This is a genomic window from Sporosarcina thermotolerans (genome assembly GCF_042658975.1).
In the GTDB taxonomy this organism is placed as follows: Bacteria; Bacillota; Bacilli; order Bacillales_A; family Planococcaceae; genus Sporosarcina; species Sporosarcina thermotolerans.
On sequence record NZ_JBHSRM010000011.1, the window covers coordinates 55723 to 113393 of the forward strand.

56 protein-coding genes and 1 other annotated feature are annotated in these 57671 nt (G+C 41.1%); of the genes, 23 read left to right on the forward strand and 33 right to left on the reverse strand.

Annotated features, from left to right (window positions below; genetic code table 11):
* Nucleotides 1-275: 275 nt before the first annotated feature.
* The 4 genes from ACFPZG_RS06675 to ACFPZG_RS06690 all read left to right on the forward strand — a co-directional run bounded on the left by ACFPZG_RS06675 (nt 276) and on the right by ACFPZG_RS06690 (nt 3285).
* On the forward strand, nt 276-806 hold the full coding sequence (locus ACFPZG_RS06675; RefSeq protein ID WP_283733307.1) for an RNA polymerase sigma factor: 531 nt from the start codon (nt 276-278) through the stop codon (nt 804-806).
* Nucleotides 803-1537, forward strand: a complete 735-nt coding sequence (locus ACFPZG_RS06680; protein ID WP_283733308.1) for a hypothetical protein — start codon at nt 803-805, stop codon at nt 1535-1537. Before ACFPZG_RS06675 ends, ACFPZG_RS06680 begins: the two co-directional genes overlap by 4 nt.
* A gap of 129 nt (nt 1538-1666) precedes the next feature.
* A complete protein-coding gene (locus tag ACFPZG_RS06685; protein WP_283733309.1) occupies nt 1667-2026 on the forward strand; it encodes a hypothetical protein in 360 nt (119 codons plus the stop codon).
* 65 nt (nt 2027-2091) lie between these two features.
* A complete protein-coding gene (locus tag ACFPZG_RS06690) occupies nt 2092-3285 on the forward strand; it encodes an alanyl-tRNA editing protein (RefSeq protein WP_317941172.1) in 1194 nt (397 codons plus the stop codon).
* A gap of 275 nt (nt 3286-3560) precedes the next feature.
* Here ACFPZG_RS06690 and proS read toward each other — a convergent pair whose 3' ends face one another.
* Nucleotides 3561-4997, reverse strand: a complete 1437-nt coding sequence (gene proS, locus ACFPZG_RS06695) for a proline--tRNA ligase (RefSeq protein ID WP_317941173.1) — start codon at nt 4995-4997, stop codon at nt 3561-3563.
* Nucleotides 4998-5391: 394 nt separating this feature from the next.
* On the opposite strand from proS, the gene ACFPZG_RS06700 reads away from it, so the two are divergent.
* Nucleotides 5392-5730, forward strand: a complete 339-nt coding sequence (locus ACFPZG_RS06700; protein WP_283733310.1) for a zinc ribbon domain-containing protein YjdM — start codon at nt 5392-5394, stop codon at nt 5728-5730.
* 42 nt (nt 5731-5772) lie between these two features.
* Here ACFPZG_RS06700 and ACFPZG_RS06705 read toward each other — a convergent pair whose 3' ends face one another.
* On the reverse strand, nt 5773-6315 hold the full coding sequence (locus ACFPZG_RS06705) for a hypothetical protein (RefSeq protein WP_283733311.1): 543 nt from the start codon (nt 6313-6315) through the stop codon (nt 5773-5775).
* A gap of 130 nt (nt 6316-6445) precedes the next feature.
* Between ACFPZG_RS06705 and ACFPZG_RS06710 the strand changes: the two genes are divergently transcribed.
* The 4 genes from ACFPZG_RS06710 to ACFPZG_RS06725 all read left to right on the forward strand — a co-directional run bounded on the left by ACFPZG_RS06710 (nt 6446) and on the right by ACFPZG_RS06725 (nt 9364).
* Nucleotides 6446-6832: a VOC family protein gene (locus ACFPZG_RS06710; RefSeq protein WP_283733312.1), complete on the forward strand. Its 387-nt coding sequence runs from the start codon at nt 6446-6448 to the stop codon at nt 6830-6832.
* 20 nt (nt 6833-6852) lie between these two features.
* Nucleotides 6853-7350: a GyrI-like domain-containing protein gene (locus ACFPZG_RS06715; protein WP_317941174.1), complete on the forward strand. Its 498-nt coding sequence runs from the start codon at nt 6853-6855 to the stop codon at nt 7348-7350.
* Between the two features lie 172 nt (nt 7351-7522).
* On the forward strand, nt 7523-7948 hold the full coding sequence (locus ACFPZG_RS06720; RefSeq protein ID WP_283733315.1) for a GatB/YqeY domain-containing protein: 426 nt from the start codon (nt 7523-7525) through the stop codon (nt 7946-7948).
* 144 nt (nt 7949-8092) lie between these two features.
* Nucleotides 8093-9364 carry an alpha/beta hydrolase family protein gene (locus ACFPZG_RS06725; protein WP_283733316.1) on the forward strand — a complete coding sequence of 424 codons (1272 nt, stop codon included), beginning with the start codon at nt 8093-8095 and terminating at the stop codon, nt 9362-9364.
* Nucleotides 9365-9492: 128 nt separating this feature from the next.
* Here the strand turns inward: ACFPZG_RS06725 and ileS are convergent, their stop codons facing one another.
* Nucleotides 9493-12567: an isoleucine--tRNA ligase gene (ileS, locus tag ACFPZG_RS06730; protein WP_381426450.1), complete on the reverse strand. Its 3075-nt coding sequence runs from the start codon at nt 12565-12567 to the stop codon at nt 9493-9495.
* Between the two features lie 66 nt (nt 12568-12633).
* Nucleotides 12634-12873 (reverse strand) — a binding site (T-box leader).
* Between the two features lie 316 nt (nt 12874-13189).
* On the opposite strand from ileS, the gene ACFPZG_RS06735 reads away from it, so the two are divergent.
* A complete protein-coding gene (locus tag ACFPZG_RS06735) occupies nt 13190-14128 on the forward strand; it encodes a ring-cleaving dioxygenase (protein WP_283733318.1) in 939 nt (312 codons plus the stop codon).
* 57 nt (nt 14129-14185) lie between these two features.
* Here ACFPZG_RS06735 and wrbA read toward each other — a convergent pair whose 3' ends face one another.
* Complete coding sequence (gene wrbA, locus ACFPZG_RS06740) at nt 14186-14797, reverse strand: NAD(P)H:quinone oxidoreductase (RefSeq protein ID WP_283733319.1); 612 nt, start codon at nt 14795-14797, stop codon at nt 14186-14188.
* Nucleotides 14798-15106: 309 nt separating this feature from the next.
* Between wrbA and ACFPZG_RS06745 the strand changes: the two genes are divergently transcribed.
* From ACFPZG_RS06745 to ACFPZG_RS06755, 3 genes are read left to right on the forward strand one after another with little or no spacing between them, the layout of a single operon-like run.
* The gene (locus ACFPZG_RS06745) at nt 15107-15460 is read left to right on the forward strand and encodes a glyoxalase superfamily protein (RefSeq protein WP_283733320.1); all 354 of its coding nucleotides are present in this window, start codon (nt 15107-15109) and stop codon (nt 15458-15460) included.
* Nucleotides 15461-15482: 22 nt separating this feature from the next.
* Complete coding sequence (locus tag ACFPZG_RS06750) at nt 15483-16013, forward strand: methylated-DNA--[protein]-cysteine S-methyltransferase (RefSeq protein WP_381426446.1); 531 nt, start codon at nt 15483-15485, stop codon at nt 16011-16013.
* 15 nt (nt 16014-16028) lie between these two features.
* The gene (locus ACFPZG_RS06755) at nt 16029-16766 is read left to right on the forward strand and encodes a pirin family protein (RefSeq protein ID WP_283733321.1); all 738 of its coding nucleotides are present in this window, start codon (nt 16029-16031) and stop codon (nt 16764-16766) included.
* Nucleotides 16767-17020: 254 nt separating this feature from the next.
* On the opposite strand, the gene ACFPZG_RS06760 is transcribed toward ACFPZG_RS06755, so the two are convergent.
* From ACFPZG_RS06760 to ACFPZG_RS06780, 5 genes are all read right to left on the reverse strand, one after another.
* Entirely contained in the window at nt 17021-18247 is a 1227-nt protein-coding gene (locus ACFPZG_RS06760; RefSeq protein ID WP_317941176.1) for an ABC transporter permease, read from the reverse strand.
* Nucleotides 18240-19172, reverse strand: coding sequence for an ABC transporter ATP-binding protein (locus ACFPZG_RS06765; protein WP_317941177.1), 933 nt, complete (start codon nt 19170-19172; stop codon nt 18240-18242). Before ACFPZG_RS06765 ends, ACFPZG_RS06760 begins: the two co-directional genes overlap by 8 nt.
* Nucleotide 19173: 1 nt before the next feature.
* Nucleotides 19174-19716, reverse strand: coding sequence for a DUF2812 domain-containing protein (locus ACFPZG_RS06770; RefSeq protein ID WP_317941178.1), 543 nt, complete (start codon nt 19714-19716; stop codon nt 19174-19176).
* Nucleotides 19716-20033: a PadR family transcriptional regulator gene (locus tag ACFPZG_RS06775; RefSeq protein WP_317941179.1), complete on the reverse strand. Its 318-nt coding sequence runs from the start codon at nt 20031-20033 to the stop codon at nt 19716-19718. The genes ACFPZG_RS06770 and ACFPZG_RS06775 overlap by 1 nt, the downstream gene beginning before the upstream one ends.
* 410 nt (nt 20034-20443) lie before the next feature.
* Complete coding sequence (locus ACFPZG_RS06780) at nt 20444-21772, reverse strand: allantoinase (protein ID WP_317941180.1); 1329 nt, start codon at nt 21770-21772, stop codon at nt 20444-20446.
* A 344-nt stretch (nt 21773-22116) separates the two neighbouring features.
* On the opposite strand from ACFPZG_RS06780, the gene ACFPZG_RS06785 reads away from it, so the two are divergent.
* Nucleotides 22117-22500: a RidA family protein gene (locus ACFPZG_RS06785; RefSeq protein WP_317941181.1), complete on the forward strand. Its 384-nt coding sequence runs from the start codon at nt 22117-22119 to the stop codon at nt 22498-22500.
* A 160-nt stretch (nt 22501-22660) separates the two neighbouring features.
* Entirely contained in the window at nt 22661-23275 is a 615-nt protein-coding gene (cdaS, locus tag ACFPZG_RS06790) for a sporulation-specific diadenylate cyclase CdaS (protein ID WP_283734542.1), read from the forward strand.
* An 84-nt stretch (nt 23276-23359) separates the two neighbouring features.
* Here cdaS and ACFPZG_RS06795 read toward each other — a convergent pair whose 3' ends face one another.
* A complete protein-coding gene (locus ACFPZG_RS06795; RefSeq protein ID WP_283733326.1) occupies nt 23360-24352 on the reverse strand; it encodes an LLM class flavin-dependent oxidoreductase in 993 nt (330 codons plus the stop codon).
* A 222-nt stretch (nt 24353-24574) separates the two neighbouring features.
* On the opposite strand from ACFPZG_RS06795, the gene yiaA reads away from it, so the two are divergent.
* Entirely contained in the window at nt 24575-25045 is a 471-nt protein-coding gene (gene yiaA / locus ACFPZG_RS06800; protein ID WP_317941182.1) for an inner membrane protein YiaA, read from the forward strand.
* Nucleotides 25046-25111: 66 nt separating this feature from the next.
* Here the strand turns inward: yiaA and ACFPZG_RS06805 are convergent, their stop codons facing one another.
* Nucleotides 25112-25405 carry an RNA polymerase alpha subunit C-terminal domain-containing protein gene (locus ACFPZG_RS06805; protein ID WP_283733327.1) on the reverse strand — a complete coding sequence of 98 codons (294 nt, stop codon included), beginning with the start codon at nt 25403-25405 and terminating at the stop codon, nt 25112-25114.
* 251 nt (nt 25406-25656) lie between these two features.
* A complete protein-coding gene (locus ACFPZG_RS06810) occupies nt 25657-26634 on the reverse strand; it encodes a DMT family transporter (protein ID WP_283733328.1) in 978 nt (325 codons plus the stop codon).
* A 135-nt stretch (nt 26635-26769) separates the two neighbouring features.
* On the opposite strand from ACFPZG_RS06810, the gene ACFPZG_RS06815 reads away from it, so the two are divergent.
* Nucleotides 26770-27648, forward strand: a complete 879-nt coding sequence (locus ACFPZG_RS06815; protein ID WP_283733329.1) for a LysR family transcriptional regulator — start codon at nt 26770-26772, stop codon at nt 27646-27648.
* Between the two features lie 56 nt (nt 27649-27704).
* On the opposite strand, the gene ACFPZG_RS06820 is transcribed toward ACFPZG_RS06815, so the two are convergent.
* Nucleotides 27705-28121 carry a DoxX family protein gene (locus ACFPZG_RS06820; protein WP_283733330.1) on the reverse strand — a complete coding sequence of 139 codons (417 nt, stop codon included), beginning with the start codon at nt 28119-28121 and terminating at the stop codon, nt 27705-27707.
* A gap of 52 nt (nt 28122-28173) precedes the next feature.
* Complete coding sequence (locus tag ACFPZG_RS06825; RefSeq protein ID WP_381426451.1) at nt 28174-29214, reverse strand: LLM class flavin-dependent oxidoreductase; 1041 nt, start codon at nt 29212-29214, stop codon at nt 28174-28176.
* A 167-nt stretch (nt 29215-29381) separates the two neighbouring features.
* On the opposite strand from ACFPZG_RS06825, the gene ACFPZG_RS06830 reads away from it, so the two are divergent.
* Nucleotides 29382-29690 (forward strand): winged helix-turn-helix transcriptional regulator, encoded by a 309-nt coding sequence (locus tag ACFPZG_RS06830; protein WP_283733331.1) that lies wholly within the window; start codon nt 29382-29384, stop codon nt 29688-29690.
* A gap of 74 nt (nt 29691-29764) precedes the next feature.
* Here ACFPZG_RS06830 and ACFPZG_RS06835 read toward each other — a convergent pair whose 3' ends face one another.
* The gene (locus tag ACFPZG_RS06835) at nt 29765-30910 is read right to left on the reverse strand and encodes an NADH-dependent flavin oxidoreductase (RefSeq protein ID WP_317941197.1); all 1146 of its coding nucleotides are present in this window, start codon (nt 30908-30910) and stop codon (nt 29765-29767) included.
* 35 nt (nt 30911-30945) lie between these two features.
* A complete protein-coding gene (locus ACFPZG_RS06840) occupies nt 30946-31710 on the reverse strand; it encodes an IclR family transcriptional regulator (RefSeq protein WP_283733332.1) in 765 nt (254 codons plus the stop codon).
* A 106-nt stretch (nt 31711-31816) separates the two neighbouring features.
* Here ACFPZG_RS06840 and ACFPZG_RS06845 point away from each other — a divergent pair, with 106 nt between their 5' ends.
* From ACFPZG_RS06845 to ACFPZG_RS06860, 4 genes are all read left to right on the forward strand, one after another.
* Entirely contained in the window at nt 31817-32080 is a 264-nt protein-coding gene (locus ACFPZG_RS06845) for a hypothetical protein (RefSeq protein ID WP_283733333.1), read from the forward strand.
* Between the two features lie 51 nt (nt 32081-32131).
* On the forward strand, nt 32132-33394 hold the full coding sequence (locus ACFPZG_RS06850; RefSeq protein ID WP_317941183.1) for an ATP-binding protein: 1263 nt from the start codon (nt 32132-32134) through the stop codon (nt 33392-33394).
* Between the two features lie 13 nt (nt 33395-33407).
* Nucleotides 33408-34298: a response regulator gene (locus tag ACFPZG_RS06855; protein ID WP_283733335.1), complete on the forward strand. Its 891-nt coding sequence runs from the start codon at nt 33408-33410 to the stop codon at nt 34296-34298.
* Nucleotides 34299-34386: 88 nt separating this feature from the next.
* Entirely contained in the window at nt 34387-35676 is a 1290-nt protein-coding gene (locus ACFPZG_RS06860; protein ID WP_283733336.1) for a cation:dicarboxylate symporter family transporter, read from the forward strand.
* A 206-nt stretch (nt 35677-35882) separates the two neighbouring features.
* Here ACFPZG_RS06860 and ACFPZG_RS06865 read toward each other — a convergent pair whose 3' ends face one another.
* From ACFPZG_RS06865 to ACFPZG_RS06895, 7 genes are all read right to left on the reverse strand, one after another.
* Nucleotides 35883-36791: a sigma factor regulator N-terminal domain-containing protein gene (locus ACFPZG_RS06865; RefSeq protein ID WP_283733337.1), complete on the reverse strand. Its 909-nt coding sequence runs from the start codon at nt 36789-36791 to the stop codon at nt 35883-35885.
* A complete protein-coding gene (locus ACFPZG_RS06870; RefSeq protein WP_317941184.1) occupies nt 36791-37279 on the reverse strand; it encodes an RNA polymerase sigma factor in 489 nt (162 codons plus the stop codon). The genes ACFPZG_RS06865 and ACFPZG_RS06870 overlap by 1 nt, the downstream gene beginning before the upstream one ends.
* Nucleotides 37280-37394: 115 nt before the next feature.
* Nucleotides 37395-38510 (reverse strand): TolB-like translocation protein, encoded by a 1116-nt coding sequence (locus ACFPZG_RS06875; RefSeq protein ID WP_283733338.1) that lies wholly within the window; start codon nt 38508-38510, stop codon nt 37395-37397.
* A gap of 64 nt (nt 38511-38574) precedes the next feature.
* Nucleotides 38575-40044: a HAMP domain-containing sensor histidine kinase gene (locus ACFPZG_RS06880; protein ID WP_317941185.1), complete on the reverse strand. Its 1470-nt coding sequence runs from the start codon at nt 40042-40044 to the stop codon at nt 38575-38577.
* A gap of 3 nt (nt 40045-40047) precedes the next feature.
* Complete coding sequence (locus ACFPZG_RS06885) at nt 40048-40719, reverse strand: response regulator transcription factor (RefSeq protein WP_317941186.1); 672 nt, start codon at nt 40717-40719, stop codon at nt 40048-40050.
* Nucleotides 40720-40869: 150 nt separating this feature from the next.
* Nucleotides 40870-42570, reverse strand: coding sequence for a MutS-related protein (locus tag ACFPZG_RS06890; protein ID WP_317941187.1), 1701 nt, complete (start codon nt 42568-42570; stop codon nt 40870-40872).
* Nucleotides 42571-42689: 119 nt separating this feature from the next.
* Nucleotides 42690-43610 carry a DsbA family protein gene (locus ACFPZG_RS06895; RefSeq protein ID WP_317941198.1) on the reverse strand — a complete coding sequence of 307 codons (921 nt, stop codon included), beginning with the start codon at nt 43608-43610 and terminating at the stop codon, nt 42690-42692.
* Between the two features lie 242 nt (nt 43611-43852).
* Between ACFPZG_RS06895 and ACFPZG_RS06900 the strand changes: the two genes are divergently transcribed.
* On the forward strand, nt 43853-45988 hold the full coding sequence (locus ACFPZG_RS06900; RefSeq protein WP_317941188.1) for a type IA DNA topoisomerase: 2136 nt from the start codon (nt 43853-43855) through the stop codon (nt 45986-45988).
* An 82-nt stretch (nt 45989-46070) separates the two neighbouring features.
* On the opposite strand, the gene ACFPZG_RS06905 is transcribed toward ACFPZG_RS06900, so the two are convergent.
* The 10 genes from ACFPZG_RS06905 to ACFPZG_RS06950 form a co-directional block, all read right to left on the reverse strand.
* On the reverse strand, nt 46071-47093 hold the full coding sequence (locus ACFPZG_RS06905; protein ID WP_283733346.1) for an ABC transporter ATP-binding protein: 1023 nt from the start codon (nt 47091-47093) through the stop codon (nt 46071-46073).
* Entirely contained in the window at nt 47086-48120 is a 1035-nt protein-coding gene (locus tag ACFPZG_RS06910; RefSeq protein ID WP_381426447.1) for an ABC transporter ATP-binding protein, read from the reverse strand. Before ACFPZG_RS06910 ends, ACFPZG_RS06905 begins: the two co-directional genes overlap by 8 nt.
* A gap of 8 nt (nt 48121-48128) precedes the next feature.
* Nucleotides 48129-49052 (reverse strand): ABC transporter permease, encoded by a 924-nt coding sequence (locus ACFPZG_RS06915; protein ID WP_317941189.1) that lies wholly within the window; start codon nt 49050-49052, stop codon nt 48129-48131.
* Nucleotides 49052-49987 (reverse strand): ABC transporter permease, encoded by a 936-nt coding sequence (locus tag ACFPZG_RS06920; protein WP_317941190.1) that lies wholly within the window; start codon nt 49985-49987, stop codon nt 49052-49054. Before ACFPZG_RS06920 ends, ACFPZG_RS06915 begins: the two co-directional genes overlap by 1 nt.
* Nucleotides 49988-50100: 113 nt before the next feature.
* Nucleotides 50101-51747 (reverse strand): peptide ABC transporter substrate-binding protein, encoded by a 1647-nt coding sequence (locus ACFPZG_RS06925; protein WP_317941191.1) that lies wholly within the window; start codon nt 51745-51747, stop codon nt 50101-50103.
* Nucleotides 51748-51979: 232 nt separating this feature from the next.
* Nucleotides 51980-54100 carry an MMPL family transporter gene (locus tag ACFPZG_RS06930; protein ID WP_317941192.1) on the reverse strand — a complete coding sequence of 707 codons (2121 nt, stop codon included), beginning with the start codon at nt 54098-54100 and terminating at the stop codon, nt 51980-51982.
* Nucleotides 54100-54498 carry a hypothetical protein gene (locus ACFPZG_RS06935; protein ID WP_283733350.1) on the reverse strand — a complete coding sequence of 133 codons (399 nt, stop codon included), beginning with the start codon at nt 54496-54498 and terminating at the stop codon, nt 54100-54102. The genes ACFPZG_RS06930 and ACFPZG_RS06935 overlap by 1 nt, the downstream gene beginning before the upstream one ends.
* A 70-nt stretch (nt 54499-54568) precedes the next feature.
* Nucleotides 54569-55903 carry a sensor histidine kinase gene (locus tag ACFPZG_RS06940; RefSeq protein WP_381426448.1) on the reverse strand — a complete coding sequence of 445 codons (1335 nt, stop codon included), beginning with the start codon at nt 55901-55903 and terminating at the stop codon, nt 54569-54571.
* Between the two features lie 41 nt (nt 55904-55944).
* Complete coding sequence (locus tag ACFPZG_RS06945) at nt 55945-56607, reverse strand: response regulator transcription factor (RefSeq protein WP_317941194.1); 663 nt, start codon at nt 56605-56607, stop codon at nt 55945-55947.
* Nucleotides 56607-57425, reverse strand: coding sequence for a YihY/virulence factor BrkB family protein (locus tag ACFPZG_RS06950; RefSeq protein WP_317941195.1), 819 nt, complete (start codon nt 57423-57425; stop codon nt 56607-56609). Before ACFPZG_RS06950 ends, ACFPZG_RS06945 begins: the two co-directional genes overlap by 1 nt.
* Between the last annotated feature and the right edge of the window lie 246 nt (nt 57426-57671).

Consider the following 57671-nt stretch of genomic DNA (forward strand, 5'->3'; position numbering starts at 1 on the left):
CTAACCTGTATATAACAAATTTCATTTTATTTTATCTGTTTTACTTCTTCGCATACGAATATCCCTCCAATTAATGTGATAAATATCACAGCAACTCCTCTATATTTTTTTTATGATGAACGTGTACGATTTTCTTAACTGCTATCATTCACATCATTGTATATACAACTAAACACATGATGTGGATTTTTTCTGTTGTCCTGAAAACTTTTCGGTGAAATTAGGGGTATATATAGTAAGAGCAACAAATTAGTTGTTTGAAAGGAGTGTGCCGCGTGCAAGATCAAAAATGGATACAGCAAATACGTGCGGGCGACCAAGCTTCCTTCCGGCAATTTTACGATGCGTATGCCGGTGCGGCAATCCGAACAGCCTCCGCCATCACACGCAATCGGGAAGTGGCAAAGGATGCTGTACAGGAAACATTCATCCGCGTCTTTCGACAAATTGAAAGTTATAATCCCGAACTTCCATTTGACCCATGGTTTTATCGCATATTGACGAATGAATGCCTTCGGTTAATGAAAAAAGAGGTTGCCAAGTTGGAGTTAGTTGATATAGGAGACAATCCATCCCTTGCGGAGGAGTCATTCGATCAATTATCGGATCTTTATGACGTGATTCAGTCCTTGGACGACATCCATAGGATTCCCATCATATTAAAGTATGTCAAAGGGTTTTCCGAAAAAGAGATTGCGGAAATCTTAGGGTTGAATCAAAACACTGTCAAGTCGCGATTATTCAAAGGAAGAAAGAAATTACTTGAACAATTGCAGCCTGGTGAAGAGGAGGAAGAATTCCAATGAGCAAATTCGACGAACGTATAAAGAACGACTTGGCTAAGCGGACAGATAAAGACGTTAGTGATATGAAGGATGAGATTTGGAATGGCATCAATCAAGAATTATTTGAACGGAGGAGAACTACGGTGAAACGAAAAAAACGATGGGTCCCTGCAGTTATCATTACGGCAGCCGCCATTATACTTGCATTCACTTTACAAACAGACTCGGGACTTGCACTGATAAAAAATATTAAGGATATGTTCGCACCTGAAAAAGAGATAATCCAAAGTATTGAGGGACAAGACGAGCCGACAAACGTCCATTTGAATGAAGGAAAGGATTCTGAGTACATCATTTATATTGATGAAACGAACTATAAAATGGTCAAAGGGAATGAGTCCGATATCATTACAACCATTGAACCACTTCCTGAAAAGTACCCGGAAGTAAGCATGGAAATCAAACAATATCCCGAGAATAAACCGGATGAGCTCATTAAGCAAATTGAGGCTGAACTGAAGAATGACTTCCCTGAGTTGCGACCTGTCGAATCAGTAACGGAACCTGTCGAAGGCTTCTGGCTACACGGGCTTACTGAATCGAAATGGGACGGTAAAGTTATCGATGTTTACGTTATAAGTAACGGTAAAAACGGAAGCTTTGTTATTACCGAGAAGTATTTCCTTGAAGCCGCTGAGGGACACGGTGCAAGGTTTTGGCATATGTTAAAGAGCTTTGAAATTGTGGAATAAATAGCATGGAGAGGGTGAAGTATATTCACTCTCTTTTTTTGTCGAAGAAATGAAGATTGATGAATTTAGTGCATATTCTATAGCAAAAAGGGGTATAGCTAAAAAGTAGATAGCGAGGAGGTTTGAAAATTGGATACTTTTATAAGAGTTTTCGATACGTTAATTATTCTATCGTATAGTGTCCTAATAGCATTCACCACACCATTCATCATGGGGTATCTAAAGAAAAGGAATTATGATATTTTCATCCAATTGATTCCTATCTTTTCTATCATTTTATTAAGTAGTTTTACAATTTCCATTGCAATTGGGGGGCTTCAGGAGCTGTTGTTCTTCAGAGTGGTATTCTGGATTTCAGTGATTGGCCTAACGGTTCTACTCTTGCTGACAGTTGCGATAAGAAATTTGTGGAAGGAAAAGTATGACGCTATCATAGAATGGATCCTTTCCCTATACTCAAAAAATGACCGAAGCTTCTCACTTAAATAAGTGAGAAGCCTTTTCGTTATGGTGTACAATATTTTTAGACAAATTAATGCCAAGGAGACGGTGGAATGTTAAAAGACCGGATTTATTATCAAGATGCTTATTTGAAGACATTTACAGCTTGGGTTATACATAGAAGTGAAGATGCGAATGGACGCCCATACGTCGTGCTCGATAACACCGCTTTCTACCCGACTGGCGGCGGGCAACCGCATGATACGGGGACGATTAATGGCGTTCGTGTAATCGATGTGGAGGAATTGGACGGTGAAATTCGCCATTTTCTTGAAGAGGATCTCCCTTCCGGCGAGGAGGTAAAGGGCGTTATCGATTGGGAGCGACGCTTCGATCATATGCAACAACATGCGGGCCAGCATATTTTGACTGCCGCGTTTGTTGAATATTTCGGGTTTCAGACAGTCAGTTTCCACCTGGGAAATGGGGTTGTTTCCATCGATTTGGACGTCGAGGACGTTTCGGCAGATCAGTTGGCGGCTGTAGAAAAGCTTGCGAATGGGATCATTTTGGAAAATCGTCCGATTGAAACGAAATGGGATCCTACTGAGGATGAACTCACCCAATTTTCACTGAGGAAACAGCTTGCGGTCACTGATGAAATCAGGCTTGTAATCATACCGGGGTTCGATTACAACGGATGCGGCGGCACGCATCCAAATTCAACTGGACAAGTCGGGCTGATCAAAATATTATCGACTGAAAAGCAAAAACGACAAGTCCGTGTCCATTTTGTATGCGGCGGAAGAGTGTTGCAACAATTGGGTCGCAAACACGAAGAGTTGGCAATTGCTTCAAGATTGCTGAGTGCACCTGAAGATGGGGTTGGCCATGCCATTGAAAAGCTATTGGTGACAAATCAGGTTTTGGAGAAATCCTTGGAAGACACGAAAGTTGCTTTGTTGGAGTTTGAAGCGAGTGAACTGCTTGTTAGTCGAAGTGGAAGGATCGTGGGAGCTTCTTTTTCCGCTAAAACAGTGCAGGAACTTCAAAAATTGGCGCGTTTACTTGTTGCCAGCGATGACTCAATCATTGCCCTTCTTGTTGGAGATAATGAAGAGAAGCTACAATTTGTAGCCGCTCGCGGTGCAACTGTCGAGGTTAGTATGAAGGAGGTATCCTCAGCCGTGTTGCCCCTCATCAACGGAAAAGGCGGCGGAAATGATGCATTCGTGCAAGGCGGCGGTGAGCGGATCATGTCGGGAGAAGAGTTTTTAGACAGAATGAGGGAAGTTGTTGGGGAGTGACGTGGGTAGATGGTGACCTGGAGGGGTTATCACCGACTCTCGAGGGTTTATCACCGACTCGCGGCAGTTTATCACCGACTCTCGGCAGTTTATCACCGACTCGGGGGTTTACCACCGTTTACCAGCGGTTTATCACCGCTTAAAGTCACTTTATCACCGGTTGTGAGAACTTTATCACCGCTTAGAAGCACTTTATCACCACTTAGCCGTTTAATGGACACAATTCGACATAAAAAAGCTGCCGTCCTTTCGGATGGCAGCTTTTCATTCAATAATCAATACGCTCTTGCAAACCAGACCGTATGCTTCGCTTCATTTCCACAATTGATGCAAGTTGACTTCTCAGCTGGTGGATTGAATGGAATGTTTCGCGTTGTGAACTTCGTTTCTTCTTTCACGTTGTCCTCACACGCATCATCGCCGCACCAACCAGCAAGAATCCATCCAGGGATTTCTTCTTTTTCCGTAGAATCCGTGATGTGCTTCTTCAACCCTTCAAGATCGTCGATATGCGTATGGGAATGCTCTGCACGGAATGCACGCGCTTTTTCAAGTAGACGTGTTTGCATCGTTTGCAATTCCTGTTCAATACTTGCAACAAGATTTGCCAAATCGACAGCAACTTTTTCACCCTCATCACGTGCCTTCATAAGGGCTTGATTATTCTCTAAATCACGTGGTCCTAATTCAACACGAACAGGTACACCTTTTAACTCCCACTCGTTGAATTTATATCCAGGCGATTGGTCGGAATCGTCAAGACGGACACGGATACCCTTCGCTTTCAATTGAGCAAACACTTCGTCCAATTTTTCCATGATGGCAGGGTTCTTCTTCCAAGGACCAACCGGTATCAACACAACTTGTGTAGGTGCGATACGAGGTGGCAATACGAGACCTTGTTCATCACCGTGCACCATGATGACGGAACCGATTAGACGCGTTGAAGTTCCCCATGAAGTAGTGTGGACGAATTCATGACGGTTTTCCTTCGTCAAATACTTGATGTCGAACGCTTCCGCAAATTTTGTGCCCAAGTAGTGGGAAGTTCCTGCTTGTACAGCTTTCCCGTCCTTCATCATCGCCTCGATTGAATACGTGTCAACCGCACCCGCGAAACGTTCTGAAGGTGTTTTTTGGCCGTCGTAAACAGGAATAGCAAGCAATTCTTCAACGACTTCCTTATAAATATTCAACATTTGCATCGTTTCTTCGCGCGCTTCTTCCTCATCAACATGCGCAGTATGCCCTTCTTGCCATAAAAACTCAGATGTGCGGATGAATGGTAATGTCTTCTTCTCCCAACGGAAAACGTTCGCCCATTGGTTAATCAAAACTGGGAGATCACGGTAGCTTTTCACCCAATCTGAATACAAATGACCAATCATTGTTTCGGATGTTGGACGTAGTGCAAGACGCTCTTCCAACTTCTCGCCTGCTGCCTCTGTCACCCATGGAAGCTCTGGAGAAAATCCTTCAATATGATCTTTCTCTTTTTGGAAGAATGACTCAGGAATCAACATCGGGAAATACGCATTACGGTGTCCCGTTTCCTTAAATCGTCTGTCCATTTCAGCTTGGATATGCTCCCAAATTTCGTAGCCGTCTGGTTTAAAAGCGATACATCCCCGGACTGGTGTATAGTCCATTAAATCTGCTTTTTGAATTGTGTCGATGTACCATTTTGAAAAATCGTTTTTCTGATTGCTCATCTAATTTCCCTCCTTGAATAATAAAAAGCGCAAAGCTGTCCCTAAAAATAAGGACGTCTTTGCGCTGGATAGACGTGGTACCACCTTCATTTGGCCTGAAAAAGTAGGCCCTCGAACGTTTGTTAACGAAAACGACTCGGTCATGTTTTCATGACATCTCTGTGGTAGGGTTCAATGAAAAGCGGTGGTATAGCTCTCAGCAGGTTGCTATACTTTCTGTTTCACAATTTCCACTTACTTGGCCACTTCTTAGATTCCATATTGCTTATAATATACCAAATAGCTCATGGATATACAAATGCATTCGGAAACCCACGTTTCATCCAGCTACCTTGGATTAATCTGAATGTCTGCTATAGTATATGTATAACTACTGGATGGAGGAAATTAAGTTATGGAAAATCTACCAAATTGCCCAAAATGTAACTCTGAATATACGTATGAAGACGGTAACCTATTTGTTTGCCCCGAATGTGCGCACGAATGGACGTTGGAATCACAGGAGGCTAATGCTGAAGAGGCTGTTATCAAAGATGCAAACGGCAATGTCCTAAATGACGGCGACACAATCACTGTCATCAAAGATCTCAAAGTAAAAGGCAGCTCAAGTGTCGTCAAACAGGGGACAAAAGTGAAAAACATCAAACTGGTTGAAGGTGATCATGACATTGATTGCAAAATTGACGGTTTTGGTGCAATGAAATTGAAATCAGAGTTTGTGAAAAAAATCTAATTTAGAGACCGCTGAAACTTTGAATCAGCGGTCTTTATTGTTTCAGTAGTACCTCTTCACAAATTCTACACGATGTTCCTTCAATTTACCTTCTATCCCAGAACGAAATACTCTTATGTATCCATTTTCGGGAAGCGCTATTTCTTTGCCATCTTTAAACCTGAATTCATACTTTGGCAAGCCTGCCGAGAGGTCGAACTTTACTATCTCCAGCTCATCCCAAGTGTATGATTGCCGATCCGTCCAAATCGACTCCCTGAATGCAATTGAATCATTCGCAAACAACGTATAGTTCTGAGCGGCGCTTGCAAAAAATGCTACGCTTATGAGCAAAATTGAAATGCTAATGATTTTCGCAACTTTGCTAAGATCCAATATGGATAGGATAAACGCTGATCCGAATAAAAACAGGAAACCAAACCCATATAACAGATATGCCTTGCCTGGTACATAGACGACCCACCCTTGCAATCCGTGCATATTTGAAGCAATAAACGTCGGCATTGGTAGCAATAAGATCGGCGACATGATTAGGATAACAATGGCAATGACCATGAAGATATGCCGCGCCCCATAGTTATACATTCTTTCCCCACCCCCAGTTCCTCTTCATGAAAAGTCCTCAACTATTTACCACTATTAGTTTTAAAGTATTGCAAAAATTCTATCATAGATTACAATTATATGAAAGAATAATTGTAAGGAGGCATGAAATTTGGGGAGTGTAAAAGAAATTAACTGCATTTATATACCTACAACAAATACGGAAAAAACGGCCCACTGGTATATAAATAATCTTGGGTTGGAATTAACAGCGCCCATTACTGAAAATCAAGCACAACTTCGAATTCCTTCAGGTACCTCTATTTTTCTAATAAAAACTTCCAGGCCAACAACCCTCAACTATTTAGAAATAAGCGGTACAGTGCAAAGCGCACTAACACTTGAAGTGAATGACTTTCATATCCTATATCTCCGAATGAAAGACAATGGAGCGAATGTTTCGGATATTGAGGATAATGGCAGCTGCGGTCTTAATTTTTATGCTTATGATCCGGATGGAAATAAACTTGATATTTGGAGTGGCTGGCCGTCACAGTAACTAGTGAAAGGAAATGGAATATGGACATTCGAACAGAAAGAATAGATGCATTCAAAGTTGTTGGTATGACTTTATCCGTTTTATTGCGTGAGGAGCGAAAGAAGAAGTTGATCACTACCTTGCATGATGACTTCAATAAACGGGTTCATGAAGTAAAAAATCGGGTCAATCCTTCAATAGGTTATGGGATTTTTATCGACCCACCCAATTACAATCCAGAAACCGATCCCTTTACATGGATTGCGGGAGTGGAGGTAGATGACGTTACCAACCCACCGGAGGAGATGAAAGGCTTTGCATTTCCTGAACAGCTGTATGTAATAACAACTTATGAAGGACCGAAAGGAGAGGCGGGCAATCTGTATGGTGCACTTTATAACTGGGTAAGAAACTCGGAATATCAGATTGCAGGGGATTATGGAGTGGAAGTATATTCTGACGACATTCAGAAGTTGGACCCTAACCAGATTAGGATGGAGCTTTGCCTTCCAATAGAAAAGAGAGTTCAAGAAAACTAACATTTGTATTCCAAACGAAAGACTTTTTTCATGATCTCCACATAACTAACTTCACAAACCATCCTATGTTCCATAGCCATTGGTTGCATTTCAGAGTAGCCTCCTCTATAATTTTTTCAATAAAGCAATTGGACAGATGTATCCATCCAATTACGGAAGGAGAGGCTAAAAAATGTTAAAAACAACTGTATTCGAACAACTGAAACAAGCCATGAGAGAAAAAGATGTTCTATCCAAAGGTGTACTGACACTTTTAAAGTCCGCACTTGACCTCGCTGAGAAAGAAAAAGGTTCCGCGTTGACTAAAGAAGAGGAAGTCGCTATTGTAAACCGCGAAATCAAACAAACAAATCAAGCATTAGAAGGGGCTGAAAAGGCACAGCGTGAAGATTTGATCGAACAGGAAAAAGCGAAGTTGGTATTGCTAAAATCATTCTTGCCGAAACAATTAAGTGAGGAAGAAGTAACCGCCCTACTCACAGAAGCAGGAGTTACAAAGGGAATGAATATGGGCGACGCCATGAAAATCGCTAAACCATTACTTGCCGGAAAAACTGACGGCGGAACGATGTCAAAGGTAGTAAAAAGCCTTATATAGTATATATAAACAGCCCATCCGGAAAATATAGTGGATGGGCTTTTCTACTTTTAAAAGGCGGTATGACGCGAATACATAATACTTTACTTATCCAAACACCTTGTTATAATGATAGTATAACAGAATGCTTTGAAGGAGGACCAAATGAAAAGAATTTCACTAACTTTTTGTTTACTTATAAGCGCCATTTTACTAGTTACCGGATGCAGTAAAAAAGAAAAGGAGCTGGATTCATTGGGGGCAATTGAAGGGGTATGGAACGGCACCATCAATATTCCGAATCAACCATTGTTAGTATCGCTCACTTTCACAAAGGAGAACGGAACAATCAGCATTCCCTCACAAGGACTGCAAAACTTTCCTTTGGCGGGTGTTACATTAAACGGGTCAGAATTAGTCATTCAAATGACGCTTCCAGGACAACAGATTACGTTTGACGGCAGTGTTGAGAAGAATAAGATATCAGGAACCTTTACCCAACAAGGCCAATCCTTCCCGTTCGAACTGACAAAAGGCAGTTCAGAAGAGACTCCGGATACGGGAGAAGCTGTACAAATCGATTTAAATGAAGGTAAGATGACCGGCGTTCTGGAAGTACCGAAAGGCGATGGACCTTTCCCACTAATGGTCATTATTGCTGGCTCCGGACCTACAGATCATAACGGCAATTCACCTTTAATCCCGGGTAAAAATAATAGCCTGAAGATGCTCGCAGAACAGCTTGCGGATGAGGGCGTTGCGAGTATTCGTTACGACAAACGGGGAGTTGGTGTGAACCAAAGTTTAGTCGGCAATGAAGAGGATCTCCTGTTTGATGACTTTATCAATGACGCAGCTGCGTGGGTTGAATTCGCCAAAAACGACAGTCGTTTTTCAAAGGTCGGTATCATTGGCCATAGTGAAGGTTCACTACTCGGTATGGTAGCCGCAGAAAAAACAGATGCGGATGCATTCATCTCCATCGCCGGAGCCGGAAGATCAATTGATCAAGTCCTTCTGGAGCAGCTTGGACCACAGCTTCCTGTTAACTTACTCAAAGAATCGGATGATATTTTGCAAAAGCTGAAGCAAGGCGAACAGGTGGAAAAATTCAGCGCTGAGCTCCAAAGTCTGTTCCGTCCATCCGTTCAACCCTATATGATATCTTGGTTGAAATACGATCCTGTGAAAGAACTTCAAAAACTTTCATCGCCTGTTCTTATTATTAACGGAACAAGAGACTTTCAAGTTCCGGTCGGTGACGCAGAACGACTTCATGAAGGTAAAAAGGATTCAAGGCTTGCCATTATCAAAAACATGAACCATATTCTGAAAGAGGCACCTGAAGATCAGGAAGGGAACATGGCAACTTATATGGACCCTAATCTTCCTTTGGCTAAAGGTTTAATGGATGAAATCATAGATTTTTTAAAATAAATACAAGTAAAATGCGAGCCTTCCCTGAATGATCGGCGAAAGGCTCGCTTTTATAATGAATGGTACTGTAAAACTTTATTTGTTCTTGTCCTCAAATTCTATTTTCGTCCCATCATCAATACAAACCACTACTTAAGTGCTACCTTTACTATCTCTTCTCCAAACTTCACTTCAAAGTACTGATCGGAGTCAGCAATTTTTTTCAAATTTACACTATGAACAAGTACACTATCTTTAATTAAACCCATGAAACGCAAAATAACTTCATTGGTAGCTTCTGTTGCCGAAAGGTGAATCGATATATATTTCTCAACAGGCAAATTGATTTTCTTGCGGGTATCTTGAACCGCCCTTATTAATTCCCTGACTCGGCCTTCTTCTAACAATTCCTCTGTAAGCTGTGTATCCACCAAAACTTTTACATGCTGATCACCTGCCAAATCGAAGCCCTCGGTAATTGCATATTCGATATTGATATGTTCTTTTTGCAATGTTATGTTTTGACCATTTACATCGATTTGCAGCTGACCATTATTAATTAACGATATCTTCTCCTCTCGAGAAATATGTTCCAAATATGATTTAATAGCATTTACCAAATTTCCGAATGTCACGCCTGCTGTTTTGAAATTAAGCTTAAAATGAGTGGATTCATATTGCGACAAATCCTCTGTATAGACAACCTCTTTCACATTCAACTCATCTTTGATTATATTCGTGTAGGCCTGAGAAAGACGTTCCCCTTCCCTACAATAGACAATCATTTTCTGTAATGGCTGCCTAACCTTTATATTATTTGTATTCCGGATACTTCGGCCAAGTTCGACTATCTTCAGGATAGTCCTCATATCATCCTCTAATTCGTTGTTAATCATCGAGTCATCACTCGAAGGATAGTCTTGTAAATGAACACTATTTTGATGTAGCTTCACATAAAGATCCTCTGCAACATAAGGTACAAACGGTGCCAACAACCTGCTAATTGTGCTTAAAGCCTCAAACAGTGTTGAATAAGCAGCTAGCTTATCCTCTGAAAGACCAGCAGCCCAAAAACGATTTCTTGATCTTCGTATATACCAATTACTCAACTCTTCGACTAATGTAGCAATTTCACGTGTCGCGTGGGTGAATTGGTATCGTTCCATATTGACAGTGACGAGCTTCGTCGTACTATGAAGTCGTGAGAGGATCCATTCATCCAATATCGTCCTCTTCCCAACCTGTTCTTTATGATAGACATACCCATCTATATTCGAATATAGCTCAAAAAACTTGTAGATATTATCCAATGTATCAACCAACTTCGATTTTGCATCTTGCACAATCTTTTTAGAGAAGCGTTTTGGATTCCATGGCGAACTATCAACCAAGAAAGCCCATCGCAGTGCATCTGCCCCATATTCTTCAAGAAGCTCCATCGGATCTAAGGCATTTCCTTTACTTTTAGACATTTTCTGCCCATGTTCATCCAGCACATGCCCGAGTGACAAGACATTCTTATAAGGGGCTTTCCCAGTAAATAAGGTTGAAACAGCTAGTAGACTATAGAAAAATCCTCTCGTCTGATCTATTCCTTCAATTACTACATCTGCAGGGAATTGTGATTCGAACTTTTCCTTATCTCCAAAAGGATAATGGTACTGCGCAAATGGCATCGAACCACTATCAAACCAAACGTCAATGACTTCAGGTGTCCTTAGCATGACACCTTTACATTTCGGACAGGTGCACTCCACTTCGTCGATATACGGCTTATGCAATTCGATATTGTTGGAAACCCGTGATTTGGCTATTTTTTGTAGAGCTCCAATATTGCTTGGTGCTTCTTCATGCTCGCAATCAGAACATACCCAAACGTTTAAAGGTGTACCCCAGTAGCGGTTTCTACTAATATTCCAATCAACAAGGTTTTCAAGGAAATTACCGAACCGGCCATCCTTAATATGCTCTGGATACCAAGTTACAGTTTCATTGTTCTCAAGCATTTTCTCCTTTAAAGATGACATATTGATAAACCAACTATCTGTTGCATAGTAAAGCAACGGAGAATCACATCTCCAGCAATGCGGGTAGCTGTGCTCATATTTTTCCTTATGATACAGTTTTCCTTGTTCCGAAAGCATCTTAATGATGTCGATATCACAGTCCTTTACAAACCTTCCCGCAAGCTCTACAACGTCTTCTGTATAACGCCCTTCCTGATCTACAACATTGATAAACGACAATCCATTTTGTTGAACGGTTTTATAATCTTCTTCCCCGTAAGCTGGGGCGACGTGGACAACACCTGTACCACTTTCTTCTGTTACATAATCAGCTACGACAACTTGATGGCCTTTCTCGACAGATACATAATTAAATGGCGGCGCGTAATGTACGCCTTCAAATTCCGCACCTCGATGTTCACTTAACAGAAGCGCATCGTCACCAAGCACTTTTTCAACAAGTGATTTGGCAACAATATAAATTACCCCATTCTTTATAGCACGCACGTATGTTAGTGTGGGGTTCATGGCAAGTGCCACATTTGCAGGCAATGTCCACGGTGTTGTCGTCCAGCCAAGAAAATATTCCTCTGCATCAAGACGCTTAAACTTTACAGTCGCTGATAAGTCCTTAACATTTTTATAGCCTTGTGCCACCTCATGTGAACTTAAAGAAGTTTGACAGCTTGGGCAATACGGGGATACACGATGACCTTTGTACAATCGTCCATCTTTATGAACTTTACTTAAAATGTTCCATACACTTTCAATGTACTCGTTGCTTAACGTCATATAAGGGTCATCCATGTCGACCCAATAGCCTAATTCCTCCGTGAAAGAACGCCATTTCTTCTCATATGTGAATACACTTTCTTTGCATTTGTTGATAAAAGGCTCCACGCCATAGCGTTCGATCTCCTGTTTCCCTGAAATTCCAAGCTGTTTTTCAACTCCTAATTCAACAGGAAGACCATGCGTATCCCAACCCGCTTTTCTTTCGACCTGGAATCCTTGCATCGTTTTGTATCTTGCCACTACATCTTTTATCGTCCGTCCCAAGGCATGACCTACATGGGGCAAACCATTAGCTGTTGGCGGTCCTTCATAAAACACAAATGGCGTCTTCCCCTCTCGGAATGTAACAGATTGACTAAAAATGCTTTCCTTGGACCAATAGTTTCGAATACGTTCCTCACGCTGAACAACTGTTTCTTTCATTCGTTGATTGTTCATTGATATCGCTCCTAACTTTTTTATAAACAGCACACAAAAACCCCGTCCCAAGAAAGGGACGGGGTTAACCGCGATACCACCCTAATTCTATTGATCCGATCAATAGCACTTAGCAACGTACAATCATACGTGTTCCTGTTAACGGTGGACTTCCGATTAGACTTAGTGAACGAATTCAGTCTAACTTCTCAGAGAGGATATTCACGTAACACTTGAACACTGACTTGCACCAAAATGTCAGCTCTCTGTAGATCAAGGGGAAACGCTACTTTTTCTCATCAACGAATTTGTATGCTTTTATTGGAATTGATTGTAACAGAATAAATAAAAATTGTCAAACTTATCTTTGTATTCAATTGTATTAGACAAGTGGGTCTCCTTTTTTGTGGATAGTCAACTTCGCATGAAACCTCTGGCTATTTTGGAATTTGTTTTATTGACGCTCGTAAGGGTCTGTGATATATTTATCTTGAATTCGAGATACTTTAATTCGAGATAAAATACTTTGCTAATAACTATGTAATGAACAACTATATATATTAAGGGCATTTTCCTTTGTATTTATTAATAAGTCATACCACACACTAACAAAAAGGAGTAAAGAATAATGAAAAAACAAACTACCGGCATTCATCACATTACTGCAATTGTAGGACATCCTCAGGAAAATATTGACTTCTACGCGGGCGTGCTTGGCTTACGCCTTGTAAAGCAAACAGTTAACTTTGATGATCCAGGTACGTATCATTTGTATTTTGGTGACGGAGGTGGAAATCCTGGAACAATCATCACATTCTTCCCTTGGGCAAACGCATACCAAGGTCGTATCGGTGACGGTCAAGTCGGTGTAACGGCATACGCCATTCCTGAAGGATCCATAGACTTCTGGGTGAATCGTCTTAGAAAATTCGACATTTCTTTCACAGAAGTGGAACGATTCGGGGAAAAGGTTGTACAATTCGACGATCCACATGGCCTTCACTTGGAATTGGTGGAACGTGCTAAAGGTCCGACGAATGATTGGACATTCGGTGATGTAACACCTGATGTAGCGATTAAAGGATTTGCCGGAGCAACATTGTACTCAAGCCGTCCTGAAGAAACTAAAGCGACTTTACTAAACGTCATGGGGTTGGAGGAAATCGGTACAGAAGGCGATTATACACGCTTTAAAGCAAGCTCCGAAATTGGCAACATCATCGATTTGAAAATGGTCACAGACGCTCGCGGTACAATGGGCGTTGGCACAGTTCACCATATTGCATGGCGTGCTATTGATGACCAAGATCATTTGGAGTGGCAAAAATATGCCCAAGAAAACGGGCAACTTGTGACAGAAGTAAAAGACCGCAATTACTTTAATGCAATTTATTTCCGTGAATCAGGTGAGATTCTATTCGAAATTGCGACAGATCCACCAGGTTTCGCACATGATGAATCAATCGAAACAATGGGCAAAGAATTGAAGCTTCCTGCTCAATACGAACAGTTCCGTGATAGATTGGAGCACTCACTCATTCCGATTGAAGTACGTCCTTTAGATTAACATAACAGTAAACTAAAAAAGGCAATCGAATTGGATTCGATTGCCTCTATTTATGATTTACTGGTTTCCTTTTTTAACCCATTCTGAGACTGTAACTGTACGTTTAGCCTGATGCTTCACAGCACCCTGCACATCCTCAATCATTTTTCCATCTTGGCCGACTGTTACACTTGTCCCGTAAGGATTTCCGCCTGCTCCGAAAATGATCGGGTCAGTATAACCTGGCGTTGCGATAATAGCACCCCAGTGCATCATTGAAGTGTAAAGGGATAGCAATGTAGCTTCCTGTCCACCATGTGGATTTTGTGCAGAAGTCATAGCACTTACTACTTTATTAATCGTCTTTCCACTCGCCCATAAACCGCCTTGGATATCGAGGAATTGCTTCATCTGGGATGGCATATTCCCAAATCGTGTAGGTACGCTGAAGATGATTGCATCTGCCCATTCAAGATCCTCTGATGTTGCAACTGGAACATCCTTTGTAGCGTTAACAGTTGCTTTCCAAGCTTCGTTGCTATCGATTACTGACTGTGGAGCTAACTCCTGTACTTTTACTATTTTAACTTCAGCGCCGGCCTCTTTTGCACCATCCGCTGCCCATTTTGCCAATTGATAGTTCGTACCGCCCATACTATAAAATACTACTGCTAGTTTTACATTTGTCATTTTTTCTGGCTCCTTTGTTTTTCCAAATAGTCTAGATAAAAAACCCATTTTCACACCTGCATCCTTATTATTTTTTCATCAACAGAATTACTTGTGAAAATATTTTTTCAGCACAGTACTGTCTATATAATTACCCAACAGAAAAAGTTTTATTCCACCTATCGGTTTTACATCTTGGAAAGTTAAAGTTGGGAGTCATTCAAAGTCTTCGATTTACCCTTCTCTTCACTGAAATTGTTAAGTATACTTAACTACAAAGAGTGGTTTTGCAAAAGTTGACTGTATTCTGAAGCGGAGGGCAAATCAAAGATGATTACACCTATATTTCGGATTTTTGATGTCGAAAAAGCGCAGGAGTTTTATTTAGATTATTTGGATTTTCAATTGGATTGGCAGCATCAGTTTGGGGACAACATGCCCCTTTACCTTCAAATTTCAAAGAATAAAATTGTTCTGCATCTTTCCGAACATCATGGTGATGCATCTCCCGGTGGTTCAATCCGCATTAAGATACAAAATGTAAAGGACTATCATGACTATCTATCGAAAAAAGGATATCGCTACGCTAACCCCGGTATCGAAAAAACGGCTTGGAATACGATAGAGTTTTATGTTACCGACCCATTTTCAAATAAAATTATATTTTACGAGGAATGTAAGTAAGAAGTTTTCGGAGGTGATTGAATTGGAGAAGAACAATGTAAATATTGTTCACTGGACTTTGTTGGATCATAGGCAATGGAATATATATATGGGGGCGACATCAGGAGGACTTTGTTATCTTGGCCCACACAATGCCCCATTCGATGAACTTGAGGAGTGGGTGAAGAAACGGCTTCCGGATCACCTTCTTGTAAAAGATAAGGCTGCACTTGAACCTTATGCTTTGGAATTAATCGGCTATATAGAGGGAAAACTGAAGGATTTTACGTTGCCACTGGACCTCCATGGAACTTCATTCCAACAATCAGTTTGGAAGGCTCTAATGGAAATTCCCTATGGTGAGACAGTCACTTATTCTGATATAGCGGAAAGCATCCAAAAACCAAAATCAGTCCGCGCGGTAGGTACTGCCATCGGCGCGAATCCAATCCTGATTACCGTTCCATGCCATCGCGTTATCGGAAAGAACGGTAAATTGACAGGGTTTCGAGGCGGTTTAGAAATGAAGAAGCAGTTATTAGACTTGGAAACACAACACAAAATTAGTAAGTAAACAAAGGAGTTCAAATTGATACAAAAACTCGAGGCGAAAAATCATGCACAGCCGTTCAGAGGTCCATTCACAATTACACGTGTCCAACCAGGTGATATTTTAAGGAACAAAACTTCGGATACTGCATTTGGACCGTTAGCTATCATTGATCATGCGGTTATGAAAAAGGGCTTAACGGTTAAAATGCATGAACACGTCAATGATGAAATACTGAGTTATATAAGCACAGGTGTCACGCATCACAAGGATTCAGCTAATTTTGAAGCACCGATTGCACGTGGGCAATTAATGATGATGAATGCAGGGGTAAGCTTTTGGCATGAGGAAAAAGTAAAAGAAGATGAAGTGGAAATGCTTCAAATCTTCGTTCGACCGAATGCAACAAATCTTCCACCCAAAATTCAGTTCCATAACAAACCAACAGACAATCACGATTGGTATGTCATGGTGGGGCCTGAAGGAAGCGATGCACCTCTTTACGTCAGGCAAAACGTCTACATTTTAGACGCACACCCGAAAGCTGGCGAAGAGTTGGAAATCCCAGTATATTTAGGCCTTACACCATTTCTATATGTGATGAATGGCGAAATAACGGTTCAAAATCTTACTGTAGGTAAAAAAGAGGCGGTAACGGATTTAGAAGTTCCGCTTCCACCTATAGTCGCGAATGAAGACACGACACTTGTATTATTCTTTGTCGATATGAATGCAGAAATGTCTATGGATGGGACAATTAGTGGGTTGAAGGAATAATAAAGAAGCATAAATGCTTGGAGAAACGCATAAACGGCTTGGGATGAAGGATAAATTCCTGTAATGACGCATAAATCGAGAAAAAAACGCATAAACAACGCTGAATCACGCATAAACGCCGCGAAATACGCATAAAAATTATTTATGCGTATTTGTACAGATTTATGCGTGATTTGTAGGCTTTTTGGGCGATTCTTATGAAATATGCTCACATTCACCGACATTTTTGATCAACGGTTTTATGCGCAACCCTCCTATATCCATAACCACTTCCAGATCTCTTTCGGTGTAGCGTTCTTCCCGTGCATCAACATTCCAATTTCAAACACTTTCCCTGCCGCTTTCATCATTAGCCAAACCGTCGCGAGGAGGATGACTACGCTAATGCTAATTTCCATCCATGGCCATTCTTCCACTAACGACAAACGCATAATCCAAACGGCTGGCGACGTAAATGGAATAAATGAGCCGACCTTTGCAATGATACCACTTGGATCTCCGAAAATCGGACCGATAAAAACTAACGGAAGAAACGGGAGCATCATAACAATTCCTTGGAAATTACCCGTCGTTGTCATATCTTCCACGGTCGCTCCAATTGCAACGAAAATTGCCGCGAATAATAGATAGCCAGCAATCGCAAATAAAACCAATAGCAGCAATTGCGGGACGAATAAGTACTCAATGATTGGCAATTCGCTCTTCCACACGAAAACTGGTAATCCAATCGCCAGCCAAACAGCAACTTGCGTCATTCCTAACACAAAATAGCCAATAATTTTCCCTTGCATTAACTCTCCCGGTGTTACGGAAGATAAAATGACTTCTGCCACTTTCTCTTTCTTTTCCTGTGAGGCAGAAGTGAAAATCATCATTCCAGTAATCACACTCGAAAGTAATATAATTGCTGCGAACAAACCAGGTATAGCCCGCTTCAGCGAATTATCGCCTCCCTCTACCACCCCCATTTCTCTTCCATTATCCTGCCATTCAGCCTTCTGAACAGAAATCCCCTTCGCAATTACACTTTTCTGATCTTCGGATAAGTCGAGCCGAGCCAATTGAAGTTGACGTAAAGGGCCTTCCAGAACGATTGCTTCATAAAGAAAGCTATCACTTACATCTTTGCTTTTATATACTTGAATGGCCCCTTCATCCAATGCTTTCTCGGTAAAAGGAATATACACAACATTTTCTTCGCGAATCACTTGCTGCCCCATATCTGACTCATTTATGTTAGTTATTTGGACAATCCAATTTAACTGTTCAGATTTCACAAGTCGGTCGATTTCATTTGCAACGCCTAACTCATCAAGAATGAAAACGTCTACCACTTCTTTGGATTCATTTCCATTGAGTAACTGAGGAATGAGCATGAACAACAAAAAAGCAATAGGCGTTAAAAATAATGAAATAACGAAAGACTTATTCGTCATATTTCTTTTAATCTCCCATTTAGCTACCTTAAAACTATTACGCATTAATAGCAGCCCCCTCTTTAACGGTATGTTGGTCCGTTGCTATATCGATAAATATTTCATGCAATGAAATCCGGTCGATGGATAGCTCTTGAATTGATAAAGACTCAGGCAACTGCCTTAGCCAATTTGGTATGATGACGTCTTGCGCCAAATGAATGATTGCCAAACCATCTTTTTGCTCTACCCGGCTTACACGCGGAAGTTGCTTTAATAATGCCAATTCATTCTCTCCACGAATCGTGCATTTAAAGTTTGCATACTCATTTTTCACATCCGTTAGTGTCCCATCAATCACTTTTTGCCCCCGATGAATCATAAATAATCGATCGCATATTTCTTCAACCATATTCATTTGGTGGGAGGATAATAAAATCGCTGTGCCATTTCTAGCAAGTTCCTTAATTTCATTCTTAAAAACTTCCTGACTGACAGGATCCAATCCGGAAAAAGGTTCGTCTAAAATAAGTAATTCCGGCTCATGGATGATAGATCCAATAAACTGTACTTTTTGCGCCATCCCCTTTGATAATTCCTCAACTGAAACTTTCTCTTTACCTTCAAGGCCGAGCTTTTTTAAATAATGAAGTGTACGCTCTTTGGCCTTTTTAACTGGATAGTCTTTCAGCTCCGCCAAATATAAAATCATATCCATTACTTTAACATTCCGATAAAGTCCACGCTCCTCCGGCAAATAGCCGATTTTATTGCGTGGTATTTGTCCTTCTTTGTGATTATGAAACTTTACAACTCCTTCGTCCGGATAAAGGATCCCCATGATACTTCGGATCGTTGTTGACTTCCCAGCACCGTTTGGCCCTAATATTGCCATGATTTCCCCCTTTCTCACTTCAAAGGAAATACCTTCGATGATTTTCCTATTCTTGAATGACTTCTCCAAGCCTTCAACTGATAGAACGACTTCCACTTTACTCCCAACTCCTTTTATTTATTTTTTTCAAACGATGATAATAGGTCGCCACTAATGTCATAATGGAAGGAATTGTGATTGCAAACGAAAGGGCAAAAGCCCATGTGCTAATTGTGTGAACAATTCCGTAAGTGAATGTCTTCGTTAGCCACAAAGCAAATGTCACTGCAACACTATAAATGACAATCGTTTGAACGGGAATAGCCGAACGAACAATTTTTTCTTTAGACGACTCCGTATCACTATAAATCGGTGTAGTTCCCTTATTCGCCTTAAAAATATGCATATTGTAGTCTGAACAAACATGCGTCCAACCTGCATAAGCAAACATCTCGAAATACTCATCTTTCTCATCTAACTCCAACTGACGATAATCAATGCTAAAAATGACATCTTCACTTTCGCCTTTTTCCAACTCGTACCCCGCAAAGCGGAACCGTTTTAATTGCCAACCCATCAATGCATTACGTCTTAACATTTTCATATCGGCCTTTTCGGAAAAAGCGAGGCCATTTGACGCCACATACTTAGTCTTGCTCATTAAATACTCCCCCTCTCGAGCCCTTTTTCTGCCATCTCAATCATCACTTTTCGTCGCGCGATATCCGCTTTTAGTGCTTGTCTTCCTATTTCAGTCAACACATATACCTTCCGTCGCGAATCAGATTCATCTTGTAATACGATGAACTGTTCCTTGAGCAATTTTTTAATGATCGTATATAACGACGCAGGGCCAATTACAAATGACCCTTTAGTCGTTTCCTCCACTAGACTCATTACAGCATACCCGTGCCGTGGTTCCGAAAGTGAAGCCATAATATAAAAAACAGAATCTGTTAACGGCTCAAATGATTCCAACTAAAAAACCTCCTCTATATCACTTTCCGATATATCTAATTATGTTATATCACAAAGTGATATATATTGGCAATGCATATTATTTACTTGTTTAGAATTAATCGAAAAGTTCTTTGGAGGATCTATAAGGCGACACTCATTAATCGAGGGAGAATAATCATTTATAATGACAAAGAAGCATAAATGCTTGGAGAAACGCATAAACGGCTTGAGCTGAAGGATAAATTCCCGTAATGACGCATAAATCGAGAAAAAAATGCATAAACAACGCTGAATCACGCATAAACTCCGCGAAATACGCATAAAAATTATTTATGCGTATTTGTACAGATTTATGCGTCATTCGCCGATTTTATGCGTATTAAATAACAATAACCCCGTTCCAGTAAACTGGAACGGGGTTTATTTTATTACTTCGTTAGTTGCCCATTTTCGAACACTACTTCACCGCCGACAATAGTCGTTTTCACTGCCCCTTTATAGGTTTTGCCAATGTAAGGAGAGTGTTGGTGACGGTAGAATAGATCTTCCTTTTTCAGCTCGAAGCTTTCGTTCAAGTCAATAAGTGTCAAATCAGCATCATAATTAGCTGCGATTGTTCCCTTATTTTCTAAACCGAACAGTTTTGCTGGGTTTGTTGCTGTCAACTCAACGATTTTTTCCAACGGAACATTACGTTTGAAATGCCCTTCAGTAATTAAAATGTTTAAGCTGGACTGTGCTCCTGATATACCGCCCCAGCCGTCGAAGATATTGTCTTTAATCACTTTCATGGATGCTGGTGCTGGAGAGTGGTCAGATCCGATTGTAGTGATTTCACCTTCAGCAACTGCTCTCCACAAATCTTCCACTTCGTCTTCGTCTCGTAGAGGTGGCGCACATTTTGCAATTACGCCTTGTTCTTCAATGTCTTTCACTGTCAATGACAAGTAATGTGGGCATGTTTCAACTGTAACGTCAACGCCACGTTGTTGCGCTGCTTTGATCACTTCCACGACTTTTCGGCTACTTGCATGCACGATATGAAGCTTACATCCAGTCAGTTCAGCATACGAGATAATTCTTCTTACAGCTTCAATTTCCGAAATGATTGGTCGTGATTCGACATAATCCCTTGCCGTCACCTTACCAGCTTCAATTTTTTCTTTTGCAAGTTGATCACACATAACTGTACTCTCTGCGTGTACAGCCAAAATGGATCCTAAAGATGCAATCTCTTTCATCCCTTTATAGATCGTTTCATCGTCTACATTGTTGAAATCAGCAATTCCACTTGGTGACATGAAAGCCTTGAATCCAATTACGCCATTTTCATGAAGATCTTTTAAGTCAGCAATATTTTCAGGTACAAGTCCGCCCCAGAAATATGGATTTACGATAGATTTTTCAGCTGCAAGTGAACGCTTGAGCTCCAAGTTTTCTTTATTGATAGTCGGAGGCGTGCTATTTAGTGGCATGTCAAAGAATGACGTTGCCCCGCCAGCTGCCAAGCTTCTGCTTCCTGTTTCAAGTCCTTCCCACTCAGTTCTTCCAGGTTCGTTAAAGTGAACATGAGAGTCGATCATACCAGGGAAGATATGTAGCCCTTCTGCGTTAATTTCACGATTTGCCGTTCCTTCCAATGATTTGCCCGTAGACACTTCCACAATTTTTCCGTCTTTAACTGCAATATCACCTTGAACCGTAGTATCTGCTGTTACAATTGTTCCATTTTTAATAAGTAAATCATAAGTAGTCATAATTGAACTCCTCCAGATGTGAATTTTTCTTTCACCTATCTCGTAAATATTATACCAGACAAATAATGTAAACAATGAGGGATATGCCTGATTCTACAACTGCATTGTTCACTTTGAACAAATCTCTCGATTATCATAAACATGATTTGTTCATTCCTGTCGACCTGTATGTTTTACTAAACTCCCCTTATTATTCATTCCGAATAATTTTGGTATCTCAAGTAATATAAATCCCCAAATTTCCGTTGTTCCAAACCGGAAAATTTGATATTTCCGGTTACCAATACTACGATTGGATTGTTGAATCGTCCAATCGACGGTCAATGAATGAAGGAGGAATCATTATGGCAAGAATAGCTTATGAAGTTAAAGGTGCAACTGCATCGGGTCCATATTCAGCTGCGGTAGACGCAGGCGATTTAGTTTACTTATCCGGTCAAACTGCAATGAACTCTGTCGGGGCAAAGGATTTGACGGGTGACATTGCCGGGCAAACGGAGCTCTGCTTTAATCACTTATTCGAGGCACTTGAAGCAGCCAGCCTTACACCTGATGATGTTGTTAAGGCTAATGTTTACTTGACGGATATGAATAATTTTTCCGCAATGAACGAAGTATATGCAACAAAATTTTCTAAACCTTACCCTGCAAGAACATGTGTCGCTGTTGTGGGACTGCCACTTGGGGCAGAGGTTGAAATTGAATTGATTGCTAAAAAATCTAAATAAATTAAATGCACAGACAGAAACCCACTGAGCCTATAGCTTCAGTGGGTTTTTCCGATTATAGAGCACCTAAACTGTGAAGGAATTTGATTAATTCATCCCCATATGGACAAACTTCGAATACGGTATTTTGAAGATGAGGGAGATGAATTTAGTGGATCAAATGAAAATTAATTGCGATTTTTCACCGATGAAGGAAGTACTTAGAGATGACATTCGTCGGCTTATCAGAGCCTTACAAAATAATATAGAAGCCATCTTTGATGAGGAGACCTGTCTCCTTGGTGATTTCGAAAAAATAAAAGGTGATTTTTTATCCATTGAAATGAAAGCCGCCACTTTCTATTTAAACTGCTATCTTTCTCCGTTTACCGATAAATATCCCGAATTGTCGACGAGTGTACAAAACATGTCACGATTGAAACATGGTGGATTAATAGTAATCCAACGGGAAGATCCCCTTGAATCTTTGTTGACGTCCGGCATTTCAGTTGGGGCCGATTTGACGCATACATTGATTGAATCCATTTTCTATCCCGGAAGTCCACTCCATGACGGTGCCGTGTTAGTGAATCAAAACCAAATCGTATCCGCCGCAAATGTCCTTCCTTTATCCGGCAGATTTACAGGGGATAAAAAATTAGGAACAAGGCATCGCGCTGCTTTGGGCTTAACAGAACGCAGTGATGCGCTTGTTCTTGTCGTGTCGGAGGAAACAGGACGGGTGTCATTTGCTTTCAAAGGGGAACTGTATCCGATTACGACATTGGTCGGGTAAAGGGGATAAGTAAACCTACGTAATGAAAATAGCCGATATGATGTAAGTTTTCACATCGTACCGGCTTTTATCTAACATTCAATCCTATAATAATTCCCTTGCTAATAATCGATACACATTCAAACGCTGTTCTTGGGAATGAGGGATGCTGACAATCATCGCTTCATCAAAACCGTATTGCTCCTGCTCTTGTTGGAGTTTCGCTGCAATTTCTTTTGCATCTCCGACTAAATGGACTTTACGATTCTCTTCTATTGTCATACGGTCCATTTCCGTTAATGGATAATCACTTGCCTCTTCAGGCGTTAAAAATGATGTCAGCCTACCTTGCATAAATAGCAAACGCCAAATGTCCTGAGGCTTCGCTTCGAATTCCGCCTCTTCTTTTGTTTCAGCCGTTGTCACCATATAGGAAACATTGATTTCCGGTTTCTCCATAAAAGCGGAAGGTTTAAAGTTCTCTTTATACGCATCTAAGATATACTTCGACATTTGCCCGTTGAAAAACTGTGCGAATGAATAGCCGACACCTCTAATTCCTGCTTGGATAGCACTGTTGCCCGTCGAACCCAATAGCCATGCTTCCGGTAAAACGACATAAGATGGTGTAGCGATTGTCTGATCATATAGTTTATCCGTCGGTACCTCGTCATTGATCAACTGCAATGCTGTATCAAACTTCTCGTACATATTATGCAATAAGGGCTGACGTCCCTCGGACAATGCATAGATGGCGCGCTGATCCCCACCCGGTGCCCGACCGACGCCGAAATCGATCCGACCTGGAGAAAAGGCACTTAACGTTTTGAATACCTCTGCCAATTTCAACGGTGAGTAATGCATCATCATTACTCCGCCGGTCCCGATCCGAATGTTTTTCGTTTTCGCAGCCAAATGAGCCGCCACTACTTCCGGAGCTGAGCTCGCGAAGTCGTTGGTTCCATGGTGTTCCGCCATCCACATGCGATGATAGCCTAACTCATCGCCTAAAACCGCCAACTCTTCCGCATTTTTCAAAGCGTCAGGCGCACTATTCCCTTTTGTGATCGGTGCTTGATCCAATATACTTAGTCTCATATGTATCCGCTCCTTTCTTTTAGTCTAATTGGCCTCATCAGTTATTAACAACAAAACAGCTTACAGCAAACTTCCTTTCAATCTCTCCTATTTAAACTTCTTTCCAGTTATTTAAACCTATGAACGAACATATGATTAGTAAGATAGATGTGAAACAGAAAAATAGGTTACCGATGTAAATCCCATTGGATATGATAATCTTAAGGGGTAGGTGAATTTTCAATGAAAAATGATATTGAAGATTTATTTGAAAGGGAAAAACAAAATGAACCGAAGATGAAAGTGGAAAGAAAAGATGGAGAACCGACCGCTGCGTTCAAAGGGGCTTCCTGGGCAGCGCTGTTAATTGGGGCGTCAGCTTATCTGATTGGATTGTTTAACGCAACCATGGAGTTGAACGAAAAAGGATACTACTTTGCGATATTGATATTCGGACTCTATTCTTCCGTATCCTTGCAAAAAGCAGTACGAGATAAACAGGAAGGAATACCAGTCACGAATATTTACTATGGCATTAGCTGGCTTGCACTTCTCATAGCCATTTTATTGATGGGCATCGGCTTGTACAATGCAGGAAGCATCGTTTTAAGTGAAAAAGGATTTTATGGCATGGCGTTTGTTCTAAGTATCTTTGCAGCCATCACTGTTCAGAAAAACATTAGGGATACACAGAAAGTAAGAGGGATGGATTGAGCAGCTTTCGATGTTTTTTTTGCAAAATCCGACTGAGTGTGACCCACTCAGTCGGATTTTGTTTGCCTACTTTTTAAATGATAACCCATTTGTCTTCAAAGCATCTCTAAGCTTCGGTATAGAAGCTGGCCCCATACCGTGAAATTGCAAAATCTCTTTTTCATTAAATGTCGAAAGCTGTTGCAAAGAGGTAATACCGTTATTTTCCAACGCCCGTCTTGCCGGTGCTGATAGTCCTGAAAGAAATCCAGTGTCAGGTTTGCGTTCTTGCTCACATATCGGACAGGTCGGGCAGTCGCTGCTTTTATAGTAGTTATGTCCTTTGCTACAAGTCCTAAGGGTTTTCTTTGAAGTTGTCATTTGTACTAATCCCCTTCACTCAAATTTACCCTCTCTATAATCTCTGTATAATCTTCTCTTCCGAATTTATCACAAACGAACCACGAGCGACAACTTTTTCCCCGATGTCCATTTTGTCGGTGAAGATGCGTTCACTCTTCATGTTTGTATTCAGGGGGCAATCGAATCGGAAATCCGGGTAGCTGAGGAAGTTAATAAATTGAATGGCGATAGTATATAAAAAACGACTTCGTCGCCGAAGTCGTTTTTTATCATGCTTCTGTTTCTTGAAGTCTTCCTTTATATTTCTCTTTCGGTTCCAATCTCCCCTGCTGCCATCTAAGATAAATATTATTTGAAACCAACGAGAGGATAATGAAAATGGTACCAACATAGTCATAGGCAGTGACGCTTGCACCTTGAAAAATTTGAATGACCAATGTCGTAACGGGTACGAAGTTAAGGAATAGTAATCCATTTAAAGGCTTGATAACACTGACACCATAATTCCATCCGACCAAGGCAATAACGCCCGGGAAAATCACCATGAATGCAATATGAGGGCTTGTAATGATTATTGCTTCTGCGGTTGGTACAGTGACATAACCAGTCAACGTTACGACGAAAACTACAATTCCAGCAGTCACAGTTCCGAGCAAGCAGCTTAGAGTAGAATAACGTAAGGCTGACCAGCCATCACTACTGAATCTGCTACCACCCATCGTATAAACAACCCACCCAATGACCGCGATAAGAATCAATAAAGACGGGATGATGTCATTTGACGCTGTAAAGAAGGCACCAAAATCACCCTTCGTTACGACTAATGAAGCTCCTACAAACCCAATGAACACACAAAACATCGTAAATGCATGAGGTCGTTGCTTAATGAACAGCCAAGCGATGATGATGGAAATCATAGGCATCAACGATTCCATAATGGAGGCTATCATCGTGCCGGGATTACCCAACAGGTCTTGACCCCAGAAAATGAGCAGATTATAAACCGTAAAGGCCATCGTTCCGAAAAACCAAAGGGACCAACCTTTTCCTTCAAAGCGAAAAGCTTGTTTACCTTCCTTCCATAATAGCCAAACGAGTAAAATGATTGTTACGAAACCATAGCGAAAAAGAGTGAAGTAAAACGGGTCTAAATGATGAAACGCATGGTTCGCAACTGGAAACATCGCACCCCAGGATACTGCAGAAATCAAACATAAAATAGCGGCAACCAATATTCTGTTCTTCAATCTAAGATGTCTCCTTCAATTACCTTCTATATCCTCATTAAAGCACATTCATGATATCTCTCGAAATGAACAATATTGATGTTATCCATCTCAAATGGTGATACCATATAGTAAAGCAAGTTGGGGGGTCATCAAATGGAGTTCAAAGATTTAGAGATTTTTCAAATGGTTGCTATCAAAGGCACAATTACCGATGCTGCAAAAGAATTAAGTTACGTCCAGTCCAACATCACTTCAAGAATAAAAAAACTTGAGGCGGAAATGAATACAGCCCTTTTTAACCGCCATAATCGGGGAATGACGCTAACACCCGAAGGAAAAAAATTACTTGTCTATACCGAGAAAATTCTATCGCTGACAAATGAAATGAAAAAAGTCGTTCAAAGTAAAACTGAACCAGCAGGTAAACTCGAAATCGGAACGGTTGAGACAGTCATTAAATTACCAGTTATTTTATCTTCATATAGTAAGAAATATAAAAACGTCGACTTATCATTACATACAGGTGTAACTGAACAACTTCGAAACGATGTCTTGCATCACCGTTTGGACGGTGCTTTTGTGACCGAAATCGATCAACATCCCGAACTTGTTTCCCATAACGTCTTCGAGGAAGAACTCGTCTTACTATCGGACTGTTCTAATACATCGATAGAACAGCTTTTAGAGGAACCGATTCTTTGCTTCAGCAAGGGCTGTGGCTACCGGGCGAGACTTGCAAAATGGTTTAAAGATCAAAACATAACGCCTCAGAAAGTAATGGAGTTCGGGACGTTAGAAACAATATTAGGAAGCGTTTCAATGGGGCTTGGGATTACTTTTGTTCCAAAATCAGCTGTTGGTCATCTGGAAGAGCGAGGACTTGTCCATTGTCACTATCTACCTGAAAAGTATAGTAAGGTAAATACCATATTCGTCAGACGAAAAGACGCCTATTTAACGTCAACATTAGAGAGGTTTATCGAAACGTTCGAACAGGTTGAAGGCGTAATGCCTTATCCGCTTGCTTACTGACATAGTAAAAGCCTAATTTCTCGATTGCGCATGAGAAATTAGGCTTTGTAACAGTGTTATGCACTAACCTTATCTTTATCTGATCCGAAAAGTTTGTTATCCAAAGAGAATAATTGGCTTCCGCTTATCACTAATACAACTGCCATTGCCAATAAAGCTACATCTAATTCATAGCCTGCTGCTTCAGCACCCACAAATCCTACAGACAATTTTGCGGTAAAAATAGCACCAACCAGCACGATACCAATTAATGCAGAGACGATACGCGTTCCCACGCCTAAGATTAACGCAATTCCTCCAAGCAACTCAATAACAGCAACTACATAACCAAGGAAACCTAAAATACCAATGCTTTCAAACCAACCTGCTACATTTCCAAGACCCATTTGAAACTTTGCAATACCATGTAATAGGAATGTTAGCCCCAACACTACTCGAAGGATCAACAAACTCAACTCATATTTTTTATTCATTTTTTTATTCTCCTCTATCTTTTATTAATTTCATAAGAAACTTGCTAAAACTTTATTTACTTGTTGCTTTCCTTACTACTGGAGCTACCTTGGTAGCCAATAATTCAATACTCTTCACTACTTTTTCAAACGGTAAACCGCCAATATCGACTTGCGCCATGAACCGTTTATGACCAAATAGCTCGTACTGGCGTAGGATCTTCTCCACAATTTGCTCTGGGCTTCCTACGAACAATGCGGTATCAGGTGCCGTTAGTTGCTCAAATTCTGCAATTGACATTCTACCAGAAAACATTCCTCGTTGACTGTGTACAGCCGACCAATAATTTGAATAATACGGATAGAATTCTTCTTTCGCTTGTTGAGTCGTATCCGCAAGATACCCATGGCCTGTAACACCGACTTTGAGATCTTCAAGACGATGCCCAGCTGCTATTCCCGCCTCATGGTAAAGATCCACCAATGGCTTGAATCGTGCAGGGTCTCCCCCTAAGATTGCCAACGCCATCCCAACGCCTAATTTACCGGCACGGACCGCACTACTTGGGGTTCCACCAACACCAACCCATGTTGGCAATTCTTTTTGCAAGGGGCGGGGTGCAATTTCCGCATTCCTCAGTGGCGAACGGAAACGGCCGTCCCATGTCATTCTCTCGTTTTTGTTAAGCTTTAAAAACAATTCGATGTTCTCCGAGAACAAAGCGTCATAATCATTTGTGTCATATCCGAATAATGGAAATGATTCAATAAACGCTCCTCGACCTGCTATTATTTCTGCTCGCCCATCCGATAGCAAATCCAATGTTGCAAAGTCTTCAAACAGACGAACTGGGTCAACCGTACTTAATACGGTAGTCGCACTTGTCAGTTTGATTCGTTTAGTTATTTGGGCTATGGAGGCTAATACTACAGGTGGTGAAGAGACTGCATAGTCTAATCGATGATGTTCGCCCACACCGAAAATATCCAGACCAGCCTCATCAGCCAGTTTTGCTGCCTCCATAATCTCCTTCATTCTCTGCCCAGCGCTAATACTTTTACCTGAAATTGGATCCACCATTATATCTGCAAGTGTAAAGAGTCCGATTTCAATCAATTTATCCACCTCCTATTATCAATTCAATTAACTAATTGTTAGTTGCTTACTTTATGTAAGTTACTATACAATCAATATATAGGATAGTCAAGTAACTATTTTATAAATAATAATTCAATTATTTATTATTCCTCGTTATACTACTAGTAGGGAGCTGATCAAAATTGGAGAAGTCGATATGTCCGAGGTTTGAAAAGGCCATGGGTTTATTAAGCCAAAGGTGGACAGGTTTAATAATTTACCAGCTATTGTCCGGTCCGCAGCGATTTTGTAATATCGAAACATCGATTGGTGTAAGTGGTAGGGTTCTATCGGAGAGGTTAAAGGATCTGGAGAACGAAGGTATTGTGAAACGTGAGGTTTTTCCAGAGACGCCTGTTCGAATCGAATATACGTTAACTGAAAAAGGTAGATCCCTCGCGCCTCTTATGAAAGAAATAGAAACATGGTCACAAAATTGGCTACAAGTGTAGCTCGGTAAGTATTTGATATGCGAATAAAAATGTCCTCAGTTGAACTTATACAACTGAGGACGTTTTTGAGGTCATTACACATTTTCCACAGGGAACCAACCTTTTACGTTCATCATAAGCTCCCAAAGTGGCTCCGGCACTTGTAGAAGTGCTTGATCATTTGGATTAACCGTCGTTTTGATGTCTTTTTCATTACCCTGCTCCACTTTTTCAACCCATTCAGGTTCAACGATGAGCTCTCTGCCTAAAGCAATAAGAGGAATGCCTGTTTGCTCGAGTGCTTGTACTGCTTCGTCCGGTGTATGGATGGAGCCTACTCCGATAATCGGAACTCGATTTCCAACATACTCTGCAATAAGTTCCATTCGTGATTGTTTGCTATCAACTCCACGGCGAGGTTTGGACCAAAAATCAGTGATTCCCATATGAATATAATCTAATTCTGCCTCAACTAACGTATCAAGAAGAGCGAACGTCTCATTCATTGTAATTCCTGGCGTTTCCGGTTCTTCTGGAGTAAGTCTGTAACCTATGATAAAAGGTTGTAAAGCACACTCTGCAATGACTCTTTTCGTTTCTTCTATTACTGCGAGTGGAAAAGTAAGTCTTTTTTCAAGGCTTCCTCCCCAACGATCTGTCCGTGTATTGGAATGAGGCGAGAAGAACTGTTGAAGTATATACCCGGTTGCACCGTGCAATTCGACACCATCAAATCCAGCCTCAATCGCACGGCGAGTTGCTTCCCCAAAATCCTTAATCAATTCAACAACTTCTTCATCACTCAAACTGCGCGGTGTCTTATCGATACTGTAAAAACCACGATCAAGACGAGGTGCCACACTACTTGCACTGACCGTTTCCCCATTCGGAATTAAGTGTGGTACTGCCAACCTTCCCCCATGATAAAGTTGCAATACAGCTTTTGAGCCTTTTTCCTTTATCGAAGAAGCAACACGTCTCAAGCTCGGAATCATCGTATCCCGATCTGCTGCGAACTGTCCTTCGAAACCTTTCCCATTTGCTTGTATGTATGCACAAGCCGTAATGACCATGGCGGGTCCATTCGAACGGGCCGCATAGTAGGTCAGTTCTGCATCAGAGGCGGTATCATCTGGATTTGCTGAAAACGTAGTCATTGGTGCCATGACTATTCGGTTTTTTAATTGAACACCATTTTTGAGAGTAAATGGTTCAAATAATGGTTTGTATATCTCTTTCATCATTGATTTCATTCTCCTTCCTTTAGTGAAAAACACTATCTATCTTTGCAATTCATTATCTGTCGCATGCCAAGTTCCTTTGATATCTCTTTACTGACTGTTAGTACCTTATTCGTCAATCCTCTTAGGAGCGTCTTTTTCATTTTGTCTATGGGCCCAGCTATAGCAACTGCTGCAACTACACGATTTTCATGGAATACCGGTGCGGCAATGCAACGAACCCCAATAAATCGTTCTTCATCATCAATGGCAAACCCTTGTTGTTTTATCACATCCAAGTGGTGTGAAAACATTTCTATATCTACAAATGTATTGTCAGTGGCTTGATGAAATGGAAGCTGTGAAAATGTTTCTTGTTGTTCAGTCGGTATCAAGTTTTCCAATATGACTTTACCAAGTGCACTGATATGGGATGGGGAACGGTTCCCAATCTCGGGATGGTACGGTTCTGTAAAGGGTGGTTTAATCATTTGCTTCATCACCACGTCAGTTCCTTCCAGCACCCCGATATATACTCCTTCAGCTTCATTTACGCCCAATTGGTAAGGTGCCTGCAACTCAGTCCAGTTAATGGAGCTTTCACATCCATTCACTTGAAACTTTTTATCATTCCGTACAAAATAATTGTCATTTTTTATAACATAGTTCATACTTTCCAAGGTACTAAGCAACCGAAAAACCGTTGTTTTATTTAAATCCAAGGCCTTTGAAATTTCCGTCAGTGTCAGAAATTTTCTCTCCTGTAGTATATCTAATATTTGAAGCCCCTTTTTTAATGTCGAAACTTCATATTTACTCATCGGTTTCACCTCGTCCCTGAAGTCAGCTTAAGATACCTTCTATTCAGATACAACTACTCAGCATTTTGTTTCACTATTTGAAACTCGAAATTTATATTATGGATATATGTGTGAAATTAATTCATACCGCGGTTTACGGGATGCCCGATTCGATCTATGGGATGTTGCGGAAATTCTACGGGAAGTCCGACGTGTTCTATGGGAAGTCGAGGCACTTCTATGGGAAGTCCAACGTGTTCTATGGGAAGTCGAGGCACTTCTATGGGAAGTCCAACGTGTTCTATGGGAAGTCGAGGCACTTCTACGGGAAGTCGCAGCACCTCTACGAGAAGTCACTCAAGATAAAGTCTTGTATAATGTAGATAATTAGCCCGGAGACTCTATAAGACATGAATTTACGATGGCTGCAAGGAGCAAACGTATGAAATCAAAACTAACATGGCATCATATGTACCAATCGGAAGCTGCACGGATCATATTTATCGCCCTGTTGACAGCGATTACCGGCGAATTGAAAGTGATTCCGTTTGCGGGCGAAACATTTCGTTTTGCGCTCGGCGGAATTGTATTTTTTTTGCTGATTTTAATTTATCCACCTAAATCAGTTTTACGGACGGGATTTGTCACTTCAGTGGTGGTCGTCTTGTTCCGTATTATCGAGCAACTCTGGCTCGGTGCTGATTTGGCGGAAAGTGTTCAAATGCATTTGCCTGTTTTTTTATTTTATATCTTGTTTGCAATGGGCTGGCATTTTGTAGGTTTGGAGAAGTTTAAATCGCATCCCCTTCAACTTGGTGCACTTGCGTTTTTGTTTGAAATTGTAGGCAATACTGCGGAACACGCAGTACGTAATTGGTGGACGGCACATTACTTGCTCGATCTGAAGGAGTGGTCGATTTTAGTTGGTGTGGCATTGCTCCGCAGCTTCTTTACTGTTGGACTTTATAGTTCCGTCGCTCTGTCGAAAGAAAAGCAACGTGTCCGGGAAATATTAGGAATCGGTTCTGAACTGTATGCAGAAACGTTATATTTGCAGAAATCTATGGATCATATGGAGCGTATTACTGCATCAAGCTATGACTTGTACCGCAAGTTGCAGCAAGAACACCAGCGCCCGTTAGGCATCCAGGCATTGCAAATTGCACAAGAGATCCACGAAGTGAAAAAAGATTCACAACGAATATTAGCAGGACTCTCGCAATTGACGAAACGGGAGGAAATGTCGGTTTTTTCTTTATCCACAGTGATGGAAATGGTGCAATCGGCGAATCATAAATACAGTAAAATGCTTGGCAAGCAGGTGACTTTTCACATTAGACAAACTTCGGACTTCCAGACCGAACAGCAAATCCTGCTACTGGCAATATTAAATAACCTTGTGGCGAATGCCGTGGAAGCAATTGAGCGTACAGGGACTGTCCGCATGATAGTGAGTCAAACAGAGGGACAAGTCTGTTTTCAGATCATAGATGATGGAAAAGGAATTTCAGCCGATCACGAGATGTTAATTTTCGAACCCGGATTCACGACAAAATATGGCGATCATGGTGCACAGGCCACTGGAATTGGTTTGTCCCATGTGAAAGCAATTACCGAGTCGCTCGGAGGAAGCGTTGAGGTAATTGCATCGGAAAAGGGAACTCATTTCAAAGTTAAGATCCCCCTTGAAAGGCTACAAAAATGAGGTGTGTGATGTAATGAGGTATTTCATAATTGATGACGATAAGGTATCCCGTTCCATGTTGAAATCTATTATCGTTGAACAGCGGCTGGGAATAGTCGTTGGTGAATCGGATGGTAGTTTGAAAACACTTGAACAGGTGCATACACTATCGCCAAATCTTGTCCTGATTGATTTGCTGATGCCTGAAATGGACGGGATTGAAATGATCCGGCAGTTGAAGGCACAAGGATTTCGGGGGCAATTTGTAATGCTGTCCCAAGTCGTCAACAAAGAGATGGTAGGGGAAGCGTACCAGGCAGGTGTGGAGTTTTTCATCCACAAGCCGATCAACCGCATTGAAGTTGAAAACGTATTGCGACAAACCATCGAAAAGATTCAACTAATGCAGTCCCTTGTAACTATCCGCGATACGCTTTCGTATATTGGCTCTCCTTCCCCGCAAAAAGTTGGCCGCTCCCTTAAGGAAGTAGTGCTCTCAATTTTGCAAGACATGGGTATAGCCGGCGAAAATGGCAGCGCGGATATGTTAAATATAATGGAAGTGTTGACGGAACAGCGAAGCGATGCGGCAATCCCTCCGCTAAAGCAGCTCTACGAAATGGTTGCACGGAAAATGGGTGTTGCGGAATCTGAGCTGCCTAAAGAAGTGAAGGCAATGGAGCAACGCATCCGTCGGTCCATAACCGTTGCAATTGACCATTTGGCATCACTTGGTGCAGTGGACTATACAATCCATGAGTTTGAATATTACGCCCCTCGCTTTTTTGATTTCCAGGAGATTTCAACACGAATGAAACAAATACAAAACGAAGAGACGCCAAACCGGCCAGTAAAAGTTCAAGTGAAAAAGTTTTTACTGATGCTTTACAAAGAAACAATTGAACAGCAAAATAACTTTTTGTAGGTTTACGTAGATTCTTGTAGTTTCCCTTTACAATAAAAAAACACGCTTCAGAAAGCGCTTCCAATCCAGATGTAAAGGGGGACTTACTATGAAAAAGAAATTTAAAATCTCTTTAGCATATCAAATATTGATTGGTCTTGCTCTCGGTATTGCAGTAGGGGCAATCTTCTATGGTAATCCGAATGTCGAGACTTATTTACAGCCACTTGGTACGATGTTTATCAACATGATTAAAATGATTGTTGTGCCAATCATCATTTCTACATTAATCGTCGGTGTAGCGGGCACAGGTGATATGAAACAATTAGGTAAACTTGGCGGTAAAACGCTTATTTACTTTGAAATTGTGACGACTATCGCTATTTTGGTTGGTCTATTTGCTGCAAATATCTTCAAGCCGGGTGTCGGTATCGATATGTCCGTATTGCAAAAAGGAAATATCGATAAATATGTCCAGACGACAACAGAGGTTCAAAACAATGGTTTCATGGATGTTCTTGTTAGTATCGTTCCAAGTAATATCGTAGACGCGATGGCGAATGCGAACATGCTATCAATTATTTTCTTCTCTGTACTGTTCGGTTTAGGCGTTGCAGCTATTGGTGAACGCGGTAAGCCGGTATTGGCATTTTTCCAAGGCGTTGCAGATGCAATGTTCTTCGTTACGAACCTGATCATGAAATTTGCTCCAATCGGGGTGTTCGCACTTATCGGAGTGACTGTTTCAAAGTTTGGCTTAGAATCACTTATTCCAATGGGTAAATTGATGATTTTAGTTTACGCAACAATGGCGTTCTTCATTATATTTGTGTTAGGTGGAATTGCAAAAATGGTTGGGGTTAATATCTTCTCCTTCCTGAAACTATTGAAGGAAGAATTGATTCTTGCCTATTCTACATCCAGTTCAGAAACAGTATTGCCGAAGGTCATGGAAAAAATGGAGAAGTTCGGCGCACCAAAAGATATTGTTTCATTCGTTGTGCCAACTGGCTATTCTTTCAACTTGGACGGTTCGACTTTGTATCAAGCACTTGCTGCCATTTTCATCGCGCAAATGTACGGTATCGATTTAAGCATTATGGATCAAATAATGCTCGTCCTTGTATTAATGATCACTTCCAAAGGGATTGCGGGCGTACCTGGCGTATCATTCGTCGTATTGCTTGCAACACTTGGCACAGTGGGTATTCCAGTTGAGGGATTGGCGTTAATCGTAGGGATTGACCGTTTGCTCGACATGGCACGTACAGTTGTCAATGTCGTAGGAAACTCTTTGTCTACAGTTGTCATTTCAAAATGGGAAGGCCGCTTTGGCGAGGAACCGAAACAGGAAGAAGAAAAACAGCAATTCGTTCCCGCTGAAGAGAAATTGGTATAATAAAAAACACTGTCTGGCATTTGCCGGGCAGTGTTTTTTTACTTTATGTCAGCCGCATCGTGTTAATGCTTTATATCGTTACACCTAAGAACTGCTTTTGTATGTTAATAAAGTAAGCGTCACAGAAAGTCAGTTTTACTGATTTTCTGTGATGCTTACTTCTCCATTGGATTTAATTATCAAATGAACTGTTATTATCTTGCTTATTATTTCTCTGGCTCAATATAAGGAACAATCTCCGCCGTAGCCCCCACGGATGCCCCGCGAATAAAGTCCTCATTAACTAACGCTTTAAAACTTTGTGTTCGACCGGTCAGCATGACTCCCAAAATTTTCACATCTTTAAACTTCTTGTCTTTATTTTCTTTTAAAAACTCTTGAATCACCTCGTTATAACCCTTCGAATCATACACTTCAAGCGAAGCAATAAAGTTATCGTATGCATCCATTGTAGAATTGGATGGACTGAACCCATACACCGGCATTCCAGCTGGACCATTACTCTCGTCCCCTATTTGGGATGCCATATATAACCATACAATGTTCAAGTTTTCCGGGATTTTCCCTTGAATCTCTTGCCATGTATACGGTTGGTCAAAAGAAACCGCCACTTCAGCAACTTGATTCTTCACTTGCGAGATTTCGTTCAGTTTATTTTCCACTACATGATATTGCTGGATGGCTGGATGATAAAATGTGGCCACTTTGTTTTTTGTTTGCTTGTCATACTCGTAGAATTCCTTATCGGACCAGAAAAACCCCGGTATTAATTCATTGTGATCAATATCATTGCGTAGCCAGCCGTAAGAACTTGTCAGGGTGCTCCACTGCACTAAATAGCCGTTAATATTTTTCGAACGGTTCGTCACAATATTGCCCCCAAACATGGAACGATTGCTTGTAACTTGTGAGTCAATTCGAATATTCGGCTCCGCAATTGCATTATGCAGAAAGAGTTGTTTGTGTAGACTAGTAGAACCTTTCGCAGCAAAGTAATTTCCGGTTTTATAAAGAATCGGCAATGAAATCAGTACGACCGCCAACGAGATAATAACTATTTTAAGATATTGCCTTCGTTTTGCTTTTTTCAGTGCGTTTTTCAATGATTGATCCATTATCTTTCCCTCCTGTTTGTGTGCACGGATTGACGGGCACGGTATAACTTCTGTTTAACGCTGGTCGTTTTAATGCATAGAATTTCTGCAATTTCTTCATAGGAGAAATCGTAGTAGTATTTTAGAAAGAAAAGCTCTTTATATTCTTTACGGACGTCTTGCAGTAAATAAAGAATCTCATCTTTATTTAACAAAGTGTCCAGTTCATAGTTTTCTTGTGATAACTTTGAATAAATTTCATCGGTTAGTATCGTATTCCGCCTTTCCTTTTTTCGTTTAAAATCAATATGCTCATTCAGCGCCACCCTGAAAAACCACGGGCGGAGATTGCTTTCATCTATAGCATCCAGCAGTGTATACACTTTATAAAAAGTATTTTGTACGATATCTTCCGCATCCTCCTTTTTTGCTCCTTTCGCACGCAATAAACTCTGCACTTCCCCTCCTAAAAGGATAAGATAGGAGGCGAATCTATCCTCTTTTCTCACATCATTTTTCCTCCCTCTCTACCTATACAACGAATAAGTGGATGTAAAGGTATACACTTTGTTTTCAACACAAGAAAGGCCATTCGGGGAGACGAATAGCCTTTCTTGTATATTTTCATTTGTCGGATTGAATGCTATATACTTCTATCGCATTAATCGTATCATTTCCCGGTACTGTCGTACTGATATAAGCAGTGCTGGAATCATCGCTCCAATAACCGGTCATCGAAATTACGGCATATAAGTCTGCATTTTGCATAAGTATTGTCGGTTTGCTTAGTTGTCCTTCCACAAACTCCGCTACATAGACATTCGTTTTAAATTCTTTCCCTACTTGCACCGGTGTATCGAATATTATTTTACTCTGATCCGGCGATAGTTTATAAAACGGCACCCATATGCCTTCTTTATCCTTCCCACCCGCAACGAGCTGTGTCACATCACCCGTTGATAGATTCAGCGTATAAATACCCGATTTACCTTTGTATACATCATTGAAAATTATTGTCTGCTCATTAAGGAACTGAAAACGATTCATCGAATCTATACCTTCCAAAGACGATAGTTTCCTGACTTCCCCATTATCCAATAAATGATATAGGCCATATCCTTCTTTTAATGAATTTCCTGCAATATAGATTCCTTCTTCGCTTGATTGGAATGAATTAATCGCCATTCCGTTACTATCAAAGATTTCATCGATATCCCAACTGAACTTTTGCTCGGTTTTCAACACAGTCTTTTCCACCCTGAAAACTTCGCTCGTATTGATTACCTGGATTACTGTTGCACCCACAGCGTCTCCAAAGTAGGTACTCCACTCTTCCGACCCGTTGCCAATGAATGTTTTCGTACCGCTTTGAAAATCATGGACATAAAATTTTTCATTTACATACGATATCGCCCGCTCTTCATTCTCCGATATAAGGGTAAACGGTACATCCATCAGTTTTTCCTCGTTTTTACTCTCTACATCATAAAGATACGTCGCATTATGTTGATTGAAATACAACCGCTCTCCTTTAAAGCCCGTGTAATCCGCTTTAATGTCAATCGGAATCATAGCTTCATGCGTGATGAGCAGATGGCTTTCATCCAACGCACTCTCAAGCTTTACATTGTCACTGAGCGTTACTGTCTTTGATGCTGCCTTCCCTGAAATGGAGCAGCCGGCCGTCATCATGGTGCTCAATGTGAGCATTGCTGCTATTCCATGCCATTTTCTTTTCATGTTCATAACCTCCTGTTAGATGCTTACAGATCGATCATAAGAAAATGTTGTTGCCAAGCATGCCTTACATGTTTCCAACATGTTTCTGCCGAGGAAGTTTTATGCTAATTCGGGCATGTCCGTTTCTCTCTTGAAACTGGATCATACCGTGATGACGAGCTATAATATCCGCACAGATGAATAATCCCAAGCCTGAACTGCCTTCCATTTTACTGTGCACGAACGGTTCAAATATATTGTCCGCAATGGCTGGTGGAATCGGCGCACATGGATTGGTCACCGTGATTTTTTCGTCTACAATGATTTCTACAGAGCCCCCCGGCGTTCCGTGCAGAATAGCATTATTGACCACATTCATGAAGAGCTGCCGGATTTCATCCGGATTGCCCTGCATAATATAGGGGCGGCCTTTCAGGTGAATCTTCATATGACGCGGATCTGCCAGCACTAGAAGATCTTCACAGACGGATTGCATGATCGGGCACACATCGATCATTTCATGGCTACTATTAGACATGAGCGATTGGTATTTTGATAACGCAAGTAATTGAGTTACCATTTCATTCAATCGCTCACTTTCATTTCTAATTTTCTTAGAGGCTCTTTGCAGGAATTCAAGGTCATCAAATTCCCTCTCCCCAATGATTTGGGCATAACCCGAAATGGTCGCTAATGGTGTCTTCAGTTCATGTGTAACGTTATGGAGAAAAGCCGTACGTTTTTCTTCTAATAACAAAACCTTCTCTTTCTCCTGTTCAATCGTTTGGATATGCTGCTGGATTTGCAATTGCATCTGCTGAAAGTTGTGAGCCAGTTCTCCGATTTCATCCGTTGCCTTGTTTGCAGCAATCGGCTCATAATCGCCTGTCGTCATTCTTTTCGTTGCAGTTGTCACTTCTTTTACTCTTCGAATGAATTGATTGGATAATAGCAACGACATCAAATAAACGCCAACAAACAAAAGTATGGTCATCACGGTGAAAGTCCGGAGCAGGATTTTATTATGTAAGAAAACATCCGTGTAATCCGCTGTAAATCGGACAACCCCATACAGAGTATTATTCAGATAGACTGGATAAGCGAAATAGAGGAGCGTTCCCCCCTCCCGCAGCTGCTGAATGGTATAAGCAGATTGGTTTTGAAAGGCTCGTTTTAATTCCTCGCTGCTACTCTCCCCTACGTTCTCCTGAAATTGTTGCTGCTCCATTAAAAGAGGCCGATTAATCGGCACCGCTTCATACAAAAACTGCCCTTCACGATTGTAAAGAGCTACACTTTGGCCATTTAACTTACTTAATTCATTCGCTAACTTATCACTATGTTCAACTACGAAGTTCCCACTTTCCGGATGCAGCTGCCCAAATTGTTTTATGAATTGCGTCGACGAATATTGCAAGGAGGCGACTGTTTCCTCGAGATTGGTCATTGTATTTTTTTCTAACATCTTCGCCATGGTTTGATTGCTTAAAACGGCTGCAATGAAAAATACAATGAAAAAACCAATGAAAAACTTTTTCCGGATCGTTAGTTTCATTGCTTATTGTCCTCTCATTCTATAACCCACACCGAATACCGTCTCAATTAGGGATGGATTGAGCTTTTTACGAATACGTTGTACATGTACATCCACTGTCCGCAACCCGCCCTCATAATCCATTTCCCATACCGTATCGAGGATTTCCTCCCTTGAAAAAACTCGACTTCGATTTTGGGCGAATAACAATAATAATTCGAACTCCTTCGGCTTCAAAGCAATCAATTCTCCATCTTTGATAACGGAATGAGCACGAGAGTCGATATGGATACTCTCAGTAATATGGAGCAAGCGTGACGGCGTTTGGTTACGCCGTAGCAGCACATTTACACGCGCGAGAACTTCCCGAATATCGAACGGTTTCGTCATATAATCGTCTGCCCCAAGCTCCAGCCCAACCACCTTATCTACAATATCATCACGCGCCGTCAGCATGAGAATTGGGGTAGTCGTCATGGCGGTTATCTTTTTGCACAGCACAAAGCCCGTCGTATCCGGAAGCATGAGATCTAAAATAATGAGATCGATTTCAATCCCCTGAAGAACTTCCAATGCCTTTGCACCTGATGTTGCCCCAATGACCCGGAACCCCGCTTTCCGTAAAGCATACGACAAAATATCATAGATCGATTCTTCGTCTTCTATAATCAAGATTGTCTTTTGTACATGGTCCATTTTCATCTTCTCCTACATCTTAGCTTCCTCTAGTATAGCGTGAAGTTGTTGCTAAGTTGTTGCCTGCAATACTAAAAAAGATAGAGTGAGCCGATATCATTCTGCCCTCTATCCTTTTCACCTACAGTCAATACTCGAAAACTAGTGAACCTACAAGCCTGCCTGTATTAAATTTATACTGCCGTCCTCATCCATTCTTTGCCACTCCCGAACATTAGTAAAATGACGCGCCAATTTATTCGCCGTTATCGTTACACTTTCCGGATAATCAAGAACTTCCAGTAGTTTGATGGCATTTCTGGTTTCAGAAGGCCCAGGATGAATTTTATAATCAAAGATTACTTTGCCATCTACAATCGATTCTCTGAAATGATAATTAGTATATAGTTCGCCAGTTATTTCTGTAAGTTCAATATCATGGGAGGCAATGATTGTCATGCCTTTATTTACTGATAGCCACTCCATTATTGCAGCTGATGCTGAAATTCTTTCAACCGTATTCGTCCCTTTTAGAATCTCATCAATGAATGAGATAATTGGTTTCTGTTCCTCGCTCAGCTTGATAATTCTTTTTAGAGATTTAATTTCCGCGATAAAATAACTGTCCCCGTCTAACACACTGTCTTGAATTGCCATGGATGTGACTATATAACTTTGTTTCATCGTCCATTTACTGGCCAATACAGTGTTAATCGTTTGTGCCAAAATAGCATTAATAGCGACAGCTTTTATATAAGTAGACTTTCCTGAAGCATTAGATCCAGTGAGAAGGACCGTTTTACCGAGGGCTGAGGAATTCGTAACCGGATCTTTCAGAAGGGGATGAGCCAAATTCTTGAATTCAAGCTCTTCAGTATCCACAAAAGTAGGCACCGTATAAAATGACAGATACTTACGGTAATATGCAACCGCAATCGCCGCGTCAAGTTCACCAATTGACTCCCATAATTGCTTATACGTATTTCGATACTTCACAACCGTTTTGACAATTTGGTTGTAGGCAATGAAATCTAGTAAAAATACAATCCGGACATACTCGAACAAAACATCAAAGTCTCCGCCCGTGTTTCCGCCTATCGACAACACTTTACCCCAAAAAGAAGTTTTTCTTAAACCCTTTCCTTCACCTTTAAAAATGTCCTTATAAATAGCGAATCGAGAATGATGAATGGATGTTAGTCGTTTTCCCGTGCCTATAATAGCCGCCACATATGTAACAGAGTGCAAATCATTATCCAATCGATTTTTATTCCTGTAATACACTACAAGATTTAATGTGAATGAACTGAACAGACCGATTGCCCCATATTTCAAACTAAAGAACATAAGAATGATCGACGCAATCGGCAAACAAGCTAAGACGATATACATATATACATGCTTAAGCTTTTCATGATTGAAATTAAAAAAGTAAGAGGAGGTATTTGCATGATTGCGTTTTCCCAAATTCGATAAAATGAGAAGCACCTTTTCTCTTAACTGATCATCATTGGCTAAAAATTGATAAAGCTCTTCTTTCTCATGAACACCCTTAAGTTTCGGGTCAATATCTCGCAATTGGTTAAATAAATACTCGGAACCAACACTTGTCTGTGTGTAATTAAGTTTTCCAAAGACTTCATTCATTGAAAGGTCATCCCACGTCAACTGGTCTACACCAGCATAACTTTCTGCCGACCCTTTCTTATTCTCCCAATATGAAGAAACGGATGATAAATCCTCACCAAAAACATAATACGTCCCACTATCCCACTCTTGTCGCAGCTTTTTTAATTTCTTTTGATTTCTTGTTAAAAAATGATAGGTAATGATAAGAATTGCAGCAATGATAATTACTAAAACCGGACTCATCGTAACAGCACCTTCTTCCTACCTCCTTATACGAACCCATTTTTCATAGGTTTCATTTAAACAAAAAAATCGACCTCCTATTGGATAGTCGATTTTATCGGGGCTACTAATTCTTCGTATTATTCTGTTGCCGTAAAATAGAACTCCCCTAAAACTTGCTTCGCTTGATATTCATCTGAAGAAAGCTCTTTTTTAATGAAAGATTCAACGTCAGATTTCTCTACATCGTACATTACTTCAATTTCTTTCGAGAATAAAGTTTTTTCTTTTTTAAGTAACGCAGAAAGTGGTGTCTGTTGCTTAGGTTGCAGTTCCTCTTTGTTAAGAACTTGTTTTAGTCCTTCAACATAGTATTCAAACGGGCGGCCACCAACAATTTTGACACCTTTGTTTTCCTCATTCATCATAATAATAGTTGGGAAACCTCTTGCGCCCAAGTTTCTTACTAAAGCAAAGTCTTCATTCAATAATTGTTGTCCAATTGGCTGTTCAGCTTCTGTTACGATAGCTTTTCCATCCAGACCAAGTTTACTTACAATCTCAATGAGGACGGATTGATCCGATACGTTTTGATTGAAAGCAAAAAGTTCTTCTCTTGCACGGCGTAAATATTCATTCGCTTTTTCATCGCCATGGTTTTTTTGGATAACTTTAAACACACGTGAAGCCGGATATGAAGATTGTACTGGATTATCAATCATTAAAGAACCATCAATCGGCATTCTTGAGTGTTCCCCTACCTCTCTCCAATGACCGGCAACGTCAGCTGGTTTATAAATACCGTTTGCAGGATCAATTGGTCCGTCATGCCATTTTTCCAGCAAACCACCCATAACTGTGTGTAATTCAAAGTAATTTCCGTACTGTTCTATAAAGCGGCCAAATACAGGTTCAATTGCCCAACAATGAGAACAAATAGGATCCGTCACATAATAAAGTCTAATTGTTTTTTCCGGTTGATTAAAATCAATGACTTCCATTTCTTCTTCCCCAGCTACTCCGCAGACACCTGTTTCCATATCACAAACCATATTATTCATGTCTTTCAATTTACTTCTCCTCCATTCAAGTTTTTTTACATTTATTTACCTTATGACTAAATATTAAGCCACAATGAAGAGAACCGACACCAATAGTTTTATCGATTTGTCGTTTATCCAACACTTTGCAGAAAGTGTTTAAAAAGTAGGTGTGGTGATTATGGAATGACTATCCCTACCGTGTATGCGATAATACTAATATAAGAACCTACGTTTCATTAAAATGGTAAAGAGGTGTATTGATGAAGCCTGTCATTCTAGCTGAAAAACCATCCCAAGCAAAAGCGTATGCTGATGCTTTTTCTGTGCGAAAGCATGAGGGCTATCTTGAGATCAACCCATGCCCAATCTTCCCGGCAGGTGCGTACATTACATGGGGAGTCGGCCACTTGGTCGAGTTGAAGGAGCCGGATGCTTACAATCCCGCTTGGAAACGTTGGACGCTTGGTAGTCTGCCGATCTTGCCGGAACGTTACGAGTTCCAAGTGGCGAAGGGGAAATTCAAGCAGTTCCAGATTGTGAAGAAGCTGATTCGCGGGACGGATACGGTCATTAATGCTTGTGACGTGGACCGGGAAGGATCGAACATCTTCTACAGCATTTATTATCAAACAGGTGCCCGCAACCAGACGATCAAGCGCCTTTGGATTAATTCGCTTGAGATGGATGAAGTGCGGAAGGGATTTGAGAACCTACGGGATAACCGTAAGGACCTGCAGCTGTATGAAGAGGCGAAAGCCCGGCAGATCAGCGACTGGCTTGTCGGGATGAATGCTTCCCGCCTTTATACGCTTTTGTTGAAAGCGAAAGGGGTCCAGGAAGTGTTTCCAATCGGACGTGTGCAGACTCCAACAGTTTACTTAATCTATCAACGGCAACGAGAGATTGAGACGTTCGTATCTGAACCATTTTTTGAAGTGGAAGCCACTTTTAAAGCTGAACATGGTACGTATAAAGGAAAGGCAAAAGCGAAGGAGCCGAAACGGGAGCTTATTCAGGAACTTCTTGCAAAACATGGAATACAACCGAATTCACCAGGGACGATTACATCTGTCACACATACAGATAAGCGGACGCCCCCACCACAGCTGCATTCCCTATCGACCCTACAGGCTACGGCGAACCGGCGATGGAAGATGAGCCCGGCAAACGTGCTGAAGACGATGCAAGGTCTATATGAAAAGAAGCTTGTCACCTACCCGAGGACGGACGCTCGCCATATTACACCGAATGAATTTGCCTATTTGAAGGACCAGGTCGGAGACTACCAACAATTAGTCGGGCATCCATTCCCTGTCGCTTCGCTTGCTCCGAAAAAACGATATGTCGACAGTTCGAAGGTGCAGGAACACTATGCAATCATTCCGACGAAGAAGATACCCACGCAAGCGGTAGTTGGTCGGATGTCCGCCATCGAGCGAAATCTTTACGAGGAAGTTGTCCGAACGACACTTGCCATGTTCCATACCGATTACTTATACACGGAGACAAAAGTGACGACGGATGTGAATGGCCTAGAGTTTTACACGACGGGTAAAACGGAGAGGGATTTAGGATGGAAGGCTTTATTCCAACGGTCTAAGGATGACAAGGACGAGCCTGCCTTGCCGCCACTTCGCATTCAAGAAACAGTGGCATCCGATATCGGAATAAAAGAAGGAAAGACAATGCCGCCTAAGCCTTATACAGAAGGTCAGTTAATTGCAATGATGAAAACATGCGGAAAGCTTGTCGAAGACAAAGAGGAAACGGATATTCTAAAAGAGATTGAGGGACTCGGGACGGAAGCAACCCGAAGTGGGATTATCGAAACGATAAAAAAGCATGGGTATATTAGTGTATCTAAAAATATTGTATCGATTACAGAGAAAGGCCGTGTACTTTGTCAGGCAATTGAGGGAAACCTTCTTGCCAGCCCATCGATGACAGCGAAATGGGAAACCTATTTGCGCAAAATCGGCAACGGCGAAGGAAGCGGACCGCATTTCCTCGATAGTATTTCAAAGTTCATCACAAAACTATTGGATGATGTGCCGAAGCAGTTAGAGGCAAAACCAATTGATGCGTCGAGGGTTCCCCCACGACAGTCCAAATCACGAGGCTCCTATCAAGCAGTGGAAGTGGCTCCATGTCCGACTTGTAAAACTGGAACGATTGTAGCCCGCAAAGAGTTTTACGGATGCAGTAATTATAAGAATGGCTGTAAACAGACTTTCCCGGGTATTTTCCTGAAGAAAAAGCTTACACCTACACAAGTGAAGCTTCTATGTACGAGTGGGAAAACGAATACCATAAAAGGATTTACCGCGAATAATGGCAATAAATTCGATGCATGCCTTTCCTTGGAGGATGGGAAAATAAATTTAGTGTTTACTTAACAAAATCCACTTGAGCCTTTGAGGTACAAGTGGATTTTCTTACTCTTATACAGCTTAGGCACTTAAGAATGAACTCTTTCAATTATACTACTCCAACCGAGAATTTAGGTTTTTCAAACTCTGCACCGTACTCGTCACTGTAAATATGACATGCCACCCAATGATCATTTTTGTACTCATTTAACTCTGGAATCACCTTCGCACATACATCTTTGGCGTATGGGCATCGTGTTCTAAAACGACAGCCACTTGGGGGGTCTATCGGGCTCGGTATATCTCCCTTAATCGTTACTTTTTCACGGGATCTTTCCACCTCTGGATCAGAAGTCGGAATTGAGCTTAATAACGCCTGCGTATAAGGGTGCAGTGGACTATCGTACAGCTCATCACTCGGCGCTACTTCAGCCATGCTGCCTAAGTACATTACTCCTACTCGATCACTTATGTGCTTTACCATTGACAAATCATGTGCAATAAACAAATAGGTAAGTCCGTGTTCGACTTGTAACTTTTTTAATAAGTTTACAACCTGAGCTTGAATGGACACATCCAATGCTGAAATGGGTTCATCCGCTACGATAAATTGAGGATCGACAGCAAGCGCTCTTGCTATGCCGATTCGTTGACGTTGCCCGCCGCTAAATTCATGCGGATATCTATTTCCATGATCACTGTTCAGCCCGACAGTCTCAAGCAACTCATTTACACGATTGGTTCGTTCTTTTTTACTTTTCACTAAGCCATGAATGTCCAATCCCTCGGCAATAATATCTTTAACTGTCATTCTAGGATTTAAAGAAGCATAAGGATCTTGAAAAATCATCTGCATATTTCTATTAAACTTTTTCATTTCCTTTTTCGTTTTCTTCCCATGTACATCTTCATCTAAAAAGTAGATTTCGCCGTCCGTTGCCTCATAAAGCCCCATAATTGTTCTGCCCGCAGTGGATTTTCCACAACCGGATTCCCCAACTAAGCCAAACGTTTCCCCTCTATAAATGTCAAAAGTGATTCCATCCACTGCTTTTAAAATTGTGTTCCTGCCCATAGGAAAATGCTTCTTTAGATTTTTAATTTCCAACAGTTTTTCTCGATTTTTATACATGAGCTTTCTTCCCTCCCACAACCGCCGTTTCCGGGATGTCCACTTTAGGAGCACGTTCATCAAGTAACCAACACGCCGTCTGTTGGGTATCAGACAAATGGGTGTGTTCCGGCATATGTTCTTTGCACACTTTCATTGCATACGGACATCTTGTCACGAAAGGACAGCCTTTTGGAGGATCTGCTAAGTTCGGCGGAGAGCCAGGAATTGCAAGCAGTTCCTCTTTCCTGCTATTTAATTTGGGCATAGACCCTAATAGTCCCCAAGTATACGGATGTTTGGGATTATAGAAGATTTCATCTATATTACCGGTCTCTACAATTTTCCCGCCGTACATTACTGCCACTCGGCTCGCTACACTTGCCACTACGCCCAAATCATGTGTAATTAAAATGATTGCAGTTCCTATTTTTACTTGTAACTCACGCATTAGCTCTAAAATTTGGGCTTGTATGGTCACGTCCAATGCTGTTGTCGGCTCATCTGCAATTAAGACTTTAGGATTGCACGCCAATGCAATTGCGATCATCGCACGTTGACGCATACCCCCAGAGTATTGGTGGGGATACTGTTTAATCCGGGTTTCAGGGTTCGGTATCCCTACAACTTTCAACAATTCAATTCCTCTCAGATGCGCTTCTTTTTTAGTCATTTTTTGATGTTTGATTAAACTTTCTGCGATTTGGTTTCCGACCGTCATCGTTGGATTAAGAGAAGTCATAGGGTCCTGGAAAATCATACTGATTTCTTTTCCACGGATTTTTTGCATTTGTGTTTCCGTTTTTCTAGTTAAATCTTCCCCATTGAACATGATTGAACCGCCGACAAACTTTCCCGGGGGCATTGGCACAATCCGCATAATGGAATGTGCCGTAACACTTTTTCCCGAGCCGGATTCCCCTACAATCGCCAATGTTTCGCCTTCATTCAGTTCAAAAGAAATTCCACGAACGGCCTGGACATCTGCACCGTACGTTTCAAAGGATACCGATAGGTCATTTACGTCTAATATTTTTTTCACGTTCATCTGCCCCCTTATTTACTCTCTTTTGGATCCAGTGCATCTCTTAATCCATCTCCAATGACATTAAATGCAAGAATGGTTAAACAGATAAAAAATGCCGGGAAAAAGAGTTGGTGTGGAGTGTATTGGAATGCCGGCAGTGCGTCTGATGCCATCGTTCCCCAACTCGCGCGAGGCGCAGGTACGCCTAAACCTAAATAACTTAGAAACGCTTCTGTAAATATCGCTGTTGGAATGGTCAACGTCAATGTCACTAAAATTGGCCCAATTGTATTTGGCACTAAATGTCGGAATAACAATCTGGAATTACTCGCTCCGAGAGACTTTGAAGCCAACACATACTCCTCAGATCTCAGTTGCATTACTTGCCCACGCACAATTCTGGCCATACTGATCCATCCGGTAATGGTCATTGCAATAATCATTGTCCATAACCCTGGGGGCATTACGACCATTAGGAGGATTACAACTAAAAGATACGGGACGCCATATAGAATGTCAGCAACACGCATCATATATTCATCCACTTTCCCGCCAAAAAATCCGGAAACAGCTCCCCAAATTACCCCAATAATCAAGTCAATCAATGAAGCCATTAAACCGATGAATAATGAAATCTTCGCCCCGTACCAAGTGCGTGCAAACACATCCCTACCCAAGTTGTCTGTTCCGAACCAATGCTCCGCGGATGGTGTCTGGTTTGCATTTATTAAATCTGTGTCATCGTAACTTTGCCCAGAAATGGGTCCTCCAATAAAAGCCATAATTGCTAAAAAGATAATGACAGCAACGCCGAAAAGTGCTAATTTATTTTTTTTGAAACGCCTCCAAGCATCTTTCCAGTAAGACGTACTTTCACCGACAATTTGCTCTGCCGCCGCTTGGTCTACTAACAATGTTTCAAAGTCGGATTGTTTTATATTTGCTTGTACCATTAACTTCTCGCCCCCTTACCCGACAGTTTTATCCTTGGATCAACCAATCCATAAATAAAATCGACTATCAAGATCGAAACGAGTAAAAGGACACTATAGAAAACAGTCGTTCCCATAATTACTGTGTAATCCCGATTTGTAATACTGACAACAAACTCATTTCCTAAACCAGGAATCGCAAATATTTTCTCGATAATGAAGCTTCCGGTTAATATGCCGGCAACTAAAGGGCCCATGTAAGAAACTACCGGTAATATGGCATTTCTTAAAGCATGTTTGTAAATAACGACTGCTCCTGATAACCCTTTTGACTTTGCTGTTTTAATAAAATCGGCATTCATAACTTCCAGCATGCTCGAACGCATTAATCGTGCAATGAAAGCAAGAGGCGTCGTTGCCAGAGCGACTGCCGGTAAAATTGTATGTGCGAATGAATCGAACCTGGCAATCGGCAGCAAAGATAATTGGATGGAGAAGATATATTGTAAAATCGTGGCCAATACGAAACTTGGTACAGATATTCCAAGTATCGCTACAACCATCACGGAGTAATCTCCGGATTTATTATGATAAAACGCTGCGATTACACCAAATAAGACCCCGAATGCAAGTGCCAAAAATATTGCTTCCAATCCAAGGACTAAAGAATACGGCAAGCTTCTTTTTATAATATCCGTGACTAGTTGTCCCTCGTATTTAAACGATGGGCCAAAATCAAAGGTAGCGGCATTGATCAAGTAATCAAAGTACTGTTTGTAGATTGGATCATTCAATCCGTATGCGTCCATCATTTGTTGTTCGATTGCAGGAGAAGTCTTCCGTTCAGACGTAAAAGGTCCGCCCGGCGCTAGTTTCATTAACGCAAAAGTAATAGTTATAATAAAAAAAAGGGAAACGATAATATACCCAACCCTCTTTAGCAAATATTTAACCAAATGATAACACCCCCGAAGTCTATAAGGTTATGAACTTTATTTCTTTTAAACACAAAAGGGGGGTGAAAGCGAATCACCCCCTATAAATCCTATTAACATTTAAAGTTTGGACCTTATTCAGCGGCGATCCAACCCCACTTATATTGCACAACGCCAAGTGGTGAAACTTCAATGTTCCTAACTTTGTCATTATTTGTCCATACGTTCGTATAGTAGTAAATAGGCGATAATGGAAGTTCTTCCATGAAAATCGCTTCTGCATCACGTAAAATCTTCTCACGAGCCGCTACGTCTGTTTCTGTTCTTGATTTTTTAAGTAATGCTTGGTACTCTTTGTTCTCCCAATTTGTATAGTTGTTTCCGCCAACAGTTTCAAAGATTTCCAAGAAGTTGATAGCATCATTATAGTCGGCAATCCAACCCATTCGGCCAACCTGGAAGTTTCCTGCACCCATTGAGTCAAGGTATACGCCCCACTCTTCGTTATTAAGCTCAACACTTACCCCAAGATTTTTCTTCCACATATCTTGCACAGCTTGAGCGATTGCACCATGGGTTTCACTTGTGTTGTAGGAAAGCTTAACAGTCGGCAACTCGCTCAGGCCAAGTTCTTTTAAGCCTTTCTTCAATAACTTTTTCGCTTCATTTACATCATTATCTCCAAAGTATCCTTTAGCATTTTCCTCAAAGATCGTTGGTGGAACAAGCGCCATTGCCGGTAGCTGTTCAGCTTTTGTAATGTTTTCTACAATGCCTTTACGGTTAATCGCCATTGCAAACGCTTTCCGGATATTCACGTTATTGAACGGCGCTTCCTCAACGTTGAATGCGTAGTAGTATGTGCCGGCTAGTGCTGAAATATTTAATGTGCCTTCTTTTTTATAATGTGAAATTGCAGCAAGCGGGATAGAGTCCGTTGGTGAACCCAACCAATCCAACTCACCTTTGTCGTACATTTGTTTCGCAGTATTTTCATCCATGATCATGAACATATTGATTGTTTCCAATGTAACTGTATCTGCATCCCAGTATTCAGGGTTTTTCTTAAGAACAATTTTGTCTTTATGCTTCCAGGAATCCAATAGGAACGGACCGTTTGTAACATAGTTATCCGTTTTTTCTTGTGCCCAATCGCTCTTTCCGTCAACAACTTTAGCGTTAACAGGGAAGAATGTATGGAATGCTGTTAAATCTATGAAATACGCAGTCGGTTGCGCTAACTCTACAACCAATGTGTGATCATCTTTTACGGTAATGCCAATATCGTCCAACGAGCCGCCTTGTTCCTTGGCAGCTTCGGCGCCTTTAATCATATACATTTGATAGGCGTAATCAGTGTCCACGTTGGCAGGGTTCAATACCCATTTCCATGCATATTCAAAGTCGCCAGCCACAACTGGATCACCATTTGACCATTTTGCATCTTTACGAATTTTAAAAGTATACGTCAATCCGTCTTCTGACATCTCATAGCTTTCCGCCATTGCTTCTTCTACTTCACCTTGTTGGTTTACACGCATTAAACCTTCAAAAACTTGGTTTAACACTGCTCCTGAAGTTGTGTCCGTAGCGGAACCTGGATGTAGGGAAGGCGGCTCCTCTCTCACGTTCACGTTTAGTGTTTGGTCAGCGGCCAATTCATCTTTTGACGGTTCTTTTGATGAATCTTTTCCGGCCTTTTTGTCGTCCCCACACGCAGCTAAGACCATACTGAAACTTAATACTAAAACTAATAAAATTGACCATTTTCTCTTTAACATTTCCTATCCCCTTTCAATCCTTTTCTGATATATTGAAATTATCAATATACCCTATAAACTATTATACCTCCGTTTCTCTTATTTTCAATCAGAAGTTTTGAAGATTACGACGGTTCCAAAATATCCGATAAATAACAACAAAATTCGACAAATCTGCTTTCAATAAATCTACCCGACCTCGAATCAAAATTAAAACGGCTTTCCCTTTAACAGGAAAACCGTTTTATTTTATTTATATTTTCTTTGGCCAAAAACTCCATTTCTTTCCTAACAGCACTAAGACCGCAGGAATGAGCAATGGTCTTACGACAAAGGTGTCAATCAGGATACCAAGCGCCATGATAAAGCCAAACAGCTTCAATTCGTATATCGGCATAGTCGCAAGCACAAGGAATGTTGCAGCCAAGATTACACCTGCGGAACTGATGACTCCTCCAGTACGCTCTAATCCTTTTCGAACAGCGTCGTCAAAAGGCATCACCTTCAACTCTTCCCGGATCCTTGCAATCAGCATGATGGAATAATCGACGCCAAGTGCAACTAAAAACACGAAAGCATAGAGTGGAATACGATAGTTGATCCCATCAAGATCAAGAAAAACTTCGAATAAGAAGTATGACAGGCCAAGTGTAGCTACAAATGAGAGCAATATGCTACCAATCATATAAATCGGTGCGATAATCGATCTTGTTTGGAAGCCTAACATGAATGTGATTAGAACTGTCATTAAAATCATGACAATCCAAGTATCCCTACCATTGATATCCCTCACATCCGCATTGATTGCTGTTTCACCCGAAATATACATTTCAGTATCCGATAAATTCGCTTCCTCGAGGATACTCTTACTGTCTTCGCGAAGCTTGAGTAAACCATCGAATGCTTCCGTTCCATATGGATTACCTTTAAATATAATCGAGAACTTCGCAGCTTTACCATCTTCATTTACTGGATTGCCTTGTGTTGTTACATCAGCAATAGCTGGATTCTCTTTTATCTTATCAATAACTGTTTTCATCTCTTCCATGCCTAATTCATGCTTAGAGACAAAAAGCAATGTGCTAGGTGCCAAACTTCCTTCCGAAAAATCAGCCCCTAACCTCTCATATCCAACGCGGGACGAAAGATCTTCCGGGAAAGAAGCGATAAGATCATACGATTCTTTCATGTTCGTCATATTCCATGCACCTAATACAAGAAGCAAAAGAATTGGAATCATGAATTGCAAAGGCTTTTTCGTAACGACATTCGCCACTTTGCCCCAGATTGATTTCTTTTCAACTGTCACATCACCGTATTTCGGGATGACCGGCCAAAATGCCTTTCTTCCGATAACCGCAAACAATGCTGGCAATAAAGTCAGACCTGCAATCAGCATCCCAGCTGCCGCAATTGCAAATACTGGTGCAAAATTACGGTACGGTTCATACAAAGCGAAAAACAACGTTGCGACACCTAATACAATTGTACTCCCACTAAAGAAAATAGGCTCCTTCACATGTTTCATCGTTTCGCGCATAGCGGCATTAGCATCCTCATGAGTCTTCAATTCCTCACGGTAGCGTGAAAAAATAAGCAATGAATAATCCGTGACGACCGCAAATAGCAAGATTGTCATTATCGACAACGCCTGGCTATCTACACCAAACCAACCTTGTGCTGTCGCAAAGCCAACGACTCGATCGACAACTGCATATACAATGCCCGCTCCAAGTAACGGGATGAGTGTCAATAAAGGAGAACGGTAAATGACTAATAGTAATACTAAAATAAGTCCAACCGTTGATAATAACAATACAATATCCGCTTGGCTAAATAGCTCGACCGCATCTGAAGCGATGCCAGCGGGTCCGGTCCACGAGAGTTCGATTGTTTCATTGACTTGGGGCCCTACTAACTCCTTAATGGACTTTACTAGGTTATGCAAATCTTTTCCTTCAAGGTCTTTCGGCAAGCCTAAAGGGATAAAGAATGTTTCCCCATTGTCCGATAGAAAAGAAGCGCGTAGATTTGGCTGTAATTTAGATAATGGAATAACTTCCACTTCATCAAATACAGTATCATCTTTCACAGATTCAACTGCTTCGGCAAAACCTACAAGCTCTTCATCGGAAAGTATGCCATCCTTATGGAATACGGCAAAAAGCGGGATGCCACCCTCATTCGGAAAATACTTTTCAAGCTGTTTGGAAGCTACAATGGACGGTGCATCTGTTGGTAAACCGAAGTCTTTATTAGCAATTACATTTTCCTTACTGCCCGGTGCAAGAGCAGAAAGCAGGACCGTTAGCAAAAGCCATATACCGATGGAGAACCACCAAAGCCGCCTTCCTTTTAATTTTCCTTCAGTCATCAGCGTCTTCCTTCTTTCTCAATAAGAAATGTAATCAAAACAAATAATACAAAACTGACAAGTAGGACACTTCCTCCTACTATATAGAAGATAAGCGCAAACGTTTCATTCACATCGAACGGCTTCATGAATTGTAACCACATGCCTGCAGTCAAACCGATTGAACCGATGATTGCTGTCCATCCATGCGCTGCAACCATTTTTTTTGCCCGTACTTTATAGATTCTATAGAACACTCCCCATGCAAATACCGATAGCCATCCAACTAAAAGAATATGCGCATGGATTGGACGAAATGCATACGAGCCTGCCCCTGCCATATGGGATCCTAAAAACGCACCAATAATCCCAAATATTGCTGAAATGCGGATTAAGCGAATACTCCATTTTTCCTGCATGTCTATTCCTCCTGTTTTTATGTTTATCCTTATAGTAAAGAGCCAACATGAACAGAACATGAACGAGACATTACAATTTTGGAAGTACCACTATGAATACAGTGCCTACCCCTTCTTGACTTTCAACCTCCACATTTCCCCTGTGAAGCTTTACAACCTGATGGACGATGGAAAGTCCAAGCCCAGTACCTTCTATTTCCTGTGTCCTTGAATGGTCGACCCTGTAAAATCGGTCGAACAGTCGCTTCAAATGCTCTTCGGGAATTCCAACGCCCGTGTCCCGGATTTTGAATAACACATTTTCTTCATCATCTATAAGATTTATCTCAATCTCTCCGCCCGTTGAAGTGTATTTCAAGGCATTGGAAAGCAGATTCTCCCAAACCTTTTCAAGAAAGGCAGGATCACCTGAAAACTCTATTTCATCCATTTCCATTGCCAAAGAGATTTGCTTTTCCTCCAACAACCATCTATGTCTACGAATAATCTCCATTAATTGACCATCCAAGTTGAATCTTTTCGGGTCCAAAGGAGACTCCAATTGGTCCAATGACGTTAACAACAATAATTGTTTCGTTAATGAAGAAAGACGTTCCGTTTCTGACTGAATGACTTTTGCATAGTTGTTTCGCTCTGTCTCCGGTAGCTCACTATCCATCAGTAAGTTTGCATACCCTTTAATATTGAGTAAAGGGGATTGGAAATCATGTGACACATCACTAATGAACTCCTTGCGAATACGGTCATTTTCACTGAGTCTCTCTGTCATGTGCTGAAAGCTTTTAGCAAGCTGACCAATCTCATCTCGACGGCTAATATCAAGAGTACCCGAAAATTTTTCTTCACCGACCTTTTTCGCCGCTATTGTCAGCTTTGTAATTGGCTCAATCAGCTTCTTCGCGACGATCAACATCGATAGAAGACTAACAACTGCCATTACAATAACCATGCCACCCAATAAGATGTGAACTTCTGTGAAAAGCAGTTTAAGATCTGGTCTCATAAAGAGCGCATAGGTTTTATCATTGTATGTAAATGGAACGCCTACAGTGTTCGCCAATTCATCCGAAAAAAAACCAGTCATAAATGTTTCCGCCTTTAAATCACGCATACCATGATAAGGTTTTCCACCTAACACCCTTTCGACTGATGTAGCCCTAAGGTTTTCAACCCGAAATGGAGCGCCATACATTGTTGCATCCCCATCTTCATCGACAACAAAAATCTTATAACCCGCTACCGCTTGTGTCTTGAAATAATTGTCCAGATTGGAGTGTCCGTCGGATTCAATATATTCCACCATTGCGAGAGCGATATTCATATTCTTCGTATCGTTTTGTTCTTTCAATTGTTGATGATAATATGTATTCACTACAAGAAATGCAATGACTGTACTTGTAAGCATGATTCCTGTTGTAAAGGAAAGAAACTTCCCATATAGAGACCTCATGATTCCAAGACCTCAAGCTTATAGCCAACCCCTCGGACTGTAGCTATCTTAATACCCTCAAGCTTGTCTCTTAGACGTTTAATATGAACATTCAACGTCTGCTCATCCCCCTGATAGTCAAAGCCCCAAACCCGTTCGATAAGGAAATTCCGTTCAAAGACCTGATTCGGCTTTGATGCAAGAACTGATAAGAGCTCAAATTCTTTCAAAGGTAGCAAAAGAACTCTTTTCCCGATGGACACTTCATAGCTTTGCCGATTTATTCTCAAAGGACCGACTTGAATTATTACATCTACAGCTTTGTCATATCTCCTTAGAATCGCATTAATTCGAAATAGCAGCTCTTTCGGCTCAAACGGCTTAACGACATAATCATCTGAACCTGCCAAAAAACCTTTTTCCTTGTCCTCTAACTCACCTTTTGCCGTCAGTAATAGGACTGGGATATCCCCTATCTCACGCAATCTTCTTGTCAACTCATACCCATCCATTTTTGGCATCATCACATCGACGACCGCCAAGTCAGGAAACTGCTCATCAATCCTCTCAAGCGCTTCCAAACCATTGGCAGCCTTTATCACTTCATAACCCTCATGGGATAGATGAATAGTTACGAGTTCCAAGATATTTATGTCATCATCTACTACAAGTATTCTCATTATCTTACCTTCCTTTTAGCCGAAGTCCTTAATTCTGCATTTAAAAGTCCCGAAACCATAAGGATGACAGCAGTAAAATAAAACCAAAGAACAAGCAATATGATTCCCGACAACTGGCCATACAATTTTGTATAATCAACATTTGCCACGTAGTTTCCAAAGAATAGGGAAAATAATTGCCAGCCAATTGCTGAAAAAAGTGCTCCGGGTAAAACTTCTTTTACTTTCATTCTACCTGTTGGAACCAATTTGTAAAACAATAGGAAAAACAGAATAAGGAATAGCGTCCCTAATCCCCACTTCACTAACGGCCAAATATAAAGCCAGCCTCTCCACTGTTCTACCGCATCATAGTAGGTAACCAGTTCATGTAACGCCCTTTCCACCAATGGGAGAAACAACGACAAAGAAAGAACTAACATGAATAATAAAGTTACACCTAAGTCTCGGATTAACACTTTCCAAAATGCATAGCGTCTTATATAGCCATTTGCCTGATCAAGAGAACGGGCCAACGACTGTACAGCAACTGAAGAAATCCAGAAAGCTATTATTAGACTCGTATAGAAAACATTTCCTTGCACTTTAAAAATGATCAACCGTACATTCTGCTCAATGATTAGATACGCCTCACTAGGGGCAAACGGTTTAATGAAAGTTAAAAACGTCTCTTCATTGACGGGTAAATAACTGAGCAATGAAAACAGGAAAATGAGGAAAGGAAACATCGATAATAGTAAATAATACGCGGTCTGTGCCGCCTGATCAAAAAAGCGTTCCTTTAAAAAACGTAATAGTACTTTTTGAATTACCAACATCCTCACCTCCTTCCCTCAATATACCCTATTCTTAATTAAGAAATGGAATGCGGAAAAATTTTATTTTGAAAAGAGGGAGGGGATTTTGGAGGTAGGTTGGGCGCGGGGGACGGTTCTTGAGCGTGGGAGCAGACGTGTTGGGCGCAGGATGGGATTCTTGAGCGTGGGAGCAGACATGTTGAGCGCAGGACGGGATTCTTGAGCGTGGGAGCAGACGTGTTGAGCGCAGGACGGGATTCTTGAGCG

What these genes read in the sequence shown, in the direction of transcription:
- ACFPZG_RS06680 (WP_283733308.1), top strand. Translation starts at nt 803, where the DNA reads ATGAGCAAATTCGACGAACGTATAAAGAACGACTTGGCTAAGCGGACA.
- ACFPZG_RS06690 (WP_317941172.1), top strand. Translation starts at nt 2,092, where the DNA reads ATGTTAAAAGACCGGATTTATTATCAAGATGCTTATTTGAAGACATTT.
- proS (WP_317941173.1), bottom strand. Translation starts at nt 4,997, where the DNA reads ATGAGCAATCAGAAAAACGATTTTTCAAAATGGTACATCGACACAATT.
- ACFPZG_RS06700 (WP_283733310.1), top strand. Translation starts at nt 5,392, where the DNA reads ATGGAAAATCTACCAAATTGCCCAAAATGTAACTCTGAATATACGTAT.
- ACFPZG_RS06705 (WP_283733311.1), bottom strand. Translation starts at nt 6,315, where the DNA reads ATGTATAACTATGGGGCGCGGCATATCTTCATGGTCATTGCCATTGTT.
- ACFPZG_RS06715 (WP_317941174.1), top strand. Translation starts at nt 6,853, where the DNA reads ATGGACATTCGAACAGAAAGAATAGATGCATTCAAAGTTGTTGGTATG.
- ACFPZG_RS06720 (WP_283733315.1), top strand. Translation starts at nt 7,523, where the DNA reads ATGTTAAAAACAACTGTATTCGAACAACTGAAACAAGCCATGAGAGAA.
- ACFPZG_RS06725 (WP_283733316.1), top strand. Translation starts at nt 8,093, where the DNA reads ATGAAAAGAATTTCACTAACTTTTTGTTTACTTATAAGCGCCATTTTA.
- ileS (WP_381426450.1), bottom strand. Translation starts at nt 12,567, where the DNA reads ATGAAAGAAACAGTTGTTCAGCGTGAGGAACGTATTCGAAACTATTGG.
- ACFPZG_RS06735 (WP_283733318.1), top strand. Translation starts at nt 13,190, where the DNA reads ATGAAAAAACAAACTACCGGCATTCATCACATTACTGCAATTGTAGGA.
- wrbA (WP_283733319.1), bottom strand. Translation starts at nt 14,797, where the DNA reads ATGACAAATGTAAAACTAGCAGTAGTATTTTATAGTATGGGCGGTACG.
- ACFPZG_RS06745 (WP_283733320.1), top strand. Translation starts at nt 15,107, where the DNA reads ATGATTACACCTATATTTCGGATTTTTGATGTCGAAAAAGCGCAGGAG.
- ACFPZG_RS06760 (WP_317941176.1), bottom strand. Translation starts at nt 18,247, where the DNA reads ATGCGTAATAGTTTTAAGGTAGCTAAATGGGAGATTAAAAGAAATATG.
- ACFPZG_RS06770 (WP_317941178.1), bottom strand. Translation starts at nt 19,716, where the DNA reads ATGAGCAAGACTAAGTATGTGGCGTCAAATGGCCTCGCTTTTTCCGAA.
- ACFPZG_RS06780 (WP_317941180.1), bottom strand. Translation starts at nt 21,772, where the DNA reads ATGACTACTTATGATTTACTTATTAAAAATGGAACAATTGTAACAGCA.
- ACFPZG_RS06785 (WP_317941181.1), top strand. Translation starts at nt 22,117, where the DNA reads ATGGCAAGAATAGCTTATGAAGTTAAAGGTGCAACTGCATCGGGTCCA.
- cdaS (WP_283734542.1), top strand. Translation starts at nt 22,661, where the DNA reads ATGAAAATTAATTGCGATTTTTCACCGATGAAGGAAGTACTTAGAGAT.
- ACFPZG_RS06795 (WP_283733326.1), bottom strand. Translation starts at nt 24,352, where the DNA reads ATGAGACTAAGTATATTGGATCAAGCACCGATCACAAAAGGGAATAGT.
- yiaA (WP_317941182.1), top strand. Translation starts at nt 24,575, where the DNA reads ATGAAAAATGATATTGAAGATTTATTTGAAAGGGAAAAACAAAATGAA.
- ACFPZG_RS06805 (WP_283733327.1), bottom strand. Translation starts at nt 25,405, where the DNA reads ATGACAACTTCAAAGAAAACCCTTAGGACTTGTAGCAAAGGACATAAC.
- ACFPZG_RS06815 (WP_283733329.1), top strand. Translation starts at nt 26,770, where the DNA reads ATGGAGTTCAAAGATTTAGAGATTTTTCAAATGGTTGCTATCAAAGGC.
- ACFPZG_RS06820 (WP_283733330.1), bottom strand. Translation starts at nt 28,121, where the DNA reads ATGAATAAAAAATATGAGTTGAGTTTGTTGATCCTTCGAGTAGTGTTG.
- ACFPZG_RS06835 (WP_317941197.1), bottom strand. Translation starts at nt 30,910, where the DNA reads ATGAAAGAGATATACAAACCATTATTTGAACCATTTACTCTCAAAAAT.
- ACFPZG_RS06840 (WP_283733332.1), bottom strand. Translation starts at nt 31,710, where the DNA reads ATGAGTAAATATGAAGTTTCGACATTAAAAAAGGGGCTTCAAATATTA.
- ACFPZG_RS06845 (WP_283733333.1), top strand. Translation starts at nt 31,817, where the DNA reads ATGTGTGAAATTAATTCATACCGCGGTTTACGGGATGCCCGATTCGAT.
- ACFPZG_RS06850 (WP_317941183.1), top strand. Translation starts at nt 32,132, where the DNA reads ATGAAATCAAAACTAACATGGCATCATATGTACCAATCGGAAGCTGCA.
- ACFPZG_RS06855 (WP_283733335.1), top strand. Translation starts at nt 33,408, where the DNA reads ATGAGGTATTTCATAATTGATGACGATAAGGTATCCCGTTCCATGTTG.
- ACFPZG_RS06860 (WP_283733336.1), top strand. Translation starts at nt 34,387, where the DNA reads ATGAAAAAGAAATTTAAAATCTCTTTAGCATATCAAATATTGATTGGT.
- ACFPZG_RS06865 (WP_283733337.1), bottom strand. Translation starts at nt 36,791, where the DNA reads ATGGATCAATCATTGAAAAACGCACTGAAAAAAGCAAAACGAAGGCAA.
- ACFPZG_RS06875 (WP_283733338.1), bottom strand. Translation starts at nt 38,510, where the DNA reads ATGAAAAGAAAATGGCATGGAATAGCAGCAATGCTCACATTGAGCACC.
- ACFPZG_RS06880 (WP_317941185.1), bottom strand. Translation starts at nt 40,044, where the DNA reads ATGAAACTAACGATCCGGAAAAAGTTTTTCATTGGTTTTTTCATTGTA.
- ACFPZG_RS06885 (WP_317941186.1), bottom strand. Translation starts at nt 40,719, where the DNA reads ATGGACCATGTACAAAAGACAATCTTGATTATAGAAGACGAAGAATCG.
- ACFPZG_RS06890 (WP_317941187.1), bottom strand. Translation starts at nt 42,570, where the DNA reads ATGAGTCCGGTTTTAGTAATTATCATTGCTGCAATTCTTATCATTACC.
- ACFPZG_RS06895 (WP_317941198.1), bottom strand. Translation starts at nt 43,610, where the DNA reads ATGAATAATATGGTTTGTGATATGGAAACAGGTGTCTGCGGAGTAGCT.
- ACFPZG_RS06900 (WP_317941188.1), top strand. Translation starts at nt 43,853, where the DNA reads ATGAAGCCTGTCATTCTAGCTGAAAAACCATCCCAAGCAAAAGCGTAT.
- ACFPZG_RS06905 (WP_283733346.1), bottom strand. Translation starts at nt 47,093, where the DNA reads ATGTATAAAAATCGAGAAAAACTGTTGGAAATTAAAAATCTAAAGAAG.
- ACFPZG_RS06910 (WP_381426447.1), bottom strand. Translation starts at nt 48,120, where the DNA reads ATGAACGTGAAAAAAATATTAGACGTAAATGACCTATCGGTATCCTTT.
- ACFPZG_RS06915 (WP_317941189.1), bottom strand. Translation starts at nt 49,052, where the DNA reads ATGGTACAAGCAAATATAAAACAATCCGACTTTGAAACATTGTTAGTA.
- ACFPZG_RS06925 (WP_317941191.1), bottom strand. Translation starts at nt 51,747, where the DNA reads ATGTTAAAGAGAAAATGGTCAATTTTATTAGTTTTAGTATTAAGTTTC.
- ACFPZG_RS06930 (WP_317941192.1), bottom strand. Translation starts at nt 54,100, where the DNA reads ATGACTGAAGGAAAATTAAAAGGAAGGCGGCTTTGGTGGTTCTCCATC.
- ACFPZG_RS06935 (WP_283733350.1), bottom strand. Translation starts at nt 54,498, where the DNA reads ATGCAGGAAAAATGGAGTATTCGCTTAATCCGCATTTCAGCAATATTT.
- ACFPZG_RS06940 (WP_381426448.1), bottom strand. Translation starts at nt 55,903, where the DNA reads ATGCTTACAAGTACAGTCATTGCATTTCTTGTAGTGAATACATATTAT.
- ACFPZG_RS06945 (WP_317941194.1), bottom strand. Translation starts at nt 56,607, where the DNA reads ATGAGAATACTTGTAGTAGATGATGACATAAATATCTTGGAACTCGTA.
- ACFPZG_RS06950 (WP_317941195.1), bottom strand. Translation starts at nt 57,425, where the DNA reads ATGTTGGTAATTCAAAAAGTACTATTACGTTTTTTAAAGGAACGCTTT.